Genomic DNA, 57,671 nt, shown 5'->3' with positions numbered 1-57,671 from the left:
TAAAATAATAGTTATATGATAGCATATATTAAAATATTAAAAAAGTATACTTAAAAGATTAAAAATAAAACTAATAATACTAATAAAAAAAGAGTACTTTTTCAAGTACTCTCCTATTATTAATATTTATCTATTTCATCCATTAGTTCTTTTACTAAATCATCACCTTTTATTTTTCTAACTATTTCACCTTTTTTAAATAATAGTCCTTCACCTTTTCCTCCAGCTATTCCAATATCAGCTTCTCTTGCTTCTCCTGGACCATTTACTGCACATCCCATTATAGCTACTGTTATATCTTTATCCATTTTGCTTATTTTTTCTTCTACTTCATTTACAACACTTATTAAGTCTATATTACATCTTCCACATGTTGGGCAAGATACTACTTTTATCTTATCATTTAATAAGTCTAAGCTTCTTAGTATTTCTTTTCCAACTACTACTTCTTCACATGGATCTCCTGTTAGTGATATTCTTACAGTATCTCCTATACCTTTAAGAAGTAATGCCCCTACTCCTATTGATGATTTTATAGTTCCTTTTTTAACACTTCCTGATTCTGTTATACCTATGTGAAGTGGATAGTCTACTTTTTTAGATATTAATTCATATGCTTCTAGTGTTTTGTATATATCTGATGATTTTAATGATATTACTATATTTCTAAAATCTAAGTCTTCTAATATTTTAACATGACCCATTGCACTTTCAACTAGTGCCTCTGCTGTTGCACTTCCGTATTTTTGAAGTAATTCTTTTTCAAGTGAACCACCATTTACACCTATTCTTATTTTTAAGTTTTTCTCTTTACATTTATTTACTACTTCTTTTACTTTTTCTATGCTACCAATATTACCTGGGTTTATTCTAACTCCATCTACTCCTTGGTCTATTGCTTCTATAGCTAATCTATGGTCAAAGTGTATATCTGCTATTACTGGTATGTTTACATTTCTCTTTATTTCACCTATGTTTTTTGCTGCAATCATATCAGGTACTGCTACCCTTACTATATCGCATCCTACTTCTTCTAGTCTTTTTATTTGTGCTATTGTAGCATTTGCATCTCTTGTATCACTGTTTGTCATTGATTGTATACTTATTGGGTTATTCCCACCTATTTTTACATTTCCAACGCTTACTTCTCTACATTGTCTTCTTTTATACATGTCTTCACCTCTTTAGTATTTTATGTATTATTTAGCCCTATATAGTATTAAAGAGGTGGATTATAGATTTGTATCTATCCACCCACCTCCTATTTATTATACTATTTATTTTAGAATAATCTAAGTATGTCTTTGTATGTTACAAATAGCATAAGTCCCATTAATAACATAAAGCCTGCTGTATGTATCATAGCTTCTTTGTTTGGGTCTAGTTTTTTCCCACCTCTTAGACCTTCTATTCCTAGCATTACTAATCTTCCTCCATCTAGTGCTGGTATTGGAAGTAGATTAAGCACTCCTAAGTTTAGACTTATCATTGCTCCTATGTACATAAGATTTGGTATACCCATTTTTGCTGCATCTGAAACTATTCCTATTACTCCAACTGGTCCTGCTACAGCATTTGCAGCTCCTCCAGGTACTGAATTTGTTACTAATTGTCCTAAGAATAATACCATTTGCTTAAGCATTTCATATGTTCCAGTAAATGCACTTGGTATTGCATTTAGTATACTTTTATCTCTTTCTGGTGCTATTCCTATTACATATCTTCCTTGTTCATTTTTTTGGGGTTGTATATTAAAGTCTTTAGTCTTACCGTCTCTATCTACTGTTATATTTATTTTTTTACCATCAGTAGTTTGAAGTGTATTTAATATATCTTCCCATGAATTTATTTTTTTACCATTTATGTCTAATATTTTATCATTAGCCATAAGTCCTGCCTTTTGTGCTGGACTATTTTGAGATATTTCTCCTAATACATTTGAATTAGTTGGTGTTCCTATAAACATAAATACTGGTATTAATAATATTACTGTAAATATTATATTAAAAAATGGCCCTGCAAATAATATACTTGCCCTTTGTAGTAATGTTTTTTTACCAAAGGCATTAGGGTCATTTGTTTCCCCGTCTTCTCCTTCCATACTTACATATCCACCTAATGGAAGTAATCTTATTGAATACATTGTATTGTTTTTAGTTTTACTGTATATTTTAGGTCCCATACCTATTGAAAATTCATGTATTGTTACCCCTGCTTTTTTAGCAAACAGGAAATGTCCTAATTCGTGTATAAATACTATTACACCAAATAATAGTATTGCTGCTATTATAGTCAATTTACCACCTCTTTTTTATATTTAATTAACTTAATCTATAAAGCTTATTTTATTAAGCCGCTTACATATTCTCTAGCCCATTTATCTATATCTAATATTTGTTCTAGAGTTGGCTTTTCTATGCTAGTGTGTGCTTCTAGTGTCTTTTCTATGTATTTTGGTATATCGTAAAATCCTATTTTGTCTTCTAAAAATTCACTAACTAATATTTCATTAGCACTATTTAATACAGCTGAATATGTTCCACCCATTTTTAATGTTTCATATGCTAGTTTTAAGCATGGGAATGTATCCATGTCTGGATTTTCAAATGTTAATGTAGCTATTTTTGCTAAATCTAATCTTTCAAAGTCACATTCTATTCTATTTGGATATGATAGTGCATATTGTATAGGTAGTCTCATATCAGGGCATCCTAGTTGTGCTATTACTGAACTATCTATAAATTGTACCATTGAATGTATTATACTTTGTGGATGTACTACTACATCTATTTTGTCATGTTCTACACCAAATAGCCATTTTGCTTCTATTACTTCAAGTCCTTTGTTCATTAGTGTTGATGAGTCTATACTTATCTTTCTACCCATTGACCAGTTTGGATGTTTTAATGCTTGATTTTTAGTTACATTTACAAGTTCTTCTTTAGTTTTTCCTCTAAATGGTCCACCTGATGCTGTTAGTATTATTTTTTCTATTTCTTTGTTATTTTCTCCATTTAAGCATTGGAATATTGCACTGTGCTCGCTATCTACTGGAAGTATACTTACTCCCATTTTTTTAGCTTCACTCATTACTAAATCCCCTGCACATACTAATGTTTCTTTGTTAGCTAGTGCTATATCTTTTCCAGCTTTTATTGCTTCTAGTGTAGGAACTAGTCCTATCATTCCTACTATTGCAGTTAATAATACATCTATTTCAGGAAGTGATGATATAGTTTTTAGTCCTTCCATACCACATAATACTTCTATATTTATGTCTGATGGTATCATTGATTTTAATTTTATGTAAGAACTTTCGTTGTATACTGCTACGTATTTTGGTTTAAATTCTTTTATTTGTTCTAGTAATAAGTCTACACTACTATTTGCACTTATTGCTACTACTTCAAATTTATCTTTATGTTGTCTTACTACGTCTAGTGTTTGTTTACCTATTGATCCAGTTGACCCTAGTATTGATATTTTCTTCATTTTGCTTCCCTTTCTATAATTTACTTTATTCATTATTATATTATAACACTATTTATATAATTTTTATCTAATTTGAATATATTTTCAACTATAAAAAATAAGCCTTAGTATTTAACTAAGACTTATATTATAAAAAATTCGCTTTGCTAAAATTCATTATATTATAAAGAATGATATTGCATAGTATATAAATGGTGCTACTAGTATAACACTATCAAATCTATCTAATACTCCACCATGACCTGGTATTAGTTTACCATAGTCTTTTATTCCTACGTATCTTTTTATTGAAGATGCAAATAAATCTCCAAATTGTGCTACTATACTTCCTACACTCCCAATTATAACTAATGGTAATATATTTATATTAAATATATATCCAAATACTATACAACAAATTGTGCTTCCAAGTATTCCACCTATGCTTCCTTCTATGGTTTTTTTAGGACTTACTTTTGGTATAAGCTTGTGCTTACCAAATAAATATCCACTGAAGTATGCAAATGTATCTGTTGCAAATGATATTATAAATATTAACCATACATATAAATGTCCAAATTCAAAATCTTTAAATGTTAATACTATAAAATCTAAAAATATTGCTATGTATATAATACCCATAAAAGTTATAGCTATATCTATAATGTTATTTTTACATCTTAATAAACTAATTATTGATATTAAAAATAATATAAATGCTACTGCATATGTATACTCTAATCTTAAATTAAATATATTTTTAAATGTCAAGTATATAGAAAATATATATCCTATATAATAAATTGGATGTATTTCCTTTGATTTAAAAGCTTTATAAAATTCATTAAGTGCAATAGATACTACTAAAAGTTCTGCTAAATATAGTGGTATTCCCCCAATTATAATGAATATAAATAATGGTACTAATGCTAAACCTGCAATAATTCTTGTACGCATAAATTAATCTCCTTACTTTAGGCCACCAAATCTTCTGTCTCTTTTTTGGTACTCATATATGGCTTTTTGTAGTTGTTTTTCGTTAAAGTCTGGCCAGTGAACATCTGTAAAGTAAAATTCAGAATATGCTGCTTCCCATAATAAGAAGTTACTTAATCTCTCTTCTCCACTAGTTCTTATTATAAGATCTGGATCACTTATAGACTTTGTACTTAAATAACTAGATATTGTATCTTCTGTTATTTCATCTATACTTAGTTTACCACATTTTTCATCTTTTAGTATATTTACTAAAGCATCTTTTATATCATTTCTTGCACCATAATTAAGTGCTAAGTTTAGATTAACTCCAGTATTGTACTTAGTTAATTCATATGCTCTTTCTAATTCATCTATGCATGCCTTTGGAAGTTTAGATGTATCACCTATTGTTGTTATTTTAACATTATTTTTGTGAAGTTCCCTTACTTCATTTTTTAGATATGTTGAAAGTAGGGTCATTAAAGTATCAACTTCAAGCTTTGGTCTTTTCCAATTTTCAGTTGAAAATGCATATAATGTTAAAGTTTTTACCCCTAGTCTATTACATTCTTTTAGCACTTTTCTAATAGTTTCTACACCAGCTTTATGTCCTGCTGTTCTTGGTAGAAATCTAGCCTTTGCCCATCTTCCATTTCCATCCATTATTATAGCTATATGATTAGGTACTCTGTCTAAATCTATATCATAATGCATATTGTACCTCCTAAATACGAATCTGACTCCTATTTTAAGGAGTCAGAAAAGTATGTTACTAATATTTTTACACCTTCAGAAGTCTCAGATATTTTTATGACCTTAGGAACGATTAAAGCTTCTTGATCTTTTTTACCCTTTATCTCTTCTATGGTATATTTTATGTTTTTGTCTTTAAATGTGTCTAAAACATCATTTAAGTGAAGGCCTAATAGGTTATAATATTTTTCCAATATTATACCTCCATTATATCCTTTTCTTTAGCAGCTGCAACAACATCTACTTCTTTTATGAATTTATCTGTTATCTTTTGAACTTCATCTTGTGCTTTTTTAAGTTCATCAGCAGTTAATTCTCCATCTTTTTCCATTTTCTTTAAATTATCGTTAGCATCTCTTCTTTCATTTCTAAGTCTTACTTTGAAATCTTCAGCTGTTTTATGAGCTTTTTTAGCTAACTCTTTTCTTCTTTCTTCTGTTAATGCTGGTACTGATATTCTTATAACTTCACCATCATTTGTTGGGTTAAGTCCTAAATCAGAGTTTCTTATAGCTTTTTCTATTTCAGCCATAGAAGATTTGTCCCAAGCATTTATCATTAAAGTTCTAGCTTCTGGAACAGATACTGCTGCCATTTGGTTTATTGGAGTTGGTGTTCCATAGTAGTCAACTCTTATTTTATCTAACATTTGAGCATTAGCTCTTCCTGTTCTTATTGTAGTGTATTCATATTTTAATGCTTCTATTGTCTTAGCCATTTTAGCTTCTAAGTTCTTATGTATATCTAATTTCATATTTTTCCTCCTAAATATTTTTATCTATATAAACATTATATGCTAATTTTACATTATATAAAATACTTTAGCCATAATTTTAGTTTCTATTTTACTGTTGTACCTATATTCTCTCCCATAACTGCCTTCATTATGTTTTCTGTTGATAATTCAAATACTTTTATAGGTATTTGATTATCCATACATAAAGATGTAGCAGTTGAGTCCATTACTTTTAATTCTTTTTGAAGTACATCTAAGTAAGTTAATTCATCAAATTTAACTGCATCAGCATGAACCTTTGGATCTTTATCATATACTGCATCAACATTTTTAGCAAGTAATATTACTTCAGCTTCCATTTCTGCTGCTCTAAGTGCTGCTGCTGTGTCAGTTGAGAAATATGGATTTCCAGTTCCTGCACCAAATATTACTACTCTTTCTTTTTCTAAGTGTCTAACAGCTTTTCTTCTTATATATGGTTCTGCTATTTGTCTCATTTCTATAGCAGTTTGTACTCTAGTTTGTACATCCATATTTTCTAGTGCATCTTGAAGTGCCATAGAGTTCATAACTGTAGCTAACATTCCTATGTAATCTGCAGTAGTTCTATCCATTCCTTCAGAAGTTCTTCCTCTCCAGAAGTTTCCTCCACCTACAACTACAGATACCTCTACACCTATTTCTCTTATTTTCTTTATAGCAAGTGCTATATCATTTACTATATCGTTATTTATTCCAAATCCTCTATCACCAGATAATGCTTCTCCACTAAGTTTTAGTAGTACTCTTTTGTATTTTGGCTCGATCATTAGAAAATCCTCCCTAAATTTACATTTATCTTATTTTGCTATTGTTTTTGTATTTTTTAACATTATATAAAGCTTTTAGCTTAATATAATGTCTTTTCCTTAAAAAAAGGAGAACACTTAAGTGTTCTCCTTTGGTCATTACTTAAGTTGCTTAGCAACTTCTTCTGCAAAGTTTTCTTCTTTCTTCTCTATACCTTCTCCAACTTCGAATCTAACTACGTTTCCTAAAGCTATTTCAGTTCCTAACTTCTTAGCAGTTTCAGCAACTAATTGCTTTATAGTTAAATCTCCGTTTTTAACGAAAGGTTGCTCTAATAAGCAAACTTCTTTTAATTGCTTTTCAAGTCTTCCTTTTATCATCTTCTCAACTATGTTAGCTGGCTTTCCTTCGTTTAAAGCTTGCTGAGTTAATATTTCTGTTTCATGTGCTATGTATTCTGGATCTACGTCATCTCTTGAAACGTATTTTGGGTTCATAGCAGCAGCTTGCATTGCTATATCTCTTCCCATTGCTATAACTTCTGCATCTCTGCATGGAGTTATCATTTCAACTAAAACACCTATTTTTCCTCCACCGTGGATGTATCCAGCAACTTGTCCGTTAGTAGATATCTTAGCGAATCTTCTTACGTCTAATTTTTCTCCTATTGTAGCTATTCTGTTGTTTAATACTTCAGAAAGTACACCTTCAGCATGATTTTCAGCTAATAATTGTTCAACTTCTGTGTTTTCTGTAGCTAAAGCCATTAAAGCAACATCTTTAACGAAAGTTTTGAAATCTTCGTTTTTAGCAACGAAGTCAGTTTCTGAGTTTACTTCTACTATTGAAGCAACAGTGTTATCTTCATTTATTTCTATAGCAACTAAACCTTCAGCAGCTATTCTATCAGCTTTCTTAGCAGCTTTAGATAAACCTTTTTCTCTTAGTATATCTATAGCTCTTTCCATATTTCCTTCAGCTTCTTGTAAAGCTTTTTTACAGTCCATCATTCCTGCGCCTGTAGATTCTCTTAATTCTTTAACCATTTGTGCAGTTATAGCCATTTTGAGTTCCTCCTATATACTAGTAAAGGTAAGGGTGACCCTTACCTTTTAATTTTGTAGATTAGATTTAGATTATTCTTGATCTTGTGCTTCTTCTTCTACTTCTTCTTCAGCACCTTGTCTACCTTCTATTATAGCGTTAGCCATAGCTCCAGTTATTAATTTAACTGCTCTTATAGCATCATCGTTACCAGGTATAGCGTAATCTAATTCATCTGGATCACAGTTAGTATCTACTATACCGAATACTGGGATTCCTAATCTGTGAGCTTCTTGTATAGCTATGTTTTCTTTTCTTGGGTCTACTACGAACATAGCTCCTGGTAATTCAGGCATATCTTTCATACCGTTTAAGTATTTTTCAAGCTTTTCTTTTTCAGCTCTTAATTTTATAACTTCTTTTTTAGGTAAAACGTCGAATACACCTTCGTTTTCCATTTTTTCTAATTCTCTTAATTTGTTTATTCTTGTTTGTATAGTTTTGTGGTTTGTTAACATTCCACCTAACCATCTTTCGTTAACGTAGAACATTCCACATCTTTCAGCTTCTTCTTTTATAGCATCTTGAGCTTGCTTCTTAGTTCCTACGAATAAAACTGGCTTTCCGCTTTCAGCTATTTCTTTCATAGCTTTGTAAGCTTCTTCAGCTTTCTTTACAGTTTTTTGTAAGTCTATTATATATATTCCGTTTCTTTCTGTGAATATAAATTTAGACATTTTAGGGTTCCATCTTCTTGTTTGATGTCCGAAGTGAACACCAGCTTCAAGTAATTGTTTCATTGATATTACTGACATTTTTTTCCTCCTGGTTTTTAACCTCCGGCATGATCAACTCCCAAAAAAACCTATTAGGCACCTTTTTAGGATCCCATTGCCGTGTGTGATTTTATTTTTTTACCTTTAGTAGTATATCATATCAAATTTTAAAATACAATATATTTTATGATTGATTTTATGTTTATTTTTTATATTTGTTTTTGTTTGAAAATTTCTATTTCTTCTATTATAAATTATTCTTTATTTTTATATATTCTATACATTTTATTAGTCAGCAAATATCATCTTTATTCTATTTTTAAAGCTTACTTTATCTATATCATTATCACTTACTATATTTACACTACCTAATACTTCACCACTATCTGTAAAATATTTTATAACCCCTAATACATCTCCCTTTTTAACTGGGTATTTTATTTCTTTAAAAGTTATTTGAGATTTTAGCTTTTCTTCTTTAGATAATATTGTATATAATTCTTTGTTTGTTACTAATTTAATTTCTAGTTCATCTATACCTTTTATATACTTTTTACCTATTAATTTATTTTTGTCCATTACCTTTTGGGTGCTAAAATTTTCTTTTCCATAGTTTAGCATACTAAGAGCTGCTGATAATCTTTTTTGCTTATGATTTGCACCTAGTGTTACTCCTATTAGTCTATGCTCTTTTTCATTATTGTTATCTTCTTTTACCATCATAGAAAAAGATAAACAATATCCAGCATTTCCTGTATATCCTGTTTTAATTCCATCTACATTTGGTGATGTACTCATTAATGCTGAGTTTGTGTTATTTTTGCAAAAATCTCTTTCTGGATAACTATATGTTCTCATATTAGTTATGCTTACAACTTGTTTTTCATAATTATCAAACATAAACTTTCCAAGCTTTGCAATGTCTCTTGCGCTTGATATATTTTCTTTTGGTGGCTTTGTTTTATCATTAAGATCATATATAGGAAGTCCATGTGGATTTACAAAGTGAGTATTTGTCATACCTAATTCTATACACTTTTCATTCATAGACTTTACAAATTCCTCTTCACTTCCTTTTATATGTTTTGCTATTGCCACTGCTGCATCATTTCCTGATACTATCATTAGACCTTTCATAAGTTCAATTAAAGGTATTTTTTCACCTTCTTTTAAATGATAACTAGATCCTCTTACTTTAGCTATAGATTTGTCTACAGTTATAATATCATCTTTTTTAACCTTTCCTTCTTCTATAGCTTCTATAGCTAGTAAAAAGGTCATCATCTTACTTAAACTTGCTAGTGGTCTTTTAGCATCTGCTTCTTTTTCATACAATACTCTTCCAGTTAACTGGTCTATAAGTATTGATGATTTTGAAAACTTATCTACTCTATTGTTGTCATCAGAATAACTAAAAGTAGGAGTTAAAAATGCACAGATGACAATACTTACAATTAATTTTTTTACTCCTTTTTTCAATAACTTCACCTTCTTATATTGATTAATAAGTCTATATTATTTTTTTCCTATTTTGAAAATAATATATCAGTTATTATTTTACATAATGAATTTTTCAAAAAAAAAGCAAACAGACAACTTTTAGTTAACTGTTTGCTTTTTTGTAGTATTTATTTTCCTAGTATTTGAATTTCAATTGTTCTTCTTCCCCAGTTATAACATTCACTTTTACTATTCATATATATATCTATTTTATTTCCTTTTATAGCTCCACCACAATTATTTGCTATAAATGTTTTATTAAAATAAGGTATATATACTTTTGTTCCATATGGTATTACTTTAGGATCAACTGCTATTGTTCCCCATACTGGTTTTTGACCTGTTGATGTTATTCCATACCCTGTATAAGCAGTTGCTACAACATTCATTTTTTTGCTTGTTGTTCCTGTTGATGAGTTGTTGTTTTGATTATTGTTTGATTGATTTTGATTTGCTTTTATATAACGAGTACTTGACCACCCTATTTTTCCATCATGTAATTTTACTTTATACCACCCATTGCTGTTTTGAAGTATTGTTACTTTTTCATTTCTTACTACTTTATCAACTACCCTATATTTTGTTGATGGACCACTTCTTACATTTAATCTTGAAGTTGTTACTACTCCTAGTGTATCTGCAAATGTATTAGTCATTCCTAGTGCAAATATACATATACTAAATAGAAAACCCAATATTATCTTTTTATTTTTCATAGAAGCATTCCCCCATTTATAAAATTAATTTGTAACTATTTTGTAACTTTATATTTATATAGTAGCTAACTATTATCCATTTGTAAACTATTTTTAGGAAATTATTTACAAATAAGTTACATTTTTAGAATTTTAAAAAGGTCTACTTAATAAAAAATTTTTATTTATAATAAATTAAAAGCTACCTAAAACTTAGGTAATATTAACTATTTTATAGTTTAAAACCTATTTTAGATAGCTTTATTTTTATCTATTTAAAAGTATAAAATAATGACTTTCCATATTTATCTTTTCCATACTCTTTTATAGATTTTTGTACATCTTCTGACTTATAATAATCAACTAATTTATCTGTTATTTCTTTCATATTTTCTTCTAACCCATTTATTGTAACTATACTATATACATTTTTTAAACTTTCATCAGCATCTTTTACTAAACTTAAATCTAAATTTTCCTTAGTTGCTAAGTAAGTTCCTATATCTGTTAATGTATATGCACCCATTTCACTAGCAGTTTGTAAAGTAGATGCCATACCCTTACCTACTTCTTTGTAGTTCTCAAATGAATTTTCTTGTCCTATATTTTCCCATATAGATAATTCTTTTGTATGTGTTCCTGATTTATCTCCTCTAGATACAAAGTTTAGATTATTTTCTTTAATATATTTAAAAGCATCTTCAACGCTCATTTTGCTTATCTTTTCATTATGTTTTCCATCTTTTGGACCTACTACTACAAAGTAGTTATACATTATTTCATGTCTAGAATCTCCATAACCTTCCTTTATAAACTCTTCTTCTTTAGACTTAGCATGTACAAATAATACATCTGCATCTTTTCTCTTTCCTAATTCTAAAGCTTCTCCAGTTCCCTTTGCTACAACTTTAACATCTACATTATTTTCTTTTTCAAAATCTTTTAAAGTTTCTTCTAAAAATCCTGTATCATCTAAACTTGTTGTTGTAACTAATTTTATATCTTTTGGACTTTCACTTTCTTTTGTGTCTGTAGATGAACATGCTACCATAGATAAACTAAGTATACCTACCATTAATAATTTGGTTATTTTTTTATTCATTTTTTCTCCCCTTAATCTTTAAAATTTCATTACCCCATTAAAAAATACATCCGATTCATAAGTGTCTATATGTTTTAAGTTTTCCATAAATACTATGTAATCACTTATTTTTTTTGCTTGCATAAAATCATGTGTTACTAATATTACAGTTTTTCCTTCTTCTTTTAATTTAAGTATCTCTTTTTCTGCCTTTTTGATAGTGTTTAAATCCATGTTAGCCATAGGTTCATCTAGCAAATTGTACTCTTTATTCATTATTAAACTTCTTATAAACTGAGCTTTTGCTATTTCTCCACCAGATAACTTTTTTACATTGGTACTTAATTTTTTATTTAAGTCAAACTTATCTATCAATTTATAAAGATAGGATTTGTCTTTTATAAATTGTTCTTTACCATATTCATATATGTAATTAAAATTATCCATTAAGCTCCCACTTAAAAATCTACTTTCTTGTGGTGTATATGATAAATATTTATATATATTTTTATTATTCATACATTCATTATCTATATATTCATCATTTATAGTTATACTTCCATCTTGAAAATTTTCTATATTGTAGATTATTTTTATTAATGTACTTTTCCCACTTCCATTGTGTCCAACTATGGAATATATCTTACCTTTTTGAAAATTTATATTGTCTACAGTTAATACGCCTTGATTTTCTATTTGTTTTTTTAATCCATAAATACTTATCATCTTTACTCCTTATATAACCGACTGCAATTTCTTTATAATAATTGTAGATATTGTGGATATTGTTAATAGTATAAATGCTATTACCAAAGATTCATCAAAATCCCCCATAGAAGTTGAAAGTGCTATATATGTTGTCATAACCCTAGTTGAGCCCTTTATATTTCCACCAACTAACATAACAGCGCCAACTTCTGAAATTCCTCTACTAAATGTAGTTATACAAACTGTTAATAGATGATACTTTATTTCCTTTAAAAATATTTTTGGTATATTTTTGTCTTCTATTTGAAGTACCTTGCACGTTGTTAAAATATCTCCTCCAAATTTATTTAGTAAATCTATTATTAAACTCATAGCCATAGGTATCAAAAGCATAGCTTGTGCTATTATCATAGCTACAGGTGTAAATAATAATTTAAATTCTCCTAAAGGTCCTTGTCTTGATAACATTAAAAACACTAAAAGCCCCATTATAACTGGCGGTGTACTCATTAGTGCATTTACAAATGTTATTATATATTTTTTAAATCTAAAGTTTTTTAAGTATATAACTATACTTAATACTATTGCAATTATCATAGCTATCATAGTTGCTGTTGTTGTTACTATTAATGATAAGCTAATTATTTGAATTATATCATTTACTTCCATATTATCTAAATTGTCTTAATCAACCATTAACATAACAGAACTTGATTTTATAACACTTGTTACTTCATCTCCAACTTTAATGCCTAGATCTTCAATAGCATCTATTGTAACAACAGATGTTAACATTTGACCATTTATATCTATTGTTACTTTGGCATTTATAGCGCCCATTTTTATTTCCTTTACTATTCCTTTTAATTGGTTACGTGCACTTAGTTTCATTTTTATTTGCCCCCTCATTTGCTACTTTATTATATTCACTTTGAAAGTATATCATCTACCTTTTTTTACAACAATATAGTTTCGTTCATCTTTTTCATCGTTTTTTCTGTTTTATTATTACTTTTTTTACTACAAATTAATTTTTTATAATTTTAATTTTTATATAATTTTATTTTTGCATTTAAACATATAAAAAAGACCACTTTTTGTGGTCTTATAATATACTAAGTATTGTTATAAATACTAAACTAATCATTGATACTGCTAATAATATTTTACGTTTTTTAATTTTTTTGGGCCTTTCTATTGTTTCTTCTATATCTTCATTAATTTCCTCAGTATCTATTATATCTGCTTTTTCATACATTACATTACTTAAATCTATTAATATATCTTGTAAATATTCATATTTTTCATTTCTACTTAATAATTTTTTTATAATATTTATAAATTTATCATTGCCATTGATCGCTATATTTTGGTTCCAATTAATACCTTTATCTATGTTTTTTAGCATTTCTTCCTCATTTTTACCTTCTTCAAAAGGAAGCTTTTTAAATATAGATTCAAATAGTATTATTCCTAAGGAAAATAAATCACTATCTAAGTCAGTGAAATTTATGCATAGCTGATGTGGACATAAATATCTAAACTCTCCCCCAGCTCTTATATTTATTCCATTATTAGCTTTTGTTGTTTGGAAGTTTAATAAGCGTATATTATAATCTTTATCTACAAGTATATTAGTTGGGTTTAAATTTCCATGATACACATTATTTTCGTGAAGTATTTCTAATGCTTTTACAATCTGAGTTGCTATATTTATTATAGCTTCTAGGTGTAAATAGTTCCCATTTATCATATTTACTAAGGTTATTCCATTATAATATTCACTTACCATATAATAAAGTGTTGTAAGTTCTGTACAGTGAACACCTACATCGATGGTTTTTGATATGTACTTTGAGTGTATGTTATTTATCATAGTAGTTTCGTCTATTAAGTTAGTTATAAAATTACTTTCCATATACTCATTATGTTCAACTACCTTTATAAGTACTTTTTTATTGTCAAATACATCTCTTGCTTTATATATTTTATTTAATTCAAGTTGCCCATCGCAGTTTAAAAGTTCATATCTATTGCCTATAAAAGTCACATATTCCCCCCCTTTCTAAATTCTACTATTAATATTATATGTTTAATTATATCAACATTTGTATCCTTTTTCCATATGTTATATATTCATATGATTTTTTATATTATTCGGAGGAATTTTGATATTTTTTAGTGTAGCTTAAATTTTCTTATTTTTTATTTTCTTTTAATACAATTATTTTAATAATGTTTTTATATTTTATATATAAATATTTAATAATTATAAAATCTACTTAAGTATTTTTTTGTATACATATTTAAAATTTATTTTACTTATTTATGTACTATTTCTTACAAATTATAAAGTATTTATATAATTAATTTTACCATTTTATAATCTTTATCTTTACTTTGTTTTATATTTAGATATTTTTAGGTATATTTTAACACAATTTATAATAATTTACTGTTGAACTGTTATAAAAGGAATTTAAAATATAAAATTTAATACTTATATATATTCTTATAAAGTGTGGTGATTTTAATAAAAAAAATACTAATTCCTATAATTACCTTTTTTAGCTTTTTTGCTTTAGGCTTTAATAACTCAACTTCTTCTAATTACAAGTCTGATATAGTTGTCAAGGGAATAACACTTAAAGTATCTCTTATTCAAACAGCTTATGAGTTATATAATGTCAATGTAAAAAATCCAAAAGAGTTTAATGAAGATTTATATAAAAGTACTTCTTACGATGCTTATAAGCATTATATATGGTTAAAAGATACTTATAATGATATGGATGATGATTTGAAAAATTCTCTTTATGATATATTTACTACAAATGATTCTTGGAGCTACTCTAATGCCGTTATAGGCTTAGATGATAATTCATCTTTAGAAGATATAATTAAAACTATATTAAATGATGATTATTTAAATTTATCTCCTTCTTTTTGTAGGGAGTTTGATAATTTTTTTACATCTTTTTATGAAGATTATTTTAAGTCTTATTTTTATAAAAACAAAGCTTCCTATGAAAAAAAAGCTAATGATATAAATAATCTTTTATCATCTAAAGAAGTAGATATTATAAATTTTATAGAAAGTTCATCAGGATTAGATATTGATAATGGTTACTCATATACATTTTACTATTCTTTAAATCCTGTTGAATCACAAGGATTTAAAAGCAATAAAAAATTAATATCAACAATACCTAAAAATACGCCTTATAAAGATATAATAAGTATTCCTCTTCATGAGTTTTCTCATATAATATTTGAATACTTTGTTAATAGTGATGAGTTTTTAGATGCTTATGAAAAATTAAAAGATAATAAAAAGCTAACTAAAATGTATGATAAAGTAGGAAAATATGCTTATAATTATAAAGACTTTTGCTCAGAAAACTTAATAGAAGGTTTTTCTAAATTCTTAAACTATAGATACTTTCAAGGGGTTTATGAAGAAAACATATATGTTTATGATTTAGATTTTTATAGATATTTAAGAAAGTTAAATTTTAATCCGCAAACTTCATCTTTAAAAGATGTTAGTATAAATTTTTTGGGAAAAACATTAAACTTATACCCTTAAGCATCAATTATATACCCTAATTTAAACCCCTCTATATTTATAGAGGGGTTATTTTTAGCCACCATATCATTTTAATGATAATAAAACCTTACACATTGTATTTATCTCTTCTTTAGATAAATCATCAAACTTAGACAACCTTTTTACAATATCTTTTATTAACTCATTTTTATAATTTTCTTTACTATATATTACATTATCAGTATAAATAATTTTAGATTTTCCAAGGCTTTTTTTAATCAATTTACTATTTTTTTTAATCATTTCTGCTTTTCTTTTTCTTACCTCTTTTTTTATAAAGTAAGTTGATAGTGTAGATGTAACAGAACCTATAAAACCAATTCCCATTATCATAAGTATAGATGCAGTTAATTTACCTAATGTACTTATTGGATATACATCTCCATATCCAACTGTTGTAAATGTAACTATACTCCACCAAAGGGCAGCTCCTAAACTCATATTTTCAACAGATGACATTACGGTTGCACTTATTAGCACAATAATTATTGCTATACCTATAGTGTAATTAAAGTTATTAGTTTTCATAAATTCTGATAGTTCATTATTAGTACGTTTTATTATAGCAAGTAGTCTTATAACTCGAGTTATCTCTGATACTCTTGTTACCCTTCCTACTTTTAATATATCTAAAGCTCTAAAGACTTTAAATATAGAGTAAAGAGGTATTATAGATATTAAATCTATTAAGTTTTTCTTAAAGAATTTTTTCTTATTTTTACTTTTATAAAGTCTAGTAAAATAATCTATTACAAATATTGACCAAACTATGAAATCTATAATTTGAAATACTAATCTAATTTGATAACTTAAATCTAATGTAAGTTCTAATATTAATATTATAGCTATAACTATAGATAAAATAGCCATAGCCAGATTATATGCAATATATTTTCGTCTCATATATTATTAATAGTATAAATAACTTCCATTTTCAAAGTGCCAATTTCCCTTATAGCCTTTTTCATATGCTCCTATTTCAAAATGAAGCATTGATATTCCTAAATCCACATCTTCATAGTTATGATTTTTTTCTTTTATTACTGCTTTTACTTTTTTATTTTTTAGTTCATATCCTATTTCTTTTTTATTTAAAGCACTTGGAGATTTTTTAGAAAGATTTATACCATTTAAAACCCAATCCGGTAATTCTTCATCTTTTTCTATTATAATATCAGAATTTTTTCCTTTGCTTATAGATTTTACAACTTTCTCTTTTATAGAAAGTTCTTTAGGTGAATGACCTATAGCTATTATACACACTAGCTCTTCTTTATCATTAAATTTAATATGTTTTTCACATTCTTTTTTATCATATGTTCCCCCAATCCAACATGTTGAAAGTCCCATAGCTACAGCTTGAAGTACTATCATTTCTCCATAATATCCTATTTTTTGCTTATAATTTAAATTTTTACTATTTCCAACTAAGCCTATATAAGATTTAGCACCACTTATAAGTCCATAAGATGCCTTAAATCCATTTAAGCCTTCATCTCCATTTTTTATAAATTGTATATTAAGTGAAGATTCCTTATTTATTTCATCTATCAAATTAATTAATGTTAATATATCACTATCACTTATTTCTCTATCACTAAAAGTTCTTCTAGATATTCTTTTGTCTACAGCCTCTATCCAAGCTTTTCTAATTTCCATATAATATCTCCTTTCTATACAGACTTATTATATAGTTTGTATATTTTTTTCTTTTATATTTATGTCCTCAAAAAAATCTTTATTATCACCTTTATGAAGTATTTTATCGCAAGTCATATTTATACCTATAGATCCTATTGGTGCAGTTATAAGTACACTTAAAATAGCAATAGCTTGCATAATATCACCACCTGCAACTCCCATTTCTAAAGGTATAGAGGCCTTTGCTGATTGAACAGTTGCTTTTGGAAGATATGCTATCATACAAAATACTTTTTCTTTTATTGTTAAATTGGTTCCTATTAAGGATATAAATACTCCTATTGAACGAACACTTAATGATATTGTAAGTATTATAACTCCTACTATAAAATATTTTCCTACTAATGTAGGATTTATAGCTATTCCCACAAATGTAAATAAATAAAGCTTTCCTATTTTCCAAAGTCTATTCATTGTATCTAAGATTTCTTTAGAAATGTCTTTCATATAGTTTCTTATTAAAAATCCGTATACCATAACAGCAAGTAGTGAGTTAAATACCTCTACATGTAAGTTTTTTTCTATAAATCTCATACCTATACATGTTGAAAATGCTATTATTACTTTTATATTTTTATTATCAACTTTAGATATTATAAACTTACTTATTTTAAATATTAAAAAACTTAATACTAAGCTTATTATTATAGTAAGAGGTATTATCATAATTTGATTAAATATAGATACACTTTCTCCTAAATAACTTTTAGTGTATAGTGTTAAAAATGTAGTAAATAATGTTATAGCAACTGTATCATCACAGCTTGCTCCAACAAGTAACATCTGTGGTATAGCTTTATCTTGGCCTAACTTTCTCTCAATTAGTGATACCATAGCTGGAATAAGTACAGCAGGGCTTACTGCTGCTATTATAAATCCAAGTATAGCTCCTTGTATAAAAGTAAAATCTAAAAATATAGTACACAAAAATGCTATTGTAAATCCTTCTAGTGTTGCTGGTATTATACTAAGTAGTACTGCCGGCCTTCCTATTTGCTTTATTTGAGATACATTTATCCCAAGCCCACCTATAAATAATACTGTAACTAATGCTATATCTTTTATACCTGAAGATACTTCTAGTGTTTCTTTTGGAACTAAATTAAATATAGATGGACCTATCACCATCCCTAATACCATCATTCCTATTAAAGATGGTAGCTTTACCTTTTCTACTAGTTTTCCACTTATATTTGCTAATATCCCTATTATTACCAAACTAATTAATATAATCATAACTTCCTCCTTTATTTTGTAATTCGCAAAAAAATAGACTCCTACCCTTATAAAAAGAGTAGGAGTCATTAGCTTTCGCATTTAATGGCGAACTCCATCGCCTATTTAATTAATACTTATATATGATATCATACAATGTTTTTATAGTAAATTGTTTTTATAATACTTTATATTATCTTTAGTTTAAATGTTTAATATATTTTTTATATTAACTTGTTGTGATACTATATTTATATACTATTACTAGGGGAGGTTAGTTATGATTGAAATGACTATAAAGGAACTTTTTGATGTAGGAGTAAGTTTTGAAAGTGCTGTAGGGGAAGGTACTAAATCAGAAAGAGCTAGAATACCGAAAAATTATGCTAGAATAAATTTACCTAAAGAAATTGAATCAAAAATAATGAATATTGATTTAGAATTAAATTTTTTGATCTCAGGAGAAATATGGTGTCCTGATTTTCAAATAAATACAACAATACTTAAAAAGTTTTGTGATTTAAATCCAAACTTTAATATATCTGTTATAACTATGGCTCGTGGTAAAAAATTTCTATCTCCTATATTAAATATTGATAAAGAAAATTTTAAAGGTCCTACTATAGTAGTTTTAGATAAAAATTTTAATATTATAGGATACTTTGAAGAAAGACCAAAAGCTGTTAAAGATGTAAAAAACTTTGATGATATAAAACTTGATTACTATAAAGGAAAATATATACTAGATAGCGTTAATGATTTGCTTGATATAATATGTAATATATAATTTTTATTATATTTCCTAGCTAGTACTAATATATTTTAATAAATGGCTTATCTTTTAGCTATATTAGTACTATTTAGGGGGTGTTTTTTATTATTATAGAATTAAATATTTTACAAACATTAATATTAGCTGTTTTTATGCTTTTAATGGGTAGTATTATTAAAGATAAAGTAAGAATTTTAGATAAATTTTGTATACCTTCTCCCGTTGTTGGAGGTCTTTTATTTTGTATATTAAACTTACTTTTAAAATTCTTTAATATATGTACTATAACTATGAATACTAGTTTAATGAGCTTTTTTATTTCTTTTTTCTTTACTATAGTTGGTCTTTCTTTTAGCTTTTCATTAATAAAAAAAGGAGGCAAGGACTTATTTAAATATTGGATACTCTGTGGTATATTATCATTTTGTCAAAACCTACTGGCAGTAGTTTTAGCTAAATTTACTGGTATACATCCTCTACTTGGCCTTATGTGTGGGACTATATCAATGGAAGGTGGACATGGATATGCTGCATCCTTTGGCTTTACTATAGAATCTCTTGGAATTTCAAATGCATCTAGTGTTGGAATAGCATCAGCTACCTTTGGTCTAATATTTGCAGGGCTTTTAGGTGGACCTGTCGGAAAATTTCTTATAGAAAAAAATAACCTAAAATATAATAATATTAATACTTCTTTAATAAAAACATACACAAAAAACATATCTTTAACTAGAAGTACTTCTACTTTAAATTCTACTTCATTCTTAGAACAAATTTTAGTTGTTTTTCTTTGTATAAATATTGGTGAACTTATTTCTAATATAATATATACATCTACTAATATATTAATCCCTACTATAAGTGTATGCATATTTATTGCCGTAATATTTAGAAACTCTAATGATAAATTTAAAATTTTAAATCTTGATTTTGATATTTTAAATTTACTTAGTGATATTTCCTTGGGAATATTTTTGACCATGGCACTTATGAGTATTGATTTATTTAAGCTATCTAGTTTATTTGGCCCTATAATAATTATTGTTGTATCTCAAGCAATTTTTATAGTGTTATTTGCAATATTTGTAGTATATAAAGTTTTAGGTAAAAATTTAGATGCTGCTATTATGGTAAGTGGGCTTATAGGACATGGGCTTGGTGCTACTCCAAATGCATTAGCTAATATGAGTTCTGTATGTCAAATATATGGTGAATCAAAAAAAGCATTTTTAATAGTTCCTTTAGTTGCTGCATTCTTACTTGATGTATTTACTATGCCTTGTATATTATTTTTTATAAATATCTTTTCTTAAATTTATTTAAATGATTAAAAATTTTTAAGTATTGCCATACTATAAATATAATTTGCTATAGGAGGTAATAATATGGAAACTAATTTACTATGTCTAGAAAAAGAATGTGCTTTCAATAAATCTGGTAGCTGCTATGCTTCTCATATAAAAGTAGAAGGATATGATGCTTACATAACACCTGAAACTTATTGTGATACATTTAGAGACTCTTCTTCTTTTAGTTTGTCAAATTATGGTGGAAATATATCCTTAACAAGTACTCAAAATATTTCATGCAGTGCTGATAACTGCAAATATAATATAAGTGGTGGATGTAGTGCTTCTTTTGTTCAGATAAATCCACAAAATGCTAACTGCGAAACTTTTATTGCAAAATAACAAAATTCGCTTCGCTCATGTCGCCAACGACTTTGTCCGTTGCTCAAAATATCATTTTTTACATTTCCAAACCTATTTATATATATTATTTTCATGAGTCATCAACAGTTTTATGCTTAATGTAATTTCCTTTAATGTAAAAAAAGGATAGATTTTATCAATCTACCCTTTTTTTATGCTACTTGTTTTAATTCTTCAACTTCTTCTAGTACCCCTAGTTTCTTAGCTACTAGTTTTGTTGTACTTGCTTGAACTATAAGAGTTACAAGTATTGTCATAAATACTACTGAAGATATTATTTCGTATCCAGGAAGTTTCATTGATACTATTATCCCTGATAATGCTGCTGGTATTACTCCTGTTTCTCTAACCCACATCATAAATAATCTTTCTTTAAATTTCCATTTAGCCTCTTTATCAAATGCTGTACATATTAAAACTACAAGTGGTCTTGCTATAAACATTAATACTAATACAACTATTAAAGATTCCTTCCAATAAGCAGAGAGTGATGTTAAATCAACTTGTGTTCCTAGGACTACAAATATCGCCATACGACATAATGCTCCTACACTCTCTCTAAATAAGTGCTCTGAATGGAAGTCATGTTCTGGTACCCAAAGTCCAAATATTTTTTTATTTCCTGCTATAAGACCTGCTATAAATACTGCCATATATCCACTACCATGTAATAATGTAGCTACTTCATAAGCTAATGCAACTTTAAGTACTGACATTATTGGTGCATATGAATGGAATATTCCCCATTTTTTATCTGATATTAATAATGAGAATATATACCCAACTGCCACACCAACAACAACTCCACCTAATGCAGATATTAATAATTCACCTGCACTTTTACCAAGAGAAAATTCTCCACTAGTTATTATTCCAAGTAATGTTGAAACAATTATAGCCCCTACAGCATCATTGAATGCTGATTCACTAACTACAGTTTGCTTTATTTTATTTTTTATAGTAACTTGTTTAAATACTGGTATAAGTGCTGCTGGGTCTGTTGATGCTATAACTGCTCCCATTAAAAGAGCTGTCATAATTTCTATATTAAATATTTTTCCTGCAAATACTCCTACAACTACAGTAGATATTAAGACTCCAATAGTTGCAAGCATTCCTACACTTATCTTGACCTTGTTAAGTACTTTTAATTTAACTTCTCTACCACCTTCATATAATATAAATGCAGATCCAAATGTAAGTATTAAATTATTTTCAATAGGAAAAGATTCTATACTAATTAGGTTTAAGACTGCTGGTCCTATTATTATCCCTGCTATTAAGTATAATATAACATCAGGTACTTTTATTATTTCACTCACTTTTCCAAGTACAATACCTGTTATTGCAATTGCAGCAAATATTAGTAACAATCTATTAGTTGCAATTGCTTCTAATGTATTTTCCATAATATCATCTCCCTTTGTCGTTTTTGTAAGTTTTTTGTCGACAATTCTAATTATATTACCGCAAATTGATGCAGTCAACCTTTTTATACAAAAATTAATTTAATTTATTATATTAATATTTCTAACCTTTTATTTTATCAAAAGCTTATATATCTAAAGTCACTTTAGTTATTTTCAAAAAAAGTGTTAAGGTATTTATCAACCTTAACACTTTTTAATTATTTATATACTCTATTTTCATATACTTTTTTAATTAATTTCATATATATATCTTTTTCTTCTTCATCAAAATCATGAGTTACTTTATCAAACCATTCTTTAAATATACCACTTAATGAACCTAAAGCTTCCTCACCTTTTTTACTTAGTGTCAGCCTATATACTCTAGTATCTATTTTATCTTGTTCTTTATTTACATAGCCAAGTTCTACAAGTTTTTTTATTCCTCTTGTTACCATAGCCTTATCTATATTAAGTTCTATAGCTATTTCATTTAAACTTATTCCACTACGTCTTTCTATTAAAAGTAAGTATCTTAAATTTGATATAGCAAAATCATAATCTTTTAACGCATTTTCTGCATACTTTCTAAAATCTTTATTTATTTCCATTTTATACTTATTTACTAACTCAATTTCCACCTTTTCACCTCTATAAAATTACTAGTTCACTCTATTATATATGATAGGATCTATAAATCCAAATGTTATTTTTGAGTTTTTGTAAAAAACTTCACTTACATATAATGTATCTTTTTCTATTCTCTCTTTTAACACAAATTTTACCTCTTTTGAAAAATAACTAACACTTTCTCCTTCAAATACTCCGTCTTTTTCAAAGTATACCATAGGTGTAAATTTGTTAGATTCTTCTAGAGTATTATAATCTAATTTTAAATCTAAGTTATCATTTCTAAAATCTTCTTTTGATATATTATTAGGTATTTCATATGATTTTAATACTACTTGATTATTTTCATTTAATTCAAATAAAAATAAATGAGGTAATATATTTTTTCTCTCTCCCATTTCATAATAGCTTTCTTCTATTATAAAATATCCTTTAAAGTCTTTTGGTAAATTTATTATTTTATCATTTGCTATACCATTTATATGCTTAGCTTTTGGGTGAGTTAAATTACCTTCTTGTTTTTGTTTATGTATTTGTTTATCATTATTAAATACTCCACATAAATTTTTTACAAACATTTCTAATACATTCATACATATTCCTCCTTTTTAGTTGATACAATCAATAATTTTTATTTATATTTATACCCCATTTTTATTTTTTCTACCAATTGAAAAATATTTTTTATTACTTTTATACTTATGTAATATATTGCTATTATTTATATTATCATTTTTTAGATAAAAAAGGTGAATTTATATTCACCTTTTTTATTTAGACAATTTAATTAATATATTTATTTAAAAAACATAATATTTATTAAAGTCGATACTACTGTCATACTAAACCCTAACATAATCTCATAAGGAAGTAATGTAAATCTCTCTTTTATACCCATATTTACACTCTTTGCACTTGTATGAAATAATGATCCATGAGGTAACTGCTCAAAAGCACTAGAACCTGCATTTACAATGCTTGCTCCATTTAAAGCTGAAAATCCTGAACTTATTATAGCTTCTTTAAAAGTTGATGATGCTATAGTTGCTCCTGCTGTTGATGATGCCGTTGCTAAAGACATTAGCATCCCAGATATTGGTGCTAATAAAAATTGTGGTACGCTTAATACTTCAAGTACAGTTATTGTACTATTTTGAAGATTAGACATTTGTATAATACCTGCAAGTGTTCCTGTTCCTATTAATAATATACATACTCCTTGCATTTGGCTAACTCCATAGGCTAAATAGTTATTTAACTTTTTAATATTTCCTGTTGCAATTACACAAACTATTCCTCCTAAAGGTAGTGCTATTAATGGATCTATGGAAACACTAGATATATTACCTAGAAATAATAACCCTATAGATACTAAAGGCCCTATCAAAGATCTAAATAAAGTAGGCATTTCCTTTTTTTCTTGTAATATATCACTTTGTTCAAACTTGCTACCTTTATCTATAATCAACTTAGTTAATATTACAGTTATAAATATTCCACATATAGCAGGCACTATATTTGATGCCATTACATTTGATAAAGTTACATTGAAATTTTCTGATACTGCTAAAGTGTTTGGATTTGGTGATATTATATTTCCAGCCTTTCCTCCTCCAGCTAAAGCTAAAAGTATAGATATTTTAGAATAAGATAACTTATTTCCTATGTACATACCTATAGGTGCAACAGTTATAATAGCTACATCTAAGTTAACCCCAACTCCTGCTAAAACCATAGTTGATATAGCTATTCCTAAAATGGCTTTATCTGTTCCTAATAACTTAATTATTTCTTCAGATATCTTATTTACTGATCCTGTTTTTATCAAACATCCTGCTAATACTCCTGATGCTAAAACTCTTAATATAGATGGTGATATATCTTTTGCTCCATTTATCATATACTCTACAGTTTGTGATAAATGACAACCTCCAATCAATCCACCAACTAAAGCTCCTAACATTAAACTATACACAGGTTGAAATTTCTTAATTATAAGAATTATAGCTGTAAAAAGTCCAAATATTGCCCCAAAAGTTGTTATCTGCATACAAATCCCCCTGTTAAATTATATTAAACTAATTAAATTTTATTTAATAAGTTTAATATAATTTTATGTTTTTACTACTATTTTGTCAACTATATATTAATTAATTAAATTCTATTTAACATTTATTAATATGCATTTTATGCTATAATAAATATATTGTTTAAGTTTTATAAAAATTTTAACTAAGGTGATTAATTATGAATGATTTAAATATTGGTATTAAAATCTGTGAAATAAGAAAAAAACAAGATTTAAGCATAAGAGACTTAGCTAAACTAGCAGGTGTTACACCATCTTTACTAAGCCAAATAGAAAGAGGGCTTGCTAATCCATCAGTTAATTCATTAAAATCTATAGCCTCTGCTTTAAATGTTCCACTATTTACTTTCTTTATGTCTGAAGTTGATAAAAGAAATTTAATAGTCAGAAAAGATAATAGAAAAAAAGTTATTCTTCCTGGAAATAATGATGTAGTCTATGAAGTATTATCTCCAGAAATTAATGATAATTTTGAATTTGCTATAATGAACCTATCTCCTAACACTAGCTCTTGTACTAATTTTATAGAACATAAAGGATATGAGATAGCTTATATATTAAGTGGTGAAGCTAACCTATACATAGATGAAGATAAATTTACTTTATATGAAGGTGATAGCGTTAAAGTTCCTATTGGTTCTAGACATCTTTGGGAAAATATAACAAATAATGATACTAAAGTAATATTTGCCGTTATATTATAAAAAGAGCCTAATGGCTCTTTTTATCTATGTTTTAAATATACACTATATTCTTTTATTGTTTCATTTATATTTATAGTTATTAAATACTCGTTATAGTGTGCATTATAAGGCTGTTTATATTTTAAGTTTATTACAAATTCACTATCTTCTAATTCTAATAACTCACTATCTTTTAAAAATTTTCTTTCTATCAATTCTAAAACTCTTTCCAAATAAATCTCCCCCTATAAGTATTTACCACTTATATACCCATTAATATATTTTACTATCTCTGTTTATATATTTTTAAAGTTTATCCTTTTTCTTATACATTTTCCAAGTATATACGCTAATCCTACTTTTATAAAATCTACAATTAAAAATGGTACTACACAAGTTAGTAGACCTTTAAAAAAACTTACTCCTGCTATTAAGCTAAATTGAAAAGTACCTATTATATAGCTTATAAAAAGTGCTATTAACATTGAAAGTAAAAGTAATATATTATTTTTATATTTTTCAAAAAAATATCCAACAATATATGAAACTATAGGAAATGATATTAAGAAACCTCCTGTAGGTCCAACTAATACACCTATTCCTCCACCCATTTGAGAAAATACAGGTATACCTATTAGTCCAAGGCTTAAATATATAACTTGAGATAAAAAACCTAACCTAGGACCAAGTAATATTCCACAAATCATAACAGAAAACATCTGCATAGTAAGTGGTACAGTTGTAAAAGGTATTGGTATTGATATTTGAGCAAGTATAGCTGTTAAACTTGCAAATATAGAACATATAACTAATTCTTTAGTTGATAATTTCATATTTTTCTCCTTAGTATTTATACTATAAAAGGATTATACCAAAATTAACTACATTTTAGTACAATCCTTTAAAACTATATATTACTAACTTTTCTTTATTATATCTTTATTTAACTATTTTTTATAACTTTAAATAAAAACACCATAGCAATTTTGCTATGGTGCCTTATTTATTATAAAACTCTCTTAGCTCCTACGTGAGCATTTTTCCAGTAACTATTGTTTATACTAGTCTTTTGAACTACATCTCCTGGTTTTGGAGCATGTATCATTTGTCCATTACCTATATATATACCAACATGAGTTATTCTTCCACTTCCATCAGTACTAGAGAACATTAAGTCTCCTGGTTGTAAGTTATTCCAACTTACAGATCTCCCTACACTATATTGAGCTGTTGAAACTCTAGGTAATGTTATTCCAACTTGCTTATATACATAGTAAGTTAATCCTGAACAGTCAAAGCTATTAGGTCCTTCTGCTCCCCATACATATGGCTTTCCTAGTTGTGCCATAGCTGTGCTTAATACCTTTTGTACTTTGCTTTGAGATGTTTGTCCATTGTCTGAACTACTATTACTTCCTGAACCTGTATTTGAGTTAGATAAGCTTATATAGCTTGAACTTCCCCATCCTACTTTTCCATTTGATAATTTTACTTTATACCATCCATTTGAGCTTTCTAATATATCTACTCTATCACCTTGATAAGCTTTAGTTATTACGCCATAGCTAGTGCTTGGGCCACTTCTTATATTTAAAGCTGCTGTTGTTATTGTTCCTTTTTTACCTGTAACAGGTGTAGAAATTTCTCCACCATTATTTGCATTATTTCCTGAACCTGCACTTGAGTCAGATAAGCTTATATAGCTTCCACTTCCCCATCCTATTTTTCCATTTGATAATTTTACTTTGTACCATCCATTTGAACTTTTTTCTAATATTTCTACCTTATTTCCTTCGTATACCTTAGTTATTATACCATAGCTAGTACTTGGGCCACTTCTTATATTTAAAGCTGCTGTTGTTATTGTTCCTGTTTTTCCTGTAACAGGTGTAGAAGTTTCTCCACCGTTATTTGCATTATTTCCTGAACCTGCATTTGAATCAGATAGGCTTATGTATCCACCATGACCCCATCCTGATTTTCCATTTGAAAGTTGCACTTTATGCCATCCATTTGAGCTATCTAATATCTTTACTTTGTCTCCTTGATAAGCTTTAGTTACTATAGAGTGAGATGTAGATGCACCGCTTCTTATATTTAAAGCTGCAGTTGTTATTGTACCCATCTTTCCTGTAACTTGGTTTGAACTATTGTTACTGCTAGATCCAGATACACTTATATAGTTTCCACTTCCCCATCCTATTTTTCCATTTGATAGTTTTACTTTATGCCATCCATTTGAGCTTTCTAATATTTCAAGTTTATCTCCTTGATGAACTTTTGTTACTATTGAGTAACTTGTACTAGGTCCACTTCTTATATTTAATGTACTAACTGTTACAGTTCCTGTTTTTCCATCTGCAAACGCACCTGTAGTCCCCATAGCTAGTCCTACTGTAGTAGCACAAACTGCTACTGCCACTTTTCTATCTAACATTTTAAACCTCCCATTTTTATTTCTTATACAATATATAATTTAAAGTTTTTATTCTCAAAATAATTCTTATATATATTATATACTTTATTTGTAAATTTGTTATGAATTTTTTTACATTTTTTATATTTTTTTATATTTTTTTCATTATTTTTAGTAAAAATGGGTATAATATTGTTTGATTTTTAATTTTAATTAATTCTTTTTACTATTTCGTATATATCCTTGTCGAATTATAGTATCATTTCTAACTTTTTTATTTATTATATTTATCTTTTTATTGCTATATTATTTTTTATAAAAAAATAAAACACTAAGAAATTCTTAGTGTTAATCTAATATTATTTTTATAATATCTCCATTCTTTCTTTCTAGGTGTGCAACTTCACCACTTATATTTTCATCTAATGCTCTTGTAACTAAGCTTATAAGTTTTTTACCATCGACTATATCATCTAAATCATTAAAAAAGTCTAGTGCATTATTTTGTATCATTTTTTTTACAAAGTTAACGGGTAATTTTATATGAATTTTATCTCCATTATGAGATAAGACTTTTACTCTTAAAAGCTTTTCATCATATACTCTTTTTATACTTTTCCCCATATAAATACTCCTTAATACTATATTTTCTTAAAATTTTTAATTACATATTTCCAAAATTATGTTTATTAAAATCCTTTAAGGGAATATAATTTTTATGTAATATAAAAACTTATACTTAATCTATATTTTATACATACTTTTTTTATTACTAATTGAACATTTTTTTATTTTGAGTTTATAATAATTTTATGCTAAAATCTTTAATTATAATATTTAAGGAGATGAAAGTTTTGTTTAATTATATAAAATTTGCAATTTATCAGTTAATTGGCTTTCTAGGAACTTTACCTAAATTGCTTAAATATAAAAATAATCCTGATAAATATACATCAAATGAACAATTTGATGTATTAAAATCACATGCTCTAAAATCACTAAAGTTAGTTGATATAGATGTAAATATTTTAGGAAAAGAAAAAATCCCTAATGAGCCAGTTTTATTTGTTGTAAATCATTCTAGTATGTTAGATAGTTTTATACTAATTTCTAGTGTGGATAGACCTATCGGGTGTGTTATAGCAGATGAGCCTATTTGGAGAAATATTCCTATTTTAAAAGATTGGACTAAACTTATAAAATGTGTATACATAAATAGAAAAAATAATAGAGAAGGCATAAAAAGTATTATACAAGCATCTAAAAATATAACCTTAGGACACAGTATGGCAGTATTCCCAGAGGGTGATTTAACTTGGGTAAAAGAACCTAATTCTTTAGTATCAACTTTTAGAAGTGGTGCTTTAAAAATAGCTTATAAGGCAAATTGTCCTATAGTTCCTTTAGTTATAAAAAACTCTCAAGGTATTTATGATGGCTATGAACCTATCGGTAAAATTCACTCAAAATCTATAGAGGTTGAATTTTTAGACCCTATATACAAACATATAGATAATACTAAGTTAAAATCTAGTATATTAGCTGACCATATAAAAAATAAAATGGAAGATAAAATGTTAGAGTTTAACTATAAAGAAGAAAAGAGTATGGCTTAAACCATACTCTCTTTTAATATTTTTACTTCATCACCTATATTTATAGTTCCTTCACTTATAACTTTTACAAATATACCTTCTCTAGGCATAACGCAGTCACCTGTAGTTCTTTTTATTTCACATCCTCCATGGCATTTTTTACCTATTTGAGTTACTTCTACTTCACATTCACCTAGAGTTAATCTAGTTCCTACAGGAAGTTTGTATACATTTATTCCTTCTGTTGTTATATTTTCTGCAAAATCACCAAATTTTAAATGATCAAATCCTCTTTCTCTCATTTTATCTATACTTTCTTTTGCTAGTAACGATATTTGTCTATGCCAATTTCCTGCATGTGCATCATTAACTATTCCATGATTTATTTTTAAAGTAGCTTTATCTACAGGTACTTTTACTACACCTTTTTTTTCACTTATATTTATAGATACGATCTTAGCCATACTCCCCATCCTTTTTTAAAATTTGAAATTTCCAGACTTACCACCACTTTTTTCTAGCAGATGTACATCCTTTATTACCATTTTTTTATCTATAGCTTTGCACATATCATATATTGTAAGTGCTGCTATTGTTACTGCACTTAAAGCTTCCATTTCAACACCAGTTTTTCCCACTGATTTACACGTTGCATATATATTTATTATATTCTCTTTTTCATCTATATTAAAATCTAAATCACAACCTACTAAATTTATCTGATGACACATAGGAATATTCATTGGTGTATTTTTAGCACCCATTATTCCTGCAACCTGTGCTACTGATAATACATCACCTTTTTTAACTTGTCCATTTAATATCTTATCTATTATTTCTTTATTTACTAATATGCTAGCTTTTGCAGTTGCAGTTCTTTTTGTATTTTCTTTATCTCCTACATCAACCATTTTTGCATATCCCTTTTCATTTATATGAGTTAGCATATTATCCTCCTATTTGATACATACTCCTTTTAGTATCACTAACTTTATTTTCATTTAAGTAATGTCTTTCTGGTTTGTCTAATATTATCTCTTTTAATACTTCTCTAAAAATTAATGGCTTATTTAAGTAGTATTTTATATCATACTCTTCTTCTGAATGAAGACATAATTTAATAGTTCCATTTTGAGTTATTCTTATCCTATTACACTCACTACAAAACGAACATGACATAGGAGTTATTATTCCAACTCTTCCCATTGAATCTTCTAATTTGTAGTATTTAGCAGTAGAATTTTCACTACTTTCTATTTTATATAATCCATCTATTTGACTTATCACATCTTGTATATTAACATATCCATTTCTATATATTTTACTAGCCTCTCCTAAAGGCATAAGTTCAATAAATCTTACATCAATATTATTAAATTTTGTCATAAGTATAAAGTCTGGTATTTCATTTTCATTAAATCCACTTATAAGTACACAATTTATTTTAACTTTCATTCCAAGTTCTAAGCATCTAGATATAGATTTTAATACTTCTTTTATATCTCCATTTCTAGTAATACTTTTATATTTATATTCTTTTAATGAATCTAGACTTATATTTACAGTTCTAAGACCACTTTCATATAATTCATATGCCATATCATAAAGACCTATTCCATTAGTAGTTATAGCTACATCTTTTATATTACATTCTTCATAAGTGTATCTTATAATTTCTGATAAACCTTCATATAATAAAGGTTCTCCTCCTGTAAATCTAATTTTTGTTATTCCTATTTGCGATAATCCATTTATAATAAATTTATAATCATTTAAACTAAGTGTATTTTCGTATTCATTAAAGCTTACATCATCTGGCATACAATAAACACATCTTAGATTGCATTTTTCAGTTAAAGAAATACGTGCATAATTTATATTTCTTCCATATTTATCAATCATAACTAGCTACCCTCTTTTTTGCCTATTTTATATAACTAATTATATACTATTTTTAGTTGTAATGGCACATTCTGTTGCCTCACCTTTTAATATTTCTATTCCATGGGGTAATACATCTAACACAAACCCTAAATTTTCTATTGCACCTTTAGGGCTTCCTGGCAAGTTAATTATAATAGAATTGTTTCTTATACCACTTATTCCTCTACTAAGTATTGCTTTTTTAGTTATTTCACTAGATTTTAATCTCATATATTCACTTATACCTGGAATTTCCCTTTCTAAAACTTCTTTTGTAGCTTCTGGTGTTGTATCCCTTTTAGAAAAACCTGTTCCTCCATTAGTAAGTACCAAATCAGCTATATTATTATCACAAATATTTATAAGTTCTTCTTTTAACATGCCCTTATCATCTTTTAACAGATTATAATGTACTACTTTGTATTCATTATTTTCTTCTATATACTCTTTTAGCTTTTTTCCCGTTATATCTTCTCTTTCTCCTATATATCCTTTATCACTAAGTGTTACTATAGCTACTTTAAACATATTTACCTCCCAATTTTATATTATTTAGTATGTTTTCTATGTGATAATTCCCCTTTATTTTTTACTAATAATAATTCAGCCATTATACCAAAGGCTATTTCTGAAACATCATTTGACGATATATTAAGACCTACAGGTGCATATACCTTATCTAATAATTCTTTTTCTACACCTTCTTTTAAAAGTTCTCCTTTTAATGTATTCCACTTTTTCTTACTTCCTATCATGCCTATATAAGAAGGATTTTTCTTTATTATTTCTCTTAATGCCTCTAAATCTTTTTCATATCCTCTAGTTGCAATTATTACGTATGTGTTTTCATCTATATTTATATCATTTAATATATTATCTATATTTCCAGAATATACTTCATCTGCACTTTCAAATCTTTCTTTATTTGCAAATTCTACTCTATCATCTACTATTATTTTATAAAAGTCTAATGTATTTGCAATTTTATATATATTATAACCTACATGTCCTCCTCCGACTATTAAAAGTCTTGGTCTTGGTTTAAATACTTTTATAAAGCCACAAACTCTTCCACCACACTGCATAGGAGTATCTTTAGAGTTTTCATCTAAAGCATGTTTAAATACTCTATCACCCCCACTATCTAATGCTTTTTTACATTCAGTTATTACTTCGTGTTCTAATATTCCTCCGCCTACAGTTCCTAGTATACTTTTATCATTAAAGTACGCTAGTGTAGCACCTACTTTTCCTGGACTAGAACCTTTTACTTCCGTTATAGTTGCAAAAGCTACCTTATTTCCACCTTTCACTTCTTTACTTATTCTGTCTAATATCATCTCATCCATAATTACTTCTCCTATCTAGCTTTTGACTATTTATTATAAAATCTTACAACTTCCTCTAAAACACTTCCAGCTATACATCTAGCTTTATCTGATATTGTATAACAATTATTAACTTCTTCAATTCTTGGGTCTATATCTAGTATTTTTAATCCTTTTACTATATTAGACTTATTTCTTATAATTCCTCTTAAAACTCCATCTATATTTGCTTTTACATCAATTTTTTCATTATCTTTGTTTATTATATAAGCTAGTACTTCTCCTTTTTTTACTACACTTCCTATACTAGCTATATTTTCTATAATACCACTTTCTTTTGCATACCCGACTCTTTCTTTTCCTATACCATTTATAACTCCTGGTGTAGATGTATTTTTTAGAGCATATCCACTATTTATGATTTTTCCTAAATTATGACCCCTCATAGTTTCAATTACTATATCTACATCTTTACCCGCACAAAATCCTGGACCTAATGCAATAGTAAGCTTAGCCATATCTTTATTTGTCCCTAAATTTTTTTTAGCTAGAATACAATCTATTACTATATCCGGTTTTAAATATTTTATATACTCTCCTTTTTCATCAACAACTAAAGCTACATTCTTATCTTTTATAGCTTTTTTTATCTCCTCTATATTATTACAAAGCTTTGCACAAACACCTTCAACACTAAATTCTCCTTCATAAACAGCTTCACTAAAACTTACATTTCGCCTTATTGCCAATGGTTTTTCAACTTCCAAACAAACCACATCAAACCCACATCTATTTAATCTATGTATTACTCCACTGGCTAAATCTCCTGCACCTCTTACTACTATCATATTTCGACCACCCTTCCAAACATTTATCAATATAAATATTTTTATTAATAGTATTATACAATACATTTATATTTTTTTATATATTATAATTCGTAATTATTAAATATAATAATGTTTATTAAAAGCTTTAATTTTCATACAAAAAAGTATAGCCATACATATTAGTATAGCTATACTTTCTAGTTTAATATTTATCATACTTATCAAAATCTTCATTTTTCTTTTCTTTTTTTCTTTCTATTATTTTAACTATAATAAGTACTATACTTCCAACTATAATAACAAAAGGTGTTCCTACAGCAAGTATTAAAGCTATTATGAGCCCTATATTACTCATCAATAACAACTCCAGTACCATATGCTAACATTTCAGCAGCTCCTTGCATAACTGCTGCTGATGTTAATCTAAATCCAATTATTGCATTAGCACCTTGTGCTTTAGCATCTTCTACCATTCTAGCTATTGCTATTTTTCTAGCTTCTGCTAACATCTCATCGTATCCTGTAAGTTCTCCACCAACTAATTGCTTAAAACTTGCACCTATATCTTTTCCTATATGCTTTGCTCTAATTGTACTTCCTTTTACTAATCCCTTAACTTCTATAATATTCTTACCTGGTATACACTCTGTAGTTAATATTAACATATATATCCTCCATCTTATTTTATACTAAAATATTTTCCTATTACTAATGAGTATATATTATTCACCTATTTTATTCTATAAACTTTACTATTTTAATATAAAAAAATACCGATAAAAATTATCGGTATTCTTTAAACTATTTCTAAATTATTTTCCCCTGATTTTATACTAGAGTTATTTTTGTTTTTAGTACTTTTTCCTATAAACTTTCCTAGCTTTATATTTCTAAATATAGTAGATACAAATATTATACCTAATGCTAATGCACCAGATATTGCTAATGTATTTACCCCATATTCTATAGCTTTCATATAATCTCCTACTATAAACTGATACATTGTATTATATACTCCATATCCTGGAACCAAAGGAATAAGGCAACATACACTTAATGTTGTAGCTGGTGTTTTATATATTCTTGCACATATTTCGCAGTATATACTAAAGCATATAGCAGATATAAAATATGATATTACATCTGATCCTATACAATGTAGAGAAAATTTGTATGAAAACCAAGCTATTCCTCCACCTATTCCTGCTACTATTAGTCGCTTTCCTTTTATATTAAATATAATTCCAAATCCTATTCCTATAAAAAAAGATGCTATTGATTCTATAATCATACTACATCCCTCCCATCTGAAGATACATACTTATTACAAATCCTGTGCCAACTGCAATAGATACACCTATTAATAAAGCTTCTGCGACCTTAGTAAGCCCTGATATTAATTCTCCTTGCATAATATCTCTTATAGAATTTGTAAGTGCAAGGCCTGGAACTAAAAGCATTATACTTCCAGCTATTATTTTATCTATCTCATGTATAAAACCAATGTCATACATTAATACAGAAAATATAGCTACTACTCCTCCACATAAACTATTTATAAAAAATTCATTTAATGATGATTTGCTTAATTTGTTATATATATATTTTATTATTATACCAATTATAAAAGATCCTAAAATAGCATTAAAATTACCACCAAACAATAATGTAAACATAGCTGTTGATATACCTGAAAATAATAATACTGTATTATCCTTATACATATCATCGTTACATATTTTTTCTAGTTCTAGTTCACATTCATCTATGCTTAATTTATCATGATATATCTTTCTCGAAAGAGAATTTATATTATGAACTCTATTTAAATTTACACCTCTTGAGTTAATCCTTTTAACTACTGAATATATCTTACCATTAAGAAATATAGAAACCATTACCGCTGTAGGGGTTGCAAATACTTCTACTTCGTCTACATCAAAAGACTGACAAATCCTTGATATGGTTTCCTCTACTCTATAAGTTTCTCCTCCACTTTGAAGCATAAGCCTTCCTGCATTAGATGAAAAATCTAAAATTCTATCAATGTTCATAGTACACCCCCTTAAATTCACACAGATTCCATTATAGCATAATATTTATTTTTTATATTATGTTTTTGTATATTTATAATAATAAAAATTTTAGATAAATTTAGAATTTTTAAATGTAAATACTAAAGCAATATACGTTAATTTATGTTTTTAAATAAAAAAATAAACTATAAAAATTAAATTATATAACTTTTATAGTTTATCTTCATTATTATATATCACAACATGCAATTCCAAGCACTCCAGGTCCTGTATGTGCACATATGCAGCTTCCTATATTTACAACAACAATGTCTTTTACATTTAAATTTTCACATAAATTATTTTTTAATATTTTTAAATCTCCTTCATTATCTCCATAACCAATTATTATAGTCTTATTAGTTAAATCTTCACCTTGTTGTTCTTTTATAATTTCTACTATATTGTTTATTACTTGTTTTTTACCTCTCGCTTGTGAAAAATGTTTAACTAATCCTTCATCTAAGCGAAGTATTGGCTTTATATTTAACATATTTCCTATTGTAGCCTTAGCTAAAGACATTCTACCACCCTTTTGCAAATACTCTAGCGTTTCTACTGTAAATAAAACAGATAAGTTATTTTTTAAATTTGTCAGATGTTTTATTATCTCTTCTATACTTTTGCCTTCTTTAGCTAACTTAGCTGCACTAAGTACTAAGCATGTACTTCCTATAGATAATGATAATGTATCAAATGTGTGTATATTTTTGTTTTCTATATCATTTTTAGCCATAACAGCACTTTGATATGTACCAGATGCGTTAGATGATCCTCCTATATACAAAATCTCTTCATATTTATCTATGTATTTTTCAAATGCATTTTTAAATGACATATACGTAACTTGAGATGTTTTTGGTAAACTTTCATTTTCCCTTAGCATTTTATAAAATTCATCTTCAGTTAGATCTACTCCATCTATATATTCTCTACCATTAAAAATTATGCTAAGTGGTACTACTTCTATATCATATTTATCAATAAATTCTTTAGGTATATCCGATAAGCTATCACATATTATTTTTATATTATTCATTTTTCCTCCAACTTTTTAACTCTTCTTTTATATCTAAGTTATTACTTTAAGTTTTAATACCAGGTATTAATATCTTAGCATAATAATATTTTTATTTCAATATTTTAAAGTTAATTTTTTACATATTTTAGATTATTTCCAAAATATTCATTAAGTTACATAAAATTTAATTTAACATAAAAAATAGCTTGATACTTTTTAGCATCAAGCTATTTTTTATTCAATATTTTATATATATTTTTCAAGTATTACAGCTCTGATATTTTCATACTTTATATAATCTGGTAGTGACTTTTTTATTACACTTATCTTATCTTCAGAAAACCTTTCACATGCATCTAATATCATTGCTTTATCTTTTTGTTCATACATACTCTCTAAATCTATATTAAAGTTTATGCAATTTCCTTCTTTTATATAATCATATATATATCCTAAAACTGTAGAAAGAGATGTTTCTATTTCTTCACATACATATTTTATATCATTCACTTGATTCAATAAATCTAGGGCTATTTCATTATTTTTTCTATTTTCTCCATCTATTATAAGCTTAAGTCTTTTTTTATCTTCCCACTCTGGTCTTATATTTTTTTCATTTATATATGAATTTACTACATCTAATATACTTTCACCGTATCTATTTATTTTAACTGGACCCATACCACCTATATCTTTTAATTGTTCTTTAGTAGTTGGATACCTCCCACTTATTTCTTTTAAAGAATTTTTGCTAATTACCATATAAGGTATAGTCTTTTCCTTTTTTGCTATATCTTTTCTTAAATCATCTAAAATATTATATAGATTTTTATCTGTAGTAACTTCAAAATATTCATCTTTAATTTTTGTGTTGTCTTTTTTATTTGTATTATTATCTAATACTTTTTGTTTATCAATATTGTTTCTATTTATATAGGATTCTATTACATCTTTAAATCTAGAACCATACTTTTCATACTTTACTTCGCCTATACCAGATACACTAAGCATTTCTTCTTTTGATGTAGCATAAATACTTGCCATACCTTTAAGAGTTGCATCTCCAAATACCATATATGGAGCTATAGATTCTTCTCTTGCTATATTACTTCTTAAGCTTACTAATTCTTCGTATAATTCATTTTCTACATACTTAGACTTACTTGCTTTAGCTTCTTTTAATTCAACTTTTATTTCCTTTTTTATAACTCTCATTGATTGTTCATTTAATTTTATAGTTGGAAATGTTCCTCTATGTCCTAAATTTTCTACTATATCTAAAAATCCATGTGATACTAATGTATTTATAAAGTTTTTTAAATCTTCACTAGAGTACTTTTTCATAAGACCATAAGTTGATAATTTATCAAATTCTAATTCTAATACTTTTTTATTTTTAGAACCCCTAAGAACATCGACTATCATGGTTATTCCATAGCTTCTTTTCATTCTAGCAATACAAGATATTACCATCATAGCATCTAGTGTCTTATCTACTACCTCTCCATCATTTAAACAGTTGCTACAGTTATTGCATTCATCTTCCATAGTTTCTCCAAAATAATCTAGTATACATTTTCTATAGCAATCACTAGTATATATTAAATCTACCATTTGCTGAAGTTTAGTATATTTAGCTATCTTTCTTTGAGGATTTTCTATGGACGCTTCCACTAAATATTTTTGCGTATGAACATCTTGTGGAGCAAATAATAATATACACTCACTTTCTTCGCCATCTCTTCCTGCTCTACCTATTTCTTGATAGTAGTTTTCTATACTTTGTGGCATATTATAATGAATTACCCATCTTATATTTGGTTTATCTATTCCCATACCAAAAGCATTTGTTGCTACCATTATCTTAATATCATCATTTATAAACTTTTCTTGATTTTCTTTTCTTGTTTCATTACTAAGACCTGCATGATATTTAGATACTAAATAACCTCTTTTTAAAAGTCCATCATGTATATTTTCTACTTCTTTTCTAGTTGATGCATATATTATCCCACATTCATTTTCATGATTTTTAACATAATCTAATAAGTATTTATTTTTAGCAGGGGATTTAATTATATTTATAGATAAATTTTCTCTATCAAACCCTGATATAAATACTTTTGGATTATTTAAATTAAGTACTTCTACTATATCTTTTCTAACTTCATCACTTGCTGTAGCTGTAAAAGCCGTTACTATTGGTCTATTTCTTAAGTTATTTATAAAATATGGTATTTTTTTATAACTTACTCTAAAATCATGTCCCCATTGTGATACACAGTGTGCCTCATCTATCGCAACTTGACATACAACTTTATCATATATTACTGTTAAAAAATCAGAACTATCTAACCTTTCTGGTGCTACATATAATATTTTGCATTTATCATTTTTTATATTGTTAAGTACTTTTTCATATTCACTATTTGAAAGAGAACTATTTATGTACTCAGCTTCTATTCCCATAACCTTTAGTGTATCTACTTGGTCTTTCATAAGTGATATAAGAGGAGATACAACTATAGTTATTCCCTCTAGTACCATGGCAGGTATTTGATAACATATGGATTTACCTCCTCCTGTTGGCATTATAGCAAGAACATCGTTATTATTAATTATAGAATTTATAATATCTTCTTGCCCTTTTCTAAAGTTTGTATATCCATAATACCTATTTAATATATCTAACGGTGTAATATTCATTTATAACCCTCCTAACTGCATAATATATCCTTTGGAGTATTTAGATCTTAATTAATTTTAATTCTATTAATTTACTTTATCTTACCACAAGATTTTAATTTTAACTATTTAGTAACTACAAAATTTATATATTTAATATCTATATATAATTTAACTTCATTATAGAAAAAGCTTATATTATGTATTTAAAATTTTCAATATTCATATTATTAAGTAGTAATAATATATTAAATTCTCTTAATACTGGAGGAATTTATGTTAAAAGAAACCGAATATCTTTCTAAAGAAAAATATAATCTACTAAAAAAATATAACCTTCAATTAAATGATGATTTATATTGGGAATCAAACCATAAGAAATACCCTAAAGTTAAATTTTTTTCCAATAAGTTTGCTAAAAATCACTCAACTCTAGCTTTATTATTTTATATACACAAGTTATGTTATGCTAAAATAAAGTATTTTGAAAAAAATTTCAATAAATATATACCTTATAAATATGACTACAAAAAAGGATTTATAGAGTGTGAGCTATTTGATATGGAGTTTATGTTGCATATTCCTAGTAATGTAATTATTGATATTAGAAACTTACAAGAAATTAAAAATATAGATGAGTTTCATGATTTTTGTAGATACCTAGAAAGCTATGAATTATAATTAAAATTAATGATTTTAACTGAAAAAGTGCCTTTTAATTAAAAGGCACTTAAATTTATTCAATATTACATACTCTTTGTTTTTCTTATTTCAGTATTGTTCCAACACTGAACATTTTCAAGTCCTTTTATATTTGATGCATCAAATACTGGACTTTTAATTCCATTTTTCTTTTGATTAGTATAATCTTCAAGTGCTATAAAAGCATATTTTCCTAAAAGAGCTATTGCTATTAAGTTTATTATAGCCATAAGGGCCATAAATACATCTGCTAAATTCCAAACTACATCTACTTGAACTACTGAACCAAATAAAACCATACATACAACTAACACTCTAAATATATTTAAAACAGTTTTATTGCTATTCATAAACTCTATATTTGATTCTCCATAGTAATAGTTACCTACTATTGAACTAAAAGCAAATAAGAATATACATAAAGCTATAAATATATGTGCAAAACTTCCTATATGAGAAGATAGTGCTGCTTGAGTTAACTCTATTCCACTTAATCCACTAGTTGAGTATCCTGGATATAAAAGTACTATAAATGCTGTACATGTACAAATTAAGATAGTATCTGTAAATACTCCAAGTGTTTGTATTAATCCTTGTTTAACAGGATGTGATGTATCTGCAGTTGCTGCTGCATTTGGTGCACTACCCATACCAGCTTCATTTGAGAATAGTCCTCTTTTTACTCCAGTAAGTATTATTCCTGCTGTCGTACCTACTGACATTTCTCTAAAATTAAAGGCATTTTCAACTATAAGCTTAAGTACATTTGGTATTTCACCTATATTTATTACAACTACAAATAACGCTACTAATATATAAAGTCCTGCAAATATTGGAACTATTATCTCAGATACTTTAGCTATTCTATGAACTCCTCCAAATATAACTATTGCTGTAAGTATTGTAATTATTATCCCTATAGTTAATCTATCAATTCCAAATGCTGAATTAAATGCAAGTGAAACTGTATTAGCTTGAACAGCATTAAATACAAATCCAAAACATATAGTTATTAGAATAGAGAATAATATTCCCATCCATTTTTTGTTTAGCCCTTGTTCTATATAATAAGCAGGTCCACCTCTAAATCCATCTTTGTCTTTTATCTTAAATATCTGTGCTAATGTACTTTCAACAAAACTTGATGCAGAACCTATTAATGCTGTTATCCACATCCAAAATATAGCACCAGGTCCTCCAACTACAACAGCCATAGCAATCCCTGCAATGTTACCTGTTCCAACTCTAGATGAAGTACTTATACAAAATGCTTGAAACGACGATACCTGTCCTTCTTTTTTATTTTCCTTAGATGCACCTTCTCCTAAAAGCTTAAACATTTCTTTAAAATATCTAAATTGTACAAACTTAGTCTTAACACTAAAGTAAATTCCAAGTGTTACTAACATAGCTATTAATATATATGTCCATATAAAATCGTTAATGCTTAATATTAAGCTATTTAAATTTTCCAATTTCAATCCCTCCTAAATTAATTATAAATACTTTTATATAATTGCCCTTTTTAAAAATATTATTATATATTTCAAAAATTACTGGCTAATAAATATTTTTGAATTAATATTTCTTTTTTATTCATTATAACTATATTTTCAATACTTTTCAAGTCATTTTTTGCATAATTAATTTTTCCATTTGCAAATTTCTAATTTTACAATAAATTCAATTTAACTTAAACCATTGATTTTAGTTATTTTACTAACTTTTCTAAGTGTCTTTTAATTTTATTTTATTATGTTAATTTATTTTATAGGTAAGTTATTAATATAATTATTAACTTATCTCTTTATTAATATTAGCTTGTATCATATCTACATTTATTGTAAAAGTGTTTTTTATAACAGATGTATTGAAATATGGCATAAAAAAAGCACTTAGATTTTAATCTAAGTGCTTTTTTTATTAATTATTCTTTTTTTGTTCTATTTTTAATTTATCTAAATAAGCTACTGCATTTAATGCTGCTATTTGACCTTGACCAGCTGACTTTATATAAGAATATGGTTTACCAACACAGTCTCCTGCTGCAAAGCATCCATTTATACTTGTGTTCATATTAATATCAACCTTAATATGTGGTCCTTCTGTCTCTATTCCTGGCACTAATGATTTAGGCGAAGCACTATCTTTTATTACAAATACTCCATCTACGTCTATTTCTTGTTGTTTTAATTCTACTTTATTTACTAAATTTTCTCCATGGATTTGAACAGGTCTATCATTTATAACTTCTATAGAACTATCTAAACCATCTGAAGATCTCATAAGACCTTCTCTTTTATACATAGGTATAAAGTAAGTCTTTGATGCTATTTCACTTAAGAAGTTAGCTTCTTCTTCAGACTCTTTATTATAACCTATTATAGCTACTTTTTTATCTCTATATAAAGGAGCATCACATGTTGCACAATACCCTACACCTTTACCTAGAAATTCTTCTTCACCTTTTATTGGCTTACCATACTCTACACCTGTTGCAAGTATAACTGTAGTAGCTTCAAACATTTCATCCCCTGACATTAAAGCAAAGTAATCTCCCATAGCATATACGTTATTTATTTTTTTATCTACTATTTCAATATCCATGCTTTCTATATGTGCTTTAAATTTATCTCTTAAATCTTCTCCACTTATATCATAAAATCCTAGATAATTCTCTATTGATGGAGCTTTTACTAATTTATTACTTAAATTATCATTTCCAAATACTATTATATTTTTATTTCTTATTTTTGCATTTATTGCAGCAGAAAGTCCTGCTGGCCCACTTCCAATTATTGCCATATCATATCTCATATTAACCACCTATCATTTTATAAATGTGACTTAACTTTTGATTTAATTGCTTCTTTTGGCATAAATCCTACTAATGATTCTACTGGTTTTCCATCTTTAAATATCATCATTGTTGGTACAGTAGATATATTAAATTTTTGAGCTATTTCTAAGCTTTGATCTATATCAACTTTTATAAATTTTGCATCATCCATTTCATTTCCTAATGATTCAAATACTGGTGCTAACATTTTACAAGGTCCACACCAAGTTGCAAAGAAATCTACTACAACTACCCCTTTACTTTCTTCTACTTCCCCTTTAAATTGTGATGTTTTTATTATTTTAGCCATTTTCTTACCTCCTAAATACTCTCTTATCTATAATATGAATTATATTACAATATAGTTATTATTTGTAACATTAATTTATATTATTTATATACCCCCTATATATATCACTAAACAATTTGTTTATCTAGGGATCGTTAGTTTAAAATATGTATACTCATTTTCTTTAGAATCTACAGTTATTGTTATACCAAGATTTATAGCAATCATTTTTGCAATAGATAATCCTATTCCTGAGCCATCTATATCTTTATGTCTTATACTATTGCTTCTAAAAAATCTGTCAAATATATAATCGATATCTTCTTTTTTTATACCCATTCCAGTATCTTTTATATATATTATAATATCGTTATTTTGTTCATAAGCACTTATTGATATACTATCCCCACTTTTTGTGTATTTAAAAGAGTTATCTATAAATATTAATAATAACTGTCTTAACTTATTTTTATCTGTAAATATTTTTTTATTCTTTAATTTAATATTAGTATGAAATTCTTTTTCTTGAATCTCTGCTATATCTGCATAATTTTTACTTATCTCATCTATCATTATATTTATATCTACATTTTCTTTTATAATATCATTAGTACTATCTTCTTTACTTAATGATAATAAATCACTTATCATCTTCTTTATTCTTCTTGTTTCTTTCATAGCATCAGCTATAGATTCAACTTCATCAGATATAGTACTATCTGGATGCTTTAATAAGCTTTCTAACTTTGAAGATACTATGGCTATTGGAGTTCTAAGCTCATGAGATGCATCCTGAACAAATTTAGCTTGATTATTCCAAGCAGTTTCTATTGGTATTAGTGCTTTTTTAGTTAAATAAAGTGCTACAAAATATGTTATTATTACAGCTACTAATACTCCTATTATAAATACAAATATAAGCTGTTTTAACGAGTTTCTTTCCGAATCTATATTTCTTATTATTTGTATTTTATATTTACCAATATCAATGTTTAATTCTCTAAAAGTATATCCATTTTCAGTGTACGTAAAGAAAGTATCATTCTTATTATTTTTAGTTCTTGGTAATAGTTCATTAAAATAGCCATTTTCTGTGTAATATCTTATTCTATTTCCCTCATAAACATAGACCATATTACTTGGGTCTTTTAACACTATTGGATAAAATATAGATCTATTATTAAGTTGCATAGTTATATTTTCTAATTCAGCTTTAAGATTTTTGTCTATATTGCTATATGTAAGTCCTTTAAAGTAAGAATATATAAATATAGAAAATATTATAAGAAATGCTACTACTACGGCTATATTTATTTTTATTAAACGATTTTTAGTTTTACTAAATACATTTTTATTTATCATCAAATATATATCCTACTTTTCTTTTAGTTTTTATATAGTTATCATATCCGTACTTGCTAAGCTTCTTTCTTAAATTGCTAACATAAACTTCAACTATTTCTATAGTAGCATCTGAATCTATTCCCCAAATTCTATCATATATTTGTTCCTTTAAAAGTATTGTTCCTTTATTTATTATAAAATACTCAAGTAAATTAAACTGCTTATTTTGAAGATTTAAATCTTCACCATTTATAGATGCAGTTTTATTATTTGTATCTAAATATAAATCTTTAAATACAATTTTATTATTAGATTTTATTTTTCCATTAGTCCTTAACATTGCATATACTCTTGCTACTAATTCTTCCATATAAAATGGCTTTGTTAGATAATCATTTGCTCCTATCTCAAATGCTGATACCTTATCGTTTAAACTTTCTTTAGCAGTTAAAATAAGTACTAATGTATCTATTCCGTTTTTTCTTATAGACTTTAATATATCTAATCCTGATATATCAGGTAACATTAAGTCTAGTATAATTAAATCATATATATTTTGTTTAATATTGTATATGGCTTCTTCTCCAAAACTACATGAATCTATTTCAAAATGATTTTTTAGTTCCTCCTCTAGACTTTCTAAAAGTTTAGAATTATCCTCAACAATTAAAACCTTCATACCAATCTCCTTAATTTTAATATAAGTTTATTACTATTAATTTCCTATATAATATAAATAATTATACAATACATATATATATTTTTAAAACATTTACAGTCACCAAATAAAAAAACCTAATGTATAGCTTATAATATAAACTTAACAATAGGTTTTTCATCATTTTTAATCATAATTTTATTTTTCCTCATATTTAATGTATATAACTTTTACATCTTTAACACTGTCTAATATAGGAATGTCTATTTAAAGCCTTACTTATTAACTTTGAATATTATTTGAATTATAAGTATTTATTATGTTTACAAATTCATCAATAGAAACGACATTGTCTTTTACCATAAACTCATTGTAGTACCAATTTGCAAAATCAGGGTTAGCTAATGTTGAGTTTAATTTTTCAAAGTCTATCTCTTCTTTATTGTAATTATTTTCATTCATGTTTACCACCCCTTTTTATTTAACCTTATTATTAATCATATAAATACGATTTATTCACTTCAATTCCCTCTTTTTTATTTGTATACTTAACCCTTTATAGTAAATGTTTATTTTCCTTTAAAAAGTTTTTTAATGCTTGAGTTATTATTTCTTGTTTAGTAAAACTTGAATTACTACATAACCTTTCAAAATCTTCCCATATTTTTTTATCTACCCTTATGCTAGTTGATTTTAGTTCATCTATATTATTTTTTTCTATTACTATGTCTTTTTTAGAAGTTTTTGTCTTAGGCTTTATTGCCTTAACATCCCTAACTTGTAAGTACCAATCATATACTTCACATAACTTGTCCATATCCTCAGGTGTTAAATTTACTTTCTTATCTCTTTTAGGTTTTTGTGTTTTTCTTTTAGTATTATTTTTTTTTACATTTTCCTTTTTTTCTACTTTAGTGTTTTTAATTTCATTAAATTCTATTTGTTTTTTCTCTTCTTTTATGTCATCTATGTCATCTTTTAACTCATACTTTCCATTTGTTAATTTGTACCCTTTTTTATTTAAGTAACTTCTTAATGTTTGTGGTTTTATCTCCATCTTATCTGCTATATCTTGAAACTTTAGGTTTTTATTTTGTAGTTGCATAAATATTTTTATTCTTTCGTTTCCTGTCATTTTTTTCTCCTTGTAATTTAGTTAATTTATACCTACATATTATCATAAGAGTTTTATTTAGACAAAATTATGTGTTATAGTTTATATTATATATTTTTATTGTATTTTAAAATAACAATTTATTTTTTTATTATACTTTCTATATTCAATATCCTTTAAAGTTAATATTTTCATTTTTTAAAATTTAATTAACATTTACTGTAAACTTTCTTATATTTTTTAAAATAACAGTACATTTTTTCTTTAATTTTATCATTTTTTTAACAAAACTATTTACAATTGTCGAAATGTGCTTTATAATCAAAATTGTCTTAAGATTTCTTTAAGTTAATATGACATTAAGGAAAACAGTACCTTAAGAAAAAAACATTACATTTATATATTTAGGAGGAAAATTAGCATGATGCAAATACTTACGAGTACAGCATTATTATTAGTTGTACTGGCATTATTCACATTATTTAGTTACAAAGCACCTCACGGAATGAAGGCAATGGGTGCATTAGCAAGTGCTGCTTGCGCAAGTTTCTTAGTTGAGGCATTCCACGCTTCTTTATTTGGACAACAATTTGGTATATCTTTCTTAGAGAAAGTCGGAGCTGCCAACGGTTCTTTAGGTGGTGTAGCTGCTGCTATATTAGTACCTTTAGCATTAGGTGTATCTCCAGTATACGCTGTATTAGTTGGTTTAACAGTTTCAGGATTTGGAATACTTCCAGGATTCGTTGCAGGATACTTAATATCATTCGTTGTTAAGTTCTTAGAAAAGAAAACTCCTGCTGGTCTTGATTTAATAGTTATAATATTAATTGCTGCTCCTTTAACAAGAGCAATAGCAGGATTTATGGATCCTATAGTTAATGATACATTAATGCAAATAGGACAAGCTTTAACAGCTGCTTCTACTACATCTCCAATATTAATGGGTATAATACTTGGTGGTTTAATAACAGTTGTTGCTACTGCTCCATTATCATCAATGGCTTTAACATCTATAATAGGATTAACAGGTCTTCCAATGGCAATAGGTGCATTAGCAGTATTTGGTTCTTCTTTCATGAACTTCGTATTCTTCTCAAAAATGAAATTTGGTTCAAAGAAAGATACAATAGCTGTTGCTATAGAGCCTTTAACTCAATCAGATATAATAACTGCTAACCCAATACCAGTATTTGTTACTAACTTTATAGGTGGAGCATTATCAGGTGTTGTAGTTGCATTAGTAAGTTCTTATGTTGCACCACTTGCAATAAGTGTTCCTGGTATGGCAACTCCTATAGCTGGTTTCGCTGTTGCAGTTGGTCAAAACGGAACTCCTGCTTTAATAGCTGCTGTTGGATGTATAGTAGTTAGTATAATAGGTGCTTTAATAGGACATACATTATTCAAAAATACAAAAATACTTACTGCTGATGAGATACGTGGAACAGAAGAATCTTCTGCAGCATAATATATAAAAAAAAGAACGTAGATAATTCTACGTTCTTTTTATATATATTACTATCTTACAACTTTTCTCGTTAGAGTTCCTATACCTACTCCCATCATAATGATTCCTACAAGCATTTCAATATTTGCTACCATGTATGCTACTTCTGTGGGCTTTGAATTGTTAAACCCAACAGCTCCAAACATACCTACACTTAAATTTATAACCTCATTAAAATCTTTAATAAACTGTTTTAGGTTCCATGTACCAATATTACTTAAACTATATTTTATAACCTGTCCATCTAACTCAATACCTACTGCTAAAAATATAAATGCAAATATTATCATTATTACTAAAGATGATAATACACAAAGCCAAGGTCTTTCTCCATACCCACATGCTAACCAATATATATACGAATTTATTTTAGGTAAAAATTTAACACATTTTCTTTGTGTACATTTCCCTATATAATAATATTCTCCAAAATTATTATTCAAGTTATTTTCCTTAAATTTTTCGGACAAAGTTTTATATGTCATATATATACCTTCATATTCATTTTTATCCTTAACTCTAGGTTCAATTTTATCAAAAAATGTTTTAGCATCAAATTTAGTTGTAAATTTATCATCAAACATTATATCTTGTATATATGTATTTGAAATTTTAAAGCCTGAAAGATCACAATCTATAATCTCAAACATATCAATTTCACTATTTATTATAATTGAAGATTTTAAATATGTTAATTCAAAACTTGTGTTACTAATCTTACATTTTTCGAAAATACAATATGATAAGTCACTATTTAAAAATTTTGCATATATATCACAATTATAGAAACTACACCCTATATTGTCTTTTTTATTTAAAGAAGGTCGTTTTTCACTTCCTTCTTTTATGAATATACAATTTTCAAATACAACTCCTCCACCGCTAAAATTGCAATCATTAAAAGTACAACCTATAAATGTGCAGTCTTTGAATTTAATATTTTTAAAATCACATTTTCTAAATTTAGCGCAAATTATATCTTGCTCTACTATTTCATAAAAATCTTGTTCGTCAAATATACCATCTTTGCCGATTAGTTTATCTTTTATTTTATTATAGCTATATTTTGAATTATTATCATAATCATTTAGTTCTATTTTTTTTGTAGTTGCATCTTTATAAAATGTTTCGTTATTTTTTTTTCTATTTGATAATTGTTCATTCACTACGGCCTTTTCTTCTTCAAAATTTATATATCCCATAGAATAACTCCTTGCTTTTAGATGAAAAGAAAACGTAAAATATATTTTACGTTTTCTTTTTTTACAATTATTATTATCTTATTTTATAATTATTATTCTATATAATACAAACTCTATTATTTTAAATAAAACTAATCCATAGTATAAATAATATTATCAACTTCTTCATACGTTTTCTTACCTAATACATGTATACCTATAAATGTAGCTAATAAAGCTATTGGTAATACTATATAAACAGGTATACCAAGTCCTGCCGGTATATATCCAAATAATACTGTTATTACGGCTGTAAATAATGCATAAGGCATCTGTGTATTAACATGATCTATATGATTACATCCAGCTCCCATTGATGACATTATTGTAGTGTCAGATATTGGTGAGCAGTGATCTCCAAATATAGCGCCTGTTAGTACTGCACTAGTACTAACTACTATAAACGACATTTCTGGGTTTATAGAATGAGCTAGTGGTATTGCAAGAGGCATAAGTATTCCCATTGTTCCATAAGCTGTTCCTGTAGCAAATGATATTATGGCTCCAAGTATAAATACTACACTTGGTAATAAAAAATTTGGTAGTGTTCCAGATAATAATGTTACTAAGTATTTAGCTGTTCCTAGTTCTTTTATAACAGAACTTAATGACCATGCAAGTATTAATATAACCCCAGTCATAATAAGTCCCTTCATTCCATCTATCCAAGCATCTATAGCTTCAGAGATTGTAAGTATATTTTTACTAACTCCAAGAACTATGCCTACAATACTTGCAAATAAAGCTGACTGGAATAATGCAACCGAAGCATCTGCTCCACTAAACGCCTCTCTTATAGCATCAAATGAATATGGAGAATTAGTAAATAATTGTATTAGATTTTGGTTATCTGAGTTCATAGCTGCTGTGTATCCGCTATAATAAAAAGAAATTAACGCAGCTATTATTAATGTTCCTATAGGTATTATTGCATTCCATGAACTTAATTTTATACCTTCTTTTGGCTCTAAATCAGAATTATCATTACTAACATTGTTTGAATTGTTATTATTTTTATTAACACTTCGGGCTTTAATTTGAGCTTCTCTCATTGGTCCAAAATCCTTAGCTAGAACTGCTGATATAACTATAAATGCTAATATTAATATATTATAAAATCTATATGGTATGGTATTTAAAAATACTCCAAATGCATCAGCTTCTACTCCTATACCGTTAAATGCATCATTTATAAGTCCAACTTCAAGACCTATCCATGTAGATATTATAGCAAGCCCAGCTATAGGTGCAGCTGTAGCATCTATTATAAACGCTAGTTTTTCTCTTGATAGTTTCATTTTGTCTGCTACTGGTCTAACTATAGGACCAACTATTAATGAATTTGCATAATCATCAAAGAATACTAATAATCCTAAAAACCATGCTATAAGTTGAGTCTCTCTAGCGGTCTTTGATCTTTTGGCTAGGCTCTCTGCTATAGCTTTTGCACCACCCATTCTAGCTACTAGGCTTATAACCCCACCTATAGCTAAAACTTGAAGTATTATACCTGCATTCCATGGATCTGCTAATGAATTTAATGCCCTATTTACTATATCTAAAAATGCATTAACAAAAGCAACTATAACATTTCCAGATGACATGTTTATTATAAAGCTTCCTGAAAATATACCTACAAATAACGATATTACTACATTCTTAGTTATAAATGCTAAAACTATAGCAACTAATGGTGGTATTAAAGTTATCATCTTAAGTCTTTCTGAATTTATAGTTGATATATCATCCCCCCCTGCAAATACTAATGGCATAGACATCATAAAAATTATAATAGTCATTAATAATACCCTAAAATTTCTCTTGCTTCTCATAAAACTTCCCCCTTAAAATTGTTTAGTCTCTAGTGAATATAAGGGTATAAAAAATTCGCTTCGCTCATGTCGCCAACGACTTCGTCCGTTGCTCAAAATGTCTTTTTTACGCTCTGCAAACTGATTGGTATTACTCAACTTCAATAATTATCCACATTCTTTAAAGTATCATATTTTCCTAAAGCGTAAAAAAGTCTTGAGTATACACTCAAGACTTATAAATTTTTACATAAAGTTATACATTAACTTTTTAGACACAGCAATATAACTATACCTATGTATAAATTTTTCTCAAATGTAGCTCTTCACAAAATAAATTGTGACAGTGATACATATATTTTATGTACCCCCAGGCATATAACCTTAAAGCATCAGCTATACCCTTCGGCAATAGTTCCTTTCCTAATGATTCTACGCGCTTAACTCCTCATTAGTACTTTTAAATATTGCGACCTCTACCCTTTTTATTTTATTCACTTTTATTATTAATAGTATATATACCTTTATTTTTATTTTCAAGTATAAAAGATTTTTTTTATATCATTTATAAATAATATATAATAATTTTGTTATTTATATTTAAATTTATAAATTATTATACCTTTTGTAAATTTTTTTATAAATAGTAAACATACTAATTATGAGGTGATTTTATGAAAAAATTTTTATTTATAACTTTATTATTAACTATATTTTTTAATCCACAAAATATTTTCTCTTTATCTCCAATATATACCCCCAAAGAACCTATGCCTCTACCTTATTCTTATGATTCTCTTGAACCTTATATAGACAAAGAGACTATGATCTTACATTATGATAAACATTATAAATCTTACTTAGATAAATTAAATAATGCCATAAAAGGATACCCTGACCTTTATGCTTGTAGTATTTCTGATTTATTAACTTGTCTAGATTGTTTGCCTAGTGAAATAGCTAAAACTATAAAAGATAATGGTGGAGGAGTATATAATCATGAATTTTTCTTTGAAATAATGTCTCCTAATAGGAAAAAATTACATGGAAAATTAAAAAGTGCCATAAACAGAGACTTTAAATCTTTTGATAATTTTAAAAATGAATTTAATAAAGCTTCACTAAGTGTATTTGGATCTGGATGGGCATGGCTTGTATCTGATGACTCTGGAAATCTATCGATTATAACTACTCAAAATCAAAATACTCCTATTACATTAAACTTAAAACCTATAATTGGAATCGATGTATGGGAACATGCTTACTATCTAAAGTATCAAAATAAAAGGGCCGAATATATAAATAATTGGTTTAATATTATAAATTGGAGTAAAGCGGAAGAAAACTATATTCAAAATCTAAAATAAAAATTTATAATAATTTGTAGATTTTAAGTATATTCAATCCTTTTAAAATTATATTTTAAAAATAGTTTTTGAAAATTTTTACAATTTACTATATAATTAATACAAATATAATTATCAATAATATTATACTATCACCTAGGAGGTTTAATGGTAAAAGAAACTCATACTAAGGGAGGCTATATATTTGCACTTTTAGCGCTCCCTTATTTATATAAAACATTTTTAAATAATTATAGTGTATTTTATAAAGCTATTTTGCTTTTAATATACACATATTTTGCATATATAGGTTCATTATATCCTGATATCGATATGAGAGGTTCTTATATAAGTAAAAGATATCCTATTATATATAAATATTTTGGTTCTAGATTTAGGCATAGGAGCTTTACACATAGTCTAATTTTTATATCTTTACTCGCTTATAGTTTCAATTTTTTAATAAAATCTACAGATAGTAATATCGTATTTATATGTGTATCTTGTGGCTTTTTAGTAGGATATGTATCTCATCTAGTTTTAGATTTACTAACAAAGGAAGGTATAGAGATTTTTTACCCTATAACCATTAATTTTTCATTCCTTCCTATAAAAACTAATTCTAAGACAGAAAAGTTAATATGCAAAGCTTTAAACTTTATAGTTATATTTTTACTAGGATATAGATTTTATATATTACTTTAATAACCCACCTAATATTAGATGGGTTATTTTATATATTCTATATATTTTCAGTTTCATTATCTTTTTCATGATTCTCTAAACTTCTCTTAACTTTATTGCCTATAGTCCATGATAAAAATACTAATAAACAAAATACTAATATTTTAACAGGACTGTTTATAAAACCTTTTATATCACTCATTGGATAACTTATAAATAAAAACATTATAAACTTTCCTGATAGCATTGCAGGTATAAAACATTTAGGATCTACTTTACAAAATGCAGATGCTATTGTTACTAAAAAACTCGGTACAAATGGACAAGAATAAGCAAAAAATAGTAACTTAAATCCTTTTTTGTCCATCCATTTTATTGCTTTATCTACTTTCTTATTTCTAAATTTATTAAATAACTTATTATCGTTAAATCTACTAATAATTAAAAATAGCAATGCAGTACCTAAACCAGATCCTATCCAAGATAGTACAAGACCTCCAAATAGCCCAAGTAAAAGTGCATTAGCTCCTACTATAGCCATAAGAGGAAGTATAGGTAAAAAGCTTTCAATAAAGCTTGCTAGTAATCCTATTATCATGGTTAAAATCCAATAGTTTTGTGCAAAATGATTTAATTCTTGAATATATTCCATAATCTATTTCTCCTTATGTCTATTATATATTATAGTATACACTATTTTCACTTAAATTCACCATATTTTGACTAAAACTTCATATAACAATTGCTGCCATTTAACCTTTAAATAGCTCCTTTAATATATTAAAAAGCTAATACAGATAGATTTCCGTATTAGCTTTTATTTATAGACCTAAATCTTCCTTTTTCACATGTAAATCCATTTGTGGATAAGGTATGCTTATATTTTCTTCATCAAATCTTAATTTGACCTTCTCTAATAGGCTAAAATGTATATCCCAATAATGTTCCGATTTACACCATACTTTAACTATAAAGTCAACAGAACTTGGACTATGAGCACTAACACCTATAAATGGTTTAGGATTATCTAAAACAAACTCTTGTCTTTTTACGATATCCGTTAATACTTCCTTAACATGGAGTATATTATTTTCATATCCTACACTAAATGTTAAATCAACTCTTCTTTCTTCCTTTGCTGAATAGTTTATTAAACTACCATTTGACAATGTTCCATTTGGTATTAATATTAACTTATTGTCTATAGTTGTCAATTTAGTATAGAATAACCCTATTTCTTCAACTGTACCTTCATAAACTCCAGTTTGTATATAATCCCCTACTTTAAATGGTCTAAGTAATAATATTATAAAACCACCTGCAAAGTTAGATAAACTGCCTTGAAGGGCTAAACCTATGGCAACCCCACCAGAAGCTACAATCGCTGCAAGACCTGTCAATTTAACATCCCAATAGCCAAGAATTCCTATAAATAATATAACTTTTAGCACACCTGCTGTTAATGACTGTATGAATCTTCTTAATGTTACATCAACATCTCTTTTTTCTAAAAATACTCCAAATTGTTTTACTACCTTTTTTATAATCTTTAATCCTATAGATATAACTATAAGACCTATTATAAGCTTTATTCCATATTCAGTAACCCATCCTATAAATTTTTCAATAAGTGTATCAAGTGGCATTTTACTCATTTGTTGTACCTTACTCGACACTTCTTTTGCTATTGCATCTGGATTTGTCATTTATAACCACCTCTTTTAAAACTTTCGACTTTTTACTCATACATATTACCTCATTTTTTGCAATATGTCTATATAATACAATTATTTCAAAAATATAACTATTTAAAATTATAGAATCCTTTTAATTATCTATTGTAACTTTAACTCATATATTACCAACTACAATAATTATCCACATTTTTAAAGTATCATAATTTCCTTAAGCGTAAAAAAAGGTTGCCTAAGTTTAGACAACCTTTAAATATATTATAAATTATTTAGCATCAAAATGTCTTTGTAATAAACCTAAGAATGCTTTACCATGTCTTGCTTCATCTTTACACATTTCATGTACTGTATCATGTATAGCATCAAGTCCTAATTCTTTAGCTCTCTTAGCTATTTTTAATTTTCCTTCTGTTGCTCCGTACTCTGCATCTACTCTTGCTTTTAAGTTTGCTTTTGTATCAGCTACAACAACTTCTCCTAATAATTCTGCAAATTTAGCAGCATGTTCTGCTTCTTCAAATGCTATTCTCTTGTAAGCTTCTGCAACTTCTGGATATCCTTCTCTATCAGCTTGTCTACTCATTGCTAAATACATTCCTACTTCTGTACATTCTCCAACAAAGTTTGCTCTAAGTCCTTCTAATATTTCTTCGTCTATACCTTTAGCAACCCCTATTCTATGCTCGTCAGCCCAAACCATTTCACCTTTCATTTCTTCAAACTTATCAGCTCCAACCCCACATACTGGACATTTCTCTGGTGCAGTTTCTCCTTCATGTATATATCCACATACTGTACAAACAAATTTTTTCATAATTTTATTCCTCCAAATTTATATAAATTTTATTTAGTTTCTTTTTAACATACTATATATATACCTCATATACATTGTTTTAAACATTTATTTGCATATTTTTTTATTTTTTAATCTATATTTTATAAATCCATATACTACAGTTATTATTAATAATAAAATAACCATTATATATGAGTATTTAGTAACTAAAGACATTACAAATTTTAAGTTATCTCCTAAAACATAACCTATACTTATTAATGAAGTATTCCAAATCCCTATTCCTATAGCAGAACACATCATAAATGTAAATATATTCATTTTTATAGACCCTGCTATTATTGACACAAATGTCCTAGCATAAGGTATTACTCTAGTTAAAATTACTGATAATTTATCATGCTTTTTTAACCAAATATAAGATGAGTTTATAATTGATTTGGTCTTTGGATACTTTTCACCTATAGTATCTATTAAAGGCTTTCCAAATTTAAATCCTAGAAAATAATTTAACAAGGAACCTATAACCCCACCTAAAGTAGATACTACTATTACATTTACAAATCCAAAGTTATATTTATATGCAAACATACCTGCAATTGGAAGTACTACTTCACTAGGAAGAGGTACATTAGCATACTCTAGTGCTACTATTATAAATATACTTATAAGTCCATAATTTATCATAAAATGTTCTATTATATTTTTTAATTCCAATAATTTCACCTCTTTATATTTATATAGTAACAGTGATTAATATATAAAAAGACTACCTGTATAAGGCAGCCTTTATATTCTATATATTACTTAGCATCAAAATGTCTTTCTAATAAACCTAAGAATGCTTTACCATGTCTTGCTTCATCTTTACACATTTCATGTACTGTATCATGTATAGCATCAAGTCCTAATTCTTTAGCTCTCTTAGCTATTTTTAATTTTCCTTCTGTTGCTCCATACTCTGCATCTACTCTTGCTTTTAAGTTTGCTTTTGTATCAGCTACAACAACTTCTCCTAATAATTCTGCAAATTTAGCAGCATGTTCTGCTTCTTCAAATGCTATTCTCTTGTAAGCTTCTGCAACTTCTGGATATCCTTCTCTATCAGCTTGTCTACTCATTGCTAAATACATTCCTACTTCTGTACATTCTCCAACAAAGTTTGCTCTAAGTCCTTCTAATATTTCTTCGTCTATACCTTTAGCAACCCCTATTCTATGCTCGTCAGCCCAAACCATTTCACCTTTCATTTCTTCAAACTTATCAGCTCCAACTCCACATACTGGACATTTCTCTGGTGCAGTTTCTCCTTCATGTATATATCCACATACTGTACAAACAAATTTTTTCATAATTTTATTCCTCCAAATTTATATAAATTTTATTTAGTTTCTTTTTAACATACTATATATATACCT

At 27.0% G+C, this 57,671-nt stretch carries 64 protein-coding genes and 2 riboswitches; of the genes, 10 read left to right on the top strand and 54 right to left on the bottom strand.

All coding sequences use genetic code 11. From position 1 onward, the window contains the following. Nucleotides 1-119: 119 nt before the first annotated feature. From ispG to ABHC41_RS09585, 17 genes are all read right to left on the bottom strand, one after another. Nucleotides 120-1,172, bottom strand: a complete 1,053-nt coding sequence (gene ispG, locus ABHC41_RS09665; RefSeq protein ID WP_195237489.1) for a flavodoxin-dependent (E)-4-hydroxy-3-methylbut-2-enyl-diphosphate synthase — start codon at nt 1,170-1,172, stop codon at nt 120-122. A 110-nt stretch (nt 1,173-1,282) separates the two neighbouring features. Next, nucleotides 1,283-2,296, bottom strand: coding sequence for an RIP metalloprotease RseP (rseP, locus tag ABHC41_RS09660; RefSeq protein ID WP_166505696.1), 1,014 nt, complete (start codon nt 2,294-2,296; stop codon nt 1,283-1,285). Nucleotides 2,297-2,340: 44 nt separating this feature from the next. Beyond that, on the bottom strand, nt 2,341-3,492 hold the full coding sequence (locus ABHC41_RS09655; RefSeq protein WP_092925074.1) for a 1-deoxy-D-xylulose-5-phosphate reductoisomerase: 1,152 nt from the start codon (nt 3,490-3,492) through the stop codon (nt 2,341-2,343). Between the two features lie 156 nt (nt 3,493-3,648). Continuing rightward, nucleotides 3,649-4,428: a phosphatidate cytidylyltransferase gene (locus ABHC41_RS09650; RefSeq protein WP_092925072.1), complete on the bottom strand. Its 780-nt coding sequence runs from the start codon at nt 4,426-4,428 to the stop codon at nt 3,649-3,651. A 12-nt stretch (nt 4,429-4,440) separates the two neighbouring features. Continuing rightward, on the bottom strand, nt 4,441-5,163 hold the full coding sequence (locus ABHC41_RS09645) for an isoprenyl transferase (RefSeq protein ID WP_092925070.1): 723 nt from the start codon (nt 5,161-5,163) through the stop codon (nt 4,441-4,443). A 29-nt stretch (nt 5,164-5,192) separates the two neighbouring features. Then, on the bottom strand, nt 5,193-5,396 hold the full coding sequence (locus tag ABHC41_RS09640; RefSeq protein WP_092925068.1) for a hypothetical protein: 204 nt from the start codon (nt 5,394-5,396) through the stop codon (nt 5,193-5,195). 2 nt (nt 5,397-5,398) lie between these two features. After that, nucleotides 5,399-5,956 carry a ribosome recycling factor gene (frr, locus tag ABHC41_RS09635; protein ID WP_092925066.1) on the bottom strand — a complete coding sequence of 186 codons (558 nt, stop codon included), beginning with the start codon at nt 5,954-5,956 and terminating at the stop codon, nt 5,399-5,401. Between the two features lie 86 nt (nt 5,957-6,042). Beyond that, nucleotides 6,043-6,747 carry a UMP kinase gene (gene pyrH / locus ABHC41_RS09630; RefSeq protein ID WP_092925064.1) on the bottom strand — a complete coding sequence of 235 codons (705 nt, stop codon included), beginning with the start codon at nt 6,745-6,747 and terminating at the stop codon, nt 6,043-6,045. 138 nt (nt 6,748-6,885) lie between these two features. Next, the gene (gene tsf / locus ABHC41_RS09625) at nt 6,886-7,791 is read right to left on the bottom strand and encodes a translation elongation factor Ts (RefSeq protein WP_195928679.1); all 906 of its coding nucleotides are present in this window, start codon (nt 7,789-7,791) and stop codon (nt 6,886-6,888) included. A 72-nt stretch (nt 7,792-7,863) separates the two neighbouring features. Further along, nucleotides 7,864-8,586, bottom strand: a complete 723-nt coding sequence (gene rpsB / locus ABHC41_RS09620) for a 30S ribosomal protein S2 (protein WP_092925060.1) — start codon at nt 8,584-8,586, stop codon at nt 7,864-7,866. A 249-nt stretch (nt 8,587-8,835) separates the two neighbouring features. Further along, a complete protein-coding gene (locus ABHC41_RS09615) occupies nt 8,836-10,035 on the bottom strand; it encodes a D-alanyl-D-alanine carboxypeptidase family protein (protein ID WP_240275693.1) in 1,200 nt (399 codons plus the stop codon). A gap of 140 nt (nt 10,036-10,175) precedes the next feature. Continuing rightward, nucleotides 10,176-10,763, bottom strand: coding sequence for a 3D domain-containing protein (locus ABHC41_RS09610; protein WP_166505699.1), 588 nt, complete (start codon nt 10,761-10,763; stop codon nt 10,176-10,178). A gap of 250 nt (nt 10,764-11,013) precedes the next feature. After that, a complete protein-coding gene (locus tag ABHC41_RS09605; protein WP_240275692.1) occupies nt 11,014-11,844 on the bottom strand; it encodes a substrate-binding domain-containing protein in 831 nt (276 codons plus the stop codon). 18 nt (nt 11,845-11,862) lie between these two features. Beyond that, nucleotides 11,863-12,549 (bottom strand): ATP-binding cassette domain-containing protein, encoded by a 687-nt coding sequence (locus ABHC41_RS09600; RefSeq protein WP_166505700.1) that lies wholly within the window; start codon nt 12,547-12,549, stop codon nt 11,863-11,865. A gap of 9 nt (nt 12,550-12,558) precedes the next feature. Beyond that, nucleotides 12,559-13,200, bottom strand: a complete 642-nt coding sequence (locus ABHC41_RS09595; RefSeq protein ID WP_092925052.1) for an ABC transporter permease — start codon at nt 13,198-13,200, stop codon at nt 12,559-12,561. Between the two features lie 15 nt (nt 13,201-13,215). After that, nucleotides 13,216-13,422, bottom strand: coding sequence for a TOBE domain-containing protein (locus tag ABHC41_RS09590; RefSeq protein ID WP_092925050.1), 207 nt, complete (start codon nt 13,420-13,422; stop codon nt 13,216-13,218). Nucleotides 13,423-13,636: 214 nt separating this feature from the next. Further along, nucleotides 13,637-14,581, bottom strand: coding sequence for a protein kinase (locus ABHC41_RS09585; protein ID WP_092925048.1), 945 nt, complete (start codon nt 14,579-14,581; stop codon nt 13,637-13,639). 474 nt (nt 14,582-15,055) lie between these two features. Here ABHC41_RS09585 and ABHC41_RS09580 point away from each other — a divergent pair, with 474 nt between their 5' ends. Beyond that, complete coding sequence (locus tag ABHC41_RS09580) at nt 15,056-16,120, top strand: hypothetical protein (RefSeq protein WP_271892132.1); 1,065 nt, start codon at nt 15,056-15,058, stop codon at nt 16,118-16,120. Between the two features lie 66 nt (nt 16,121-16,186). On the opposite strand, the gene ABHC41_RS09575 is transcribed toward ABHC41_RS09580, so the two are convergent. The 3 genes from ABHC41_RS09575 to ABHC41_RS09565 are packed head-to-tail and all read right to left on the bottom strand — an operon-like array spanning nt 16,187 to nt 19,078. Continuing rightward, nucleotides 16,187-17,011: a potassium channel family protein gene (locus ABHC41_RS09575; RefSeq protein ID WP_195237473.1), complete on the bottom strand. Its 825-nt coding sequence runs from the start codon at nt 17,009-17,011 to the stop codon at nt 16,187-16,189. A 39-nt stretch (nt 17,012-17,050) separates the two neighbouring features. Beyond that, nucleotides 17,051-17,800, bottom strand: a complete 750-nt coding sequence (locus ABHC41_RS09570; protein ID WP_166505702.1) for a nitroreductase family protein — start codon at nt 17,798-17,800, stop codon at nt 17,051-17,053. A gap of 27 nt (nt 17,801-17,827) precedes the next feature. After that, a complete protein-coding gene (locus tag ABHC41_RS09565; protein WP_271892134.1) occupies nt 17,828-19,078 on the bottom strand; it encodes a cation:proton antiporter in 1,251 nt (416 codons plus the stop codon). 52 nt (nt 19,079-19,130) lie between these two features. Continuing rightward, nucleotides 19,131-19,189: riboswitch (Fluoride riboswitch) on the bottom strand. A gap of 148 nt (nt 19,190-19,337) precedes the next feature. Here ABHC41_RS09565 and ABHC41_RS09560 point away from each other — a divergent pair. The 3 genes from ABHC41_RS09560 to ABHC41_RS09550 all read left to right on the top strand — a co-directional run bounded on the left by ABHC41_RS09560 (nt 19,338) and on the right by ABHC41_RS09550 (nt 21,520). After that, nucleotides 19,338-19,844, top strand: a complete 507-nt coding sequence (locus ABHC41_RS09560) for a thioredoxin family protein (protein ID WP_195237459.1) — start codon at nt 19,338-19,340, stop codon at nt 19,842-19,844. An 80-nt stretch (nt 19,845-19,924) separates the two neighbouring features. Continuing rightward, nucleotides 19,925-21,142 carry a sodium/glutamate symporter gene (gene gltS, locus ABHC41_RS09555; protein WP_240275690.1) on the top strand — a complete coding sequence of 406 codons (1,218 nt, stop codon included), beginning with the start codon at nt 19,925-19,927 and terminating at the stop codon, nt 21,140-21,142. A 72-nt stretch (nt 21,143-21,214) separates the two neighbouring features. Beyond that, on the top strand, nt 21,215-21,520 hold the full coding sequence (locus ABHC41_RS09550; RefSeq protein WP_240275689.1) for a DUF1540 domain-containing protein: 306 nt from the start codon (nt 21,215-21,217) through the stop codon (nt 21,518-21,520). Between the two features lie 173 nt (nt 21,521-21,693). Here the strand turns inward: ABHC41_RS09550 and ABHC41_RS09545 are convergent, their stop codons facing one another. From ABHC41_RS09545 to ABHC41_RS09530, 4 genes are all read right to left on the bottom strand, one after another. Beyond that, nucleotides 21,694-22,950, bottom strand: a complete 1,257-nt coding sequence (locus ABHC41_RS09545; RefSeq protein ID WP_166505707.1) for a cation:proton antiporter — start codon at nt 22,948-22,950, stop codon at nt 21,694-21,696. Nucleotides 22,951-23,168: 218 nt separating this feature from the next. Beyond that, nucleotides 23,169-23,591: a MarR family transcriptional regulator gene (locus ABHC41_RS09540; protein ID WP_092925032.1), complete on the bottom strand. Its 423-nt coding sequence runs from the start codon at nt 23,589-23,591 to the stop codon at nt 23,169-23,171. Between the two features lie 21 nt (nt 23,592-23,612). Further along, complete coding sequence (locus ABHC41_RS09535; protein ID WP_092925030.1) at nt 23,613-24,173, bottom strand: hypothetical protein; 561 nt, start codon at nt 24,171-24,173, stop codon at nt 23,613-23,615. Between the two features lie 203 nt (nt 24,174-24,376). Further along, nucleotides 24,377-25,630, bottom strand: a complete 1,254-nt coding sequence (locus tag ABHC41_RS09530) for a GntP family permease (protein WP_240275688.1) — start codon at nt 25,628-25,630, stop codon at nt 24,377-24,379. Between the two features lie 197 nt (nt 25,631-25,827). Between ABHC41_RS09530 and ABHC41_RS09525 the strand changes: the two genes are divergently transcribed. Beyond that, a complete protein-coding gene (locus tag ABHC41_RS09525) occupies nt 25,828-26,373 on the top strand; it encodes a helix-turn-helix domain-containing protein (RefSeq protein WP_271892138.1) in 546 nt (181 codons plus the stop codon). Between the two features lie 20 nt (nt 26,374-26,393). On the opposite strand, the gene ABHC41_RS09520 is transcribed toward ABHC41_RS09525, so the two are convergent. The 4 genes from ABHC41_RS09520 to ABHC41_RS09505 all read right to left on the bottom strand — a co-directional run bounded on the left by ABHC41_RS09520 (nt 26,394) and on the right by ABHC41_RS09505 (nt 29,392). Continuing rightward, the gene (locus ABHC41_RS09520) at nt 26,394-26,585 is read right to left on the bottom strand and encodes a hypothetical protein (RefSeq protein WP_092925024.1); all 192 of its coding nucleotides are present in this window, start codon (nt 26,583-26,585) and stop codon (nt 26,394-26,396) included. A 63-nt stretch (nt 26,586-26,648) separates the two neighbouring features. Beyond that, nucleotides 26,649-27,185, bottom strand: a complete 537-nt coding sequence (locus tag ABHC41_RS09515; protein WP_166505708.1) for a biotin transporter BioY — start codon at nt 27,183-27,185, stop codon at nt 26,649-26,651. A 173-nt stretch (nt 27,186-27,358) separates the two neighbouring features. Then, entirely contained in the window at nt 27,359-28,789 is a 1,431-nt protein-coding gene (locus tag ABHC41_RS09510; protein WP_166505709.1) for an SH3 domain-containing protein, read from the bottom strand. 327 nt (nt 28,790-29,116) lie between these two features. Beyond that, nucleotides 29,117-29,392 carry a hypothetical protein gene (locus ABHC41_RS09505; RefSeq protein WP_166505710.1) on the bottom strand — a complete coding sequence of 92 codons (276 nt, stop codon included), beginning with the start codon at nt 29,390-29,392 and terminating at the stop codon, nt 29,117-29,119. A gap of 230 nt (nt 29,393-29,622) precedes the next feature. On the opposite strand from ABHC41_RS09505, the gene ABHC41_RS09500 reads away from it, so the two are divergent. Then, complete coding sequence (locus tag ABHC41_RS09500; protein ID WP_166505711.1) at nt 29,623-30,384, top strand: lysophospholipid acyltransferase family protein; 762 nt, start codon at nt 29,623-29,625, stop codon at nt 30,382-30,384. Here ABHC41_RS09500 and ABHC41_RS09495 read toward each other — a convergent pair. The 12 genes from ABHC41_RS09495 to recQ all read right to left on the bottom strand — a co-directional run bounded on the left by ABHC41_RS09495 (nt 30,381) and on the right by recQ (nt 40,246). Further along, nucleotides 30,381-30,827 (bottom strand): MOSC domain-containing protein, encoded by a 447-nt coding sequence (locus tag ABHC41_RS09495; RefSeq protein WP_176579609.1) that lies wholly within the window; start codon nt 30,825-30,827, stop codon nt 30,381-30,383. The genes ABHC41_RS09500 and ABHC41_RS09495 overlap by 4 nt on opposite strands. 15 nt (nt 30,828-30,842) lie before the next feature. After that, entirely contained in the window at nt 30,843-31,310 is a 468-nt protein-coding gene (gene moaC, locus ABHC41_RS09490; RefSeq protein ID WP_176579610.1) for a cyclic pyranopterin monophosphate synthase MoaC, read from the bottom strand. Between the two features lies 1 nt (nt 31,311). Beyond that, entirely contained in the window at nt 31,312-32,265 is a 954-nt protein-coding gene (gene moaA / locus ABHC41_RS09485; protein ID WP_166505712.1) for a GTP 3',8-cyclase MoaA, read from the bottom strand. Between the two features lie 39 nt (nt 32,266-32,304). Beyond that, on the bottom strand, nt 32,305-32,814 hold the full coding sequence (locus ABHC41_RS09480) for a MogA/MoaB family molybdenum cofactor biosynthesis protein (protein ID WP_092925008.1): 510 nt from the start codon (nt 32,812-32,814) through the stop codon (nt 32,305-32,307). Nucleotides 32,815-32,834: 20 nt separating this feature from the next. Continuing rightward, the gene (locus tag ABHC41_RS09475; protein WP_195237452.1) at nt 32,835-33,635 is read right to left on the bottom strand and encodes an XdhC/CoxI family protein; all 801 of its coding nucleotides are present in this window, start codon (nt 33,633-33,635) and stop codon (nt 32,835-32,837) included. 26 nt (nt 33,636-33,661) lie between these two features. Next, nucleotides 33,662-34,462 (bottom strand): selenium-dependent molybdenum cofactor biosynthesis protein YqeB, encoded by an 801-nt coding sequence (yqeB, locus tag ABHC41_RS09470; protein ID WP_240275685.1) that lies wholly within the window; start codon nt 34,460-34,462, stop codon nt 33,662-33,664. Nucleotides 34,463-34,646: 184 nt separating this feature from the next. After that, nucleotides 34,647-34,799 (bottom strand): hypothetical protein, encoded by a 153-nt coding sequence (locus ABHC41_RS09465; protein WP_166505715.1) that lies wholly within the window; start codon nt 34,797-34,799, stop codon nt 34,647-34,649. Beyond that, a complete protein-coding gene (locus ABHC41_RS09460) occupies nt 34,792-35,109 on the bottom strand; it encodes a heavy metal-binding domain-containing protein (protein ID WP_092925002.1) in 318 nt (105 codons plus the stop codon). Before ABHC41_RS09460 ends, ABHC41_RS09465 begins: the two co-directional genes overlap by 8 nt. A 131-nt stretch (nt 35,110-35,240) precedes the next feature. Continuing rightward, nucleotides 35,241-35,735: a threonine/serine exporter family protein gene (locus ABHC41_RS09455; protein ID WP_092925000.1), complete on the bottom strand. Its 495-nt coding sequence runs from the start codon at nt 35,733-35,735 to the stop codon at nt 35,241-35,243. Between the two features lies 1 nt (nt 35,736). Further along, nucleotides 35,737-36,498 carry a threonine/serine exporter family protein gene (locus ABHC41_RS09450; RefSeq protein WP_166505716.1) on the bottom strand — a complete coding sequence of 254 codons (762 nt, stop codon included), beginning with the start codon at nt 36,496-36,498 and terminating at the stop codon, nt 35,737-35,739. A gap of 211 nt (nt 36,499-36,709) precedes the next feature. Continuing rightward, nucleotides 36,710-37,558, bottom strand: coding sequence for a DegV family protein (locus tag ABHC41_RS09445; protein ID WP_092924996.1), 849 nt, complete (start codon nt 37,556-37,558; stop codon nt 36,710-36,712). Nucleotides 37,559-37,786: 228 nt separating this feature from the next. Continuing rightward, entirely contained in the window at nt 37,787-40,246 is a 2,460-nt protein-coding gene (gene recQ / locus ABHC41_RS09440; RefSeq protein ID WP_271892146.1) for a DNA helicase RecQ, read from the bottom strand. Between the two features lie 255 nt (nt 40,247-40,501). On the opposite strand from recQ, the gene ABHC41_RS09435 reads away from it, so the two are divergent. After that, entirely contained in the window at nt 40,502-40,906 is a 405-nt protein-coding gene (locus tag ABHC41_RS09435; protein ID WP_240275683.1) for a hypothetical protein, read from the top strand. Between the two features lie 65 nt (nt 40,907-40,971). On the opposite strand, the gene ABHC41_RS09430 is transcribed toward ABHC41_RS09435, so the two are convergent. The 7 genes from ABHC41_RS09430 to ABHC41_RS09400 form a co-directional block, all read right to left on the bottom strand. Continuing rightward, nucleotides 40,972-42,402: an alanine/glycine:cation symporter family protein gene (locus ABHC41_RS09430; protein WP_092924990.1), complete on the bottom strand. Its 1,431-nt coding sequence runs from the start codon at nt 42,400-42,402 to the stop codon at nt 40,972-40,974. A gap of 448 nt (nt 42,403-42,850) precedes the next feature. After that, the gene (locus ABHC41_RS09425) at nt 42,851-43,744 is read right to left on the bottom strand and encodes an NAD(P)/FAD-dependent oxidoreductase (RefSeq protein ID WP_166505718.1); all 894 of its coding nucleotides are present in this window, start codon (nt 43,742-43,744) and stop codon (nt 42,851-42,853) included. Between the two features lie 17 nt (nt 43,745-43,761). Then, nucleotides 43,762-44,076, bottom strand: coding sequence for a thioredoxin (gene trxA / locus ABHC41_RS09420; protein ID WP_092924986.1), 315 nt, complete (start codon nt 44,074-44,076; stop codon nt 43,762-43,764). Nucleotides 44,077-44,196: 120 nt separating this feature from the next. Then, a complete protein-coding gene (locus ABHC41_RS09415) occupies nt 44,197-45,417 on the bottom strand; it encodes a HAMP domain-containing sensor histidine kinase (RefSeq protein ID WP_271892149.1) in 1,221 nt (406 codons plus the stop codon). Next, the gene (locus tag ABHC41_RS09410; RefSeq protein WP_092924982.1) at nt 45,407-46,078 is read right to left on the bottom strand and encodes a response regulator transcription factor; all 672 of its coding nucleotides are present in this window, start codon (nt 46,076-46,078) and stop codon (nt 45,407-45,409) included. Before ABHC41_RS09410 ends, ABHC41_RS09415 begins: the two co-directional genes overlap by 11 nt. 261 nt (nt 46,079-46,339) lie before the next feature. Next, nucleotides 46,340-46,519: a hypothetical protein gene (locus ABHC41_RS09405; protein ID WP_092924980.1), complete on the bottom strand. Its 180-nt coding sequence runs from the start codon at nt 46,517-46,519 to the stop codon at nt 46,340-46,342. A gap of 94 nt (nt 46,520-46,613) precedes the next feature. Further along, nucleotides 46,614-47,192, bottom strand: coding sequence for a DNA-binding protein (locus ABHC41_RS09400; protein WP_271892152.1), 579 nt, complete (start codon nt 47,190-47,192; stop codon nt 46,614-46,616). A 400-nt stretch (nt 47,193-47,592) separates the two neighbouring features. Here ABHC41_RS09400 and ABHC41_RS09395 point away from each other — a divergent pair, with 400 nt between their 5' ends. After that, complete coding sequence (locus tag ABHC41_RS09395) at nt 47,593-48,642, top strand: PTS sugar transporter subunit IIC (protein ID WP_330383720.1); 1,050 nt, start codon at nt 47,593-47,595, stop codon at nt 48,640-48,642. 50 nt (nt 48,643-48,692) lie between these two features. Here the strand turns inward: ABHC41_RS09395 and ABHC41_RS09390 are convergent, their stop codons facing one another. Beyond that, nucleotides 48,693-49,883: a pentapeptide repeat-containing protein gene (locus ABHC41_RS09390; protein WP_092924976.1), complete on the bottom strand. Its 1,191-nt coding sequence runs from the start codon at nt 49,881-49,883 to the stop codon at nt 48,693-48,695. A gap of 131 nt (nt 49,884-50,014) precedes the next feature. Next, complete coding sequence (locus ABHC41_RS09385; protein WP_271892155.1) at nt 50,015-51,754, bottom strand: Na+/H+ antiporter NhaC family protein; 1,740 nt, start codon at nt 51,752-51,754, stop codon at nt 50,015-50,017. 290 nt (nt 51,755-52,044) lie between these two features. After that, nucleotides 52,045-52,220: riboswitch (Lysine riboswitch) on the bottom strand. A gap of 187 nt (nt 52,221-52,407) precedes the next feature. Here ABHC41_RS09385 and ABHC41_RS09380 point away from each other — a divergent pair. Both ABHC41_RS09380 and ABHC41_RS09375 read left to right on the top strand, forming a co-directional pair. Next, a complete protein-coding gene (locus ABHC41_RS09380) occupies nt 52,408-53,100 on the top strand; it encodes a superoxide dismutase (protein WP_092924972.1) in 693 nt (230 codons plus the stop codon). Nucleotides 53,101-53,247: 147 nt separating this feature from the next. Beyond that, nucleotides 53,248-53,784: a metal-dependent hydrolase gene (locus tag ABHC41_RS09375; RefSeq protein WP_271892156.1), complete on the top strand. Its 537-nt coding sequence runs from the start codon at nt 53,248-53,250 to the stop codon at nt 53,782-53,784. Nucleotides 53,785-53,821: 37 nt separating this feature from the next. On the opposite strand, the gene ABHC41_RS09370 is transcribed toward ABHC41_RS09375, so the two are convergent. The 5 genes from ABHC41_RS09370 to ABHC41_RS09350 all read right to left on the bottom strand — a co-directional run bounded on the left by ABHC41_RS09370 (nt 53,822) and on the right by ABHC41_RS09350 (nt 57,605). Beyond that, nucleotides 53,822-54,415 (bottom strand): VTT domain-containing protein, encoded by a 594-nt coding sequence (locus tag ABHC41_RS09370; protein WP_271892158.1) that lies wholly within the window; start codon nt 54,413-54,415, stop codon nt 53,822-53,824. A 169-nt stretch (nt 54,416-54,584) separates the two neighbouring features. Then, nucleotides 54,585-55,469: a mechanosensitive ion channel domain-containing protein gene (locus tag ABHC41_RS09365; protein ID WP_330678049.1), complete on the bottom strand. Its 885-nt coding sequence runs from the start codon at nt 55,467-55,469 to the stop codon at nt 54,585-54,587. A gap of 253 nt (nt 55,470-55,722) precedes the next feature. Continuing rightward, nucleotides 55,723-56,271: an NADH peroxidase gene (locus ABHC41_RS09360; protein ID WP_092924966.1), complete on the bottom strand. Its 549-nt coding sequence runs from the start codon at nt 56,269-56,271 to the stop codon at nt 55,723-55,725. An 87-nt stretch (nt 56,272-56,358) separates the two neighbouring features. Continuing rightward, nucleotides 56,359-56,970, bottom strand: a complete 612-nt coding sequence (locus ABHC41_RS09355) for a DedA family protein (protein ID WP_271892159.1) — start codon at nt 56,968-56,970, stop codon at nt 56,359-56,361. Between the two features lie 86 nt (nt 56,971-57,056). Continuing rightward, a complete protein-coding gene (locus ABHC41_RS09350) occupies nt 57,057-57,605 on the bottom strand; it encodes an NADH peroxidase (protein WP_092924962.1) in 549 nt (182 codons plus the stop codon). Between the last annotated feature and the right edge of the window lie 66 nt (nt 57,606-57,671).

The organism is Romboutsia sp. 1001216sp1 (assembly GCF_039841805.1).
GTDB classification, from domain to species: domain Bacteria; phylum Bacillota; class Clostridia; order Peptostreptococcales; family Peptostreptococcaceae; genus Romboutsia_C; species Romboutsia_C hominis.
This window is presented reverse-complemented; position numbering and strand designations above follow the sequence as displayed.

What these genes read in the sequence shown, in the direction of transcription:
- trxA (WP_092924986.1), bottom strand. Translation starts at nt 44,076, where the DNA reads ATGGCTAAAATAATAAAAACATCACAATTTAAAGGGGAAGTAGAAGAA.
- ABHC41_RS09400 (WP_271892152.1), bottom strand. Translation starts at nt 47,192, where the DNA reads ATGACAGGAAACGAAAGAATAAAAATATTTATGCAACTACAAAATAAA.
- ABHC41_RS09450 (WP_166505716.1), bottom strand. Translation starts at nt 36,498, where the DNA reads ATGAACATTGATAGAATTTTAGATTTTTCATCTAATGCAGGAAGGCTT.
- ABHC41_RS09525 (WP_271892138.1), top strand. Translation starts at nt 25,828, where the DNA reads ATGAATGATTTAAATATTGGTATTAAAATCTGTGAAATAAGAAAAAAA.
- moaC (WP_176579610.1), bottom strand. Translation starts at nt 31,310, where the DNA reads ATGCTAACTCATATAAATGAAAAGGGATATGCAAAAATGGTTGATGTA.
- ispG (WP_195237489.1), bottom strand. Translation starts at nt 1,172, where the DNA reads ATGTATAAAAGAAGACAATGTAGAGAAGTAAGCGTTGGAAATGTAAAA.
- ABHC41_RS09375 (WP_271892156.1), top strand. Translation starts at nt 53,248, where the DNA reads ATGGTAAAAGAAACTCATACTAAGGGAGGCTATATATTTGCACTTTTA.
- ABHC41_RS09595 (WP_092925052.1), bottom strand. Translation starts at nt 13,200, where the DNA reads ATGGAAGTAAATGATATAATTCAAATAATTAGCTTATCATTAATAGTA.
- ABHC41_RS09605 (WP_240275692.1), bottom strand. Translation starts at nt 11,844, where the DNA reads ATGAATAAAAAAATAACCAAATTATTAATGGTAGGTATACTTAGTTTA.
- ABHC41_RS09350 (WP_092924962.1), bottom strand. Translation starts at nt 57,605, where the DNA reads ATGAAAAAATTTGTTTGTACAGTATGTGGATATATACATGAAGGAGAA.
- ABHC41_RS09410 (WP_092924982.1), bottom strand. Translation starts at nt 46,078, where the DNA reads ATGAAGGTTTTAATTGTTGAGGATAATTCTAAACTTTTAGAAAGTCTA.
- ABHC41_RS09610 (WP_166505699.1), bottom strand. Translation starts at nt 10,763, where the DNA reads ATGAAAAATAAAAAGATAATATTGGGTTTTCTATTTAGTATATGTATA.
- ABHC41_RS09655 (WP_092925074.1), bottom strand. Translation starts at nt 3,492, where the DNA reads ATGAAGAAAATATCAATACTAGGGTCAACTGGATCAATAGGTAAACAA.
- ABHC41_RS09535 (WP_092925030.1), bottom strand. Translation starts at nt 24,173, where the DNA reads ATGAATGTATTAGAAATGTTTGTAAAAAATTTATGTGGAGTATTTAAT.
- ABHC41_RS09380 (WP_092924972.1), top strand. Translation starts at nt 52,408, where the DNA reads ATGAAAAAATTTTTATTTATAACTTTATTATTAACTATATTTTTTAAT.
- ABHC41_RS09445 (WP_092924996.1), bottom strand. Translation starts at nt 37,558, where the DNA reads ATGAATAATATAAAAATAATATGTGATAGCTTATCGGATATACCTAAA.
- moaA (WP_166505712.1), bottom strand. Translation starts at nt 32,265, where the DNA reads ATGATTGATAAATATGGAAGAAATATAAATTATGCACGTATTTCTTTA.
- tsf (WP_195928679.1), bottom strand. Translation starts at nt 7,791, where the DNA reads ATGGCTATAACTGCACAAATGGTTAAAGAATTAAGAGAATCTACAGGC.
- ABHC41_RS09390 (WP_092924976.1), bottom strand. Translation starts at nt 49,883, where the DNA reads ATGGGATATATAAATTTTGAAGAAGAAAAGGCCGTAGTGAATGAACAA.
- ABHC41_RS09415 (WP_271892149.1), bottom strand. Translation starts at nt 45,417, where the DNA reads ATGATAAATAAAAATGTATTTAGTAAAACTAAAAATCGTTTAATAAAA.
- ABHC41_RS09460 (WP_092925002.1), bottom strand. Translation starts at nt 35,109, where the DNA reads ATGTTAATATTAACTACAGAGTGTATACCAGGTAAGAATATTATAGAA.
- ABHC41_RS09570 (WP_166505702.1), bottom strand. Translation starts at nt 17,800, where the DNA reads ATGGAAATTAGAAAAGCTTGGATAGAGGCTGTAGACAAAAGAATATCT.
- recQ (WP_271892146.1), bottom strand. Translation starts at nt 40,246, where the DNA reads ATGAATATTACACCGTTAGATATATTAAATAGGTATTATGGATATACA.
- ABHC41_RS09645 (WP_092925070.1), bottom strand. Translation starts at nt 5,163, where the DNA reads ATGCATTATGATATAGATTTAGACAGAGTACCTAATCATATAGCTATA.
- rpsB (WP_092925060.1), bottom strand. Translation starts at nt 8,586, where the DNA reads ATGTCAGTAATATCAATGAAACAATTACTTGAAGCTGGTGTTCACTTC.
- ABHC41_RS09385 (WP_271892155.1), bottom strand. Translation starts at nt 51,754, where the DNA reads ATGAGAAGCAAGAGAAATTTTAGGGTATTATTAATGACTATTATAATT.
- ABHC41_RS09495 (WP_176579609.1), bottom strand. Translation starts at nt 30,827, where the DNA reads ATGGCTAAGATCGTATCTATAAATATAAGTGAAAAAAAAGGTGTAGTA.
- ABHC41_RS09510 (WP_166505709.1), bottom strand. Translation starts at nt 28,789, where the DNA reads ATGTTAGATAGAAAAGTGGCAGTAGCAGTTTGTGCTACTACAGTAGGA.
- ABHC41_RS09465 (WP_166505715.1), bottom strand. Translation starts at nt 34,799, where the DNA reads ATGAGTAATATAGGGCTCATAATAGCTTTAATACTTGCTGTAGGAACA.
- ABHC41_RS09545 (WP_166505707.1), bottom strand. Translation starts at nt 22,950, where the DNA reads ATGGAAAATACATTAGAAGCAATTGCAACTAATAGATTGTTACTAATA.
- ABHC41_RS09600 (WP_166505700.1), bottom strand. Translation starts at nt 12,549, where the DNA reads ATGATAAGTATTTATGGATTAAAAAAACAAATAGAAAATCAAGGCGTA.
- ABHC41_RS09515 (WP_166505708.1), bottom strand. Translation starts at nt 27,185, where the DNA reads ATGAAATTATCAACTAAAGAATTAGTTATATGTTCTATATTTGCAAGT.
- ABHC41_RS09650 (WP_092925072.1), bottom strand. Translation starts at nt 4,428, where the DNA reads ATGCGTACAAGAATTATTGCAGGTTTAGCATTAGTACCATTATTTATA.
- ABHC41_RS09575 (WP_195237473.1), bottom strand. Translation starts at nt 17,011, where the DNA reads ATGGCTATTTTATCTATAGTTATAGCTATAATATTAATATTAGAACTT.
- ABHC41_RS09405 (WP_092924980.1), bottom strand. Translation starts at nt 46,519, where the DNA reads ATGAATGAAAATAATTACAATAAAGAAGAGATAGACTTTGAAAAATTA.
- frr (WP_092925066.1), bottom strand. Translation starts at nt 5,956, where the DNA reads ATGAAATTAGATATACATAAGAACTTAGAAGCTAAAATGGCTAAGACA.
- ABHC41_RS09395 (WP_330383720.1), top strand. Translation starts at nt 47,593, where the DNA reads ATGATGCAAATACTTACGAGTACAGCATTATTATTAGTTGTACTGGCA.
- yqeB (WP_240275685.1), bottom strand. Translation starts at nt 34,462, where the DNA reads ATGATAGTAGTAAGAGGTGCAGGAGATTTAGCCAGTGGAGTAATACAT.
- ABHC41_RS09480 (WP_092925008.1), bottom strand. Translation starts at nt 32,814, where the DNA reads ATGTTTAAAGTAGCTATAGTAACACTTAGTGATAAAGGATATATAGGA.
- ABHC41_RS09565 (WP_271892134.1), bottom strand. Translation starts at nt 19,078, where the DNA reads ATGATTATATTAATTAGTTTGGTAATAATAGGGATATTAGCAAATATA.
- ABHC41_RS09370 (WP_271892158.1), bottom strand. Translation starts at nt 54,415, where the DNA reads ATGGAATATATTCAAGAATTAAATCATTTTGCACAAAACTATTGGATT.
- ABHC41_RS09590 (WP_092925050.1), bottom strand. Translation starts at nt 13,422, where the DNA reads ATGAAACTAAGTGCACGTAACCAATTAAAAGGAATAGTAAAGGAAATA.
- ABHC41_RS09360 (WP_092924966.1), bottom strand. Translation starts at nt 56,271, where the DNA reads ATGAAAAAATTTGTTTGTACAGTATGTGGATATATACATGAAGGAGAA.
- ABHC41_RS09560 (WP_195237459.1), top strand. Translation starts at nt 19,338, where the DNA reads ATGATTGAAATGACTATAAAGGAACTTTTTGATGTAGGAGTAAGTTTT.
- ABHC41_RS09550 (WP_240275689.1), top strand. Translation starts at nt 21,215, where the DNA reads ATGGAAACTAATTTACTATGTCTAGAAAAAGAATGTGCTTTCAATAAA.
- ABHC41_RS09505 (WP_166505710.1), bottom strand. Translation starts at nt 29,392, where the DNA reads ATGGGGAAAAGTATAAAAAGAGTATATGATGAAAAGCTTTTAAGAGTA.
- ABHC41_RS09365 (WP_330678049.1), bottom strand. Translation starts at nt 55,469, where the DNA reads ATGACAAATCCAGATGCAATAGCAAAAGAAGTGTCGAGTAAGGTACAA.
- ABHC41_RS09455 (WP_092925000.1), bottom strand. Translation starts at nt 35,735, where the DNA reads ATGATTATAGAATCAATAGCATCTTTTTTTATAGGAATAGGATTTGGA.
- ABHC41_RS09425 (WP_166505718.1), bottom strand. Translation starts at nt 43,744, where the DNA reads ATGAGATATGATATGGCAATAATTGGAAGTGGGCCAGCAGGACTTTCT.
- pyrH (WP_092925064.1), bottom strand. Translation starts at nt 6,747, where the DNA reads ATGATCGAGCCAAAATACAAAAGAGTACTACTAAAACTTAGTGGAGAA.
- ABHC41_RS09530 (WP_240275688.1), bottom strand. Translation starts at nt 25,630, where the DNA reads ATGCAGATAACAACTTTTGGGGCAATATTTGGACTTTTTACAGCTATA.
- ABHC41_RS09435 (WP_240275683.1), top strand. Translation starts at nt 40,502, where the DNA reads ATGTTAAAAGAAACCGAATATCTTTCTAAAGAAAAATATAATCTACTA.
- ABHC41_RS09475 (WP_195237452.1), bottom strand. Translation starts at nt 33,635, where the DNA reads ATGGATGAGATGATATTAGACAGAATAAGTAAAGAAGTGAAAGGTGGA.